Below are 57,671 nucleotides of genomic sequence, written 5' to 3'. Positions count from 1 at the left end.
CTTCAGTAGTTCCTCCTGGACTTGTTACCTCGTAACGCAGCATTTGAGGAGATTTATCGGAGGAGTGGACCATTTCGGCAGCTCCCATTAACGTTTGGATAATCAGAGTTTGAGCTTCTTGATGATTAAGACCAATTTGTTGGGCTGATTGATGCATGGCTTCAATTAAGTAATAAATATATGCTGGTCCGCTTCCAGAGAGGCCTGTGACGGCATCCATTTTCTCTTCTTCTGTAAAAACGACCATTCCTACCGTATTGAAAATGTCTTTAGCCAGTGTAAGATGCTCTGGTTTCATATAGATGTTCCCTGAAATAGCAGTGGCGGATTTTCCAACTGCCGCAGATGTATTTGGCATAGCCCGAATAATCGGCATAGTATTCTCTAAAATGGCTTCAATGCTTTGAGTAGAAATTCCTGCGGCAACAGATATAAGTACCATCTTACTGGTTAGATAAGGTTTGGCTTGTTGTAAGACTGTATAAACATCCTTCGGCTTAACGGCTATCAGGATGATATCTGCGTCAGATAGAAGGGAGGACATGTTGCGGCATGGAATAACGCCATAGTTTTTTTTCAAGCGTTCTAGTTGAGGATCATTGTTCCGATTACAGACCCAAAGATCTCCGGGTGAAGTTGCCCCTTTTTTTACAATGCCTGCAATCAATGCTTCAGCCATAGAACCGGCTCCAAGAAAAGCAATTTTTTTATTCATGCTCCTGCCTCCTTTGTAAAAATAAAAAAAGCCCTTCATCCTGTAAAGGACGAAAGGCTATTCTTCCGTGGTACCACCTTAATTTACGAGCATTCGGCTCTAGAATGCTTGCATCTTTATACCGGATAACGCCCGGTCGGACGGCCAGGTTTTCCTGACAGCTCGAAAGGCAGGTTCAATCATCAGTGGGCGGCGAAACCTTACAGCCAACGGGTTTCACTCTCTTACGCCATACATGATTTACTATTCTTTCTCGAACGCTTGTATAAGTATATTTATTTGATATTAATAGAAATTATGCAAAAAAATAGCTCATGTGTCAAGAATATTCAAACTTTATGATGGAATTTTCATACAAATTATGTAAAAATAATTACTAAAATACATAACAGGGAGTAATGAGATGAGTTCGATTACAAGGGTAGCTGAAAAAATTATTATACCGACTCCGTTTGCTGTCGGAGATGTAAATACGTATCTTCTAAAAGGAGATGCTTTAACTCTGGTAGATGCCGGAATTAAAACACAGGAAGCAAAAGAGGCACTTGAACGGCAGTTAAAGGAACTGGGATATAGGCTATCTGATATTGAACAGGTAATATTAACCCACCACCACTCTGACCACTGTGGATTAATTGATGTATTTCAAGAAGATCCATTGTATGGACATGAAGATAACCAGCGGTATCTTAAAAGGGATCCAGCATTTATGAAGGAACAAAAAGATTATTTTACAAGTATGGCAAAGCAATTTGGCGTACCTCCGCAATTGATGAAATATGCCAATGATATAGAGTCCCTATATACGTATTCGGGTTCAAAACCCCTCACACATTTTTTGAAAGAAGGAGACTGGATTCCCGGCCATCCTGGTTGGAGAGCAATGGAAACCTTTGGCCATTCACAGGGTCACTTATCCTTCTATCATGAAGAGTCAGGTACACTGATTGGCGGAGATTTATTATTGGGTAAAATTTCACCTAACCCGATTCTGGAGGTACCGAAAAGGGCAGAGCAGGAGAGATTGAAGCCGCAACTGCAACTGAATGATAGCTTGCGTCGATTGCAAAATGAAAGACTGACAATCGTATATCCAGGGCATGGAAAGGACATTACTGAACCATACCAGCTAATAGAGAAACGTTTAAAAAATCAGCATGAGCGGGCATTTCATGTTAAAAGCCTCATTGGGGAAGACCGTCGGAACGTCTTGGAATTAGCTATACAATTATTTCCGAAGGCTGTTAAGAGAGATCCAGCACTGGCATTGTTTGAGACATTGGGCCAGCTCGATTATCTAGATAGTCTTCATGAAATTGAAAGTGAAATGGTTGATGGTGTCGTATGGTATTATAATAAATAATGGACCATTAATGAGGAAGTGAAGTACATGAATGAACGAATTCGTGGGAAAATTGTTACGATTACGGGTGCCTCAGGCGGGTTAGGTGAACAAATTGCCAGACATGCTGCTAAAAGTGGAGCAAAATTGGTTTTAATCGCACGGAGTTTGGACAAATTAGAAAAAATCCGTAAAGAATTAATGACTGATTTTAATTGCGAGGTTTATGTATATACATTGGATGTATCCGATCGGAATGCTGTTGAACAGACATTTGCCCACATCAAGAATGAAGTGGGAGATACCGATGTTCTGGTGAACAATGCTGGCTTTGGAATTTTCGAGAAAGTGTTGGACGCAAGTTTAGATGATACAGAATCCATGATCAATACAAATGTGGTTGGACTCATTGCCTGTACGAAAATGGTACTGCCTGCGATGGCAGAAAAGAAATCAGGCCACATTATCAATATTGCATCCCAGGCTGGGAAAATGGCGACGCCGAAATCAAGTGTTTACTCAGCAACGAAGCATGCGGTACTTGGATTTACAAATGCCTTACGTATGGAAATGCATACAGAGAATGTTTTTGTTACATCCGTCAATCCTGGACCGATTAAAACCAATTTCTTTAATATCGCAGATAAAGAAGGTACGTATATCAAAAACATTGAACGCTTGATGATTGATCCGGTCAAGCTGGCAGAAAAAATCACGAATATCATGCTAAAAAATAAGCGGGAAATTAATGCACCAGGCTGGATGAATGCGGGAAGTAAGATTTACAGTTTAATTCCGAGGACGGTTGAAACGCTCGGGCGAAGTCAGTTTAATAAAAAATGATAAGAGAAAATCCACCTAAAAAACAAGGTGGATTTTTTGTTCCTGCAACGACTTGATGCTAGATCCGTTTCATTTTATATAAAGAGATTAGTATTTCCATAACATAGCGATGAACTGATGTCCTGCACCAACTGTCCAAAACATAACATAATCTCCGCGCTTAATACGCCCATCCTGTATCCCTTCATGGAAAGCGAGGAACGGACTGCTCGAACCTGTATAGCCATATTGATCTCCAATATAAATGACCTTTTGGCTTTGGATATCCTAGTGTTGTTCAATGGTTAACTTATCTCCATATGCAAATTGTGAAATACAAAATGCAGCAATATCGGATATCCTCAAGCTATTCGGCTCCAAAATACGGTCAAATAGATCAAAAATAATCTGAGCAGAAAAACTCGCATCGAAAGGGGTAAATTGAATGTATTGGCTGTCAGCATTTGCATTTATGGATTTACTTAATCCTTCCTTTTGATAAATAATCTTATCTACATCTTGATTGATTACTTTCATATCTTTGCAATCTACGATTAAAAGGTATTCTTTATGTATGGCGATACCGCTTGTGCTGTTATCTTTTTTGGAATTTTAATTGATGGGGAGTAGTTCTATTGATGAAGTAGGGCAGGAGGAGGTTTATAATAGCAGCAACGTGTTAGATGGTTACTGGAAAAATGGATGTACATAAAGATAAGAAAGACAAAATTATATAAACATAATACATATTTATTGAAAAATATAGTTAATAATATTTAGATTAATGGGTATATAGTAAATATAGTTATTATAGAATAATATTTTAAAAAATATATAAGAGAGAGGGTGGCTAGTAATGAGTCGTCAAATGATTAATATTTTAAAATGGGTATCAGGCGGTATGGAAGCATTATTAGGTATACCTGTTCTTGGAGGAACAATTATCCTAAGCATGGCATGGGTACCCTTATTTATTATGCTTGCTTTCCATATCATCATTGTAGTCTTTTCGTATAAAGCCGGAATAAAAGCTAACGGAAATATACTGGGAATTGTAACGTCCGTTGTTGGCTTCATTCCTGGTATTGGAATGATTATGCACTTGTTGTCAGCGGTATTCATCCTTGTGGATGCTGCTCAAAATCAGGCTAAAACAGCTGTTTGATAGAATTGAAAATAAACCCGATAAAGCCCTTGAAGGTTTTATCGGGTTTTTCATTAATCAGTAACACGAATACTGCCGGTCTCCGTGCTCAGTTGAACTGTAATGCTTCCATCCCCACTCATATAACTTCCGGTTTTTTTGCCAAAGATTCGTTTACTGCCAATCTCAGAGTCTGCTGTAATTAAGATGTTATTTGGATCCTGATTAATTGTTAAGTCGATTTCTCCAAGTTCATTTTTGGCGATAAGCGGTTCAGTGATTTCATCGGTCGAAATATCAATCGAGCCAACTTCATTATCGACCTGGAGCTTGCCGCTGTATTTTTGTATCTTAATGTTCCCTAGCTCCGAAGAAGCGATTATTGAAGTGGAGGATACATCGCTTATATGAATGCTTCCAACTTCTGATTCTGCATTTAAGTGGGCTGCATTAATCTGAGAGATTGTAATTTCACCGACTTCATTTGATGCTGAGATTCTGTCATACTGTTTTTTTGGCAAATAGACTGTAATATTCTCTGATGATTTTTTAAAATTAACACCTAGAGAAATAGTATGATCCGCCTCGTTTGTAATGGACAGGGTTTCACCGTTCTCTTCTATTTTTATGGGATTGGACATTTTAGACCCAATTGTCTCAACAATAATTTCATCTCCAGATGTTTCTGCCAGCTTGATTGTCCCTACGGTATTATTGACATCAATCGATTGTATCTCTGAACTTTGAAACTGCTTCGTTTGTTTGTCATTCTCATTTTGAAGTGAAAAAAACGATTTTGCAGTCAGCAATGCTCCTGAAAAGCCAATAACGATGAGTATTCCAGCTACAATCAGCCACTTTTTATACATGCTTCATACCTCCCTTTACAACTGAAACATTCCATTTGCAATATTTAATAAACACTTTAGAACTAAAGATGGTTACATAATACATGCCAAACAAGAGGAGAATTCCTAAACCGCTGAACCCGATTGAAAGAAAAACTTCAAATGCATAGGCCTGATTGAAACCCAATATAATACCAATCAGGTGGAGGAATGGTGATAATATGAGACCGATACTTGCCCCCCAACCGCCTAACAATATACCTCCAAGAGCTATGGCAGGACCAAGGACAAAAATTAGATTCAGAAAGCTCAGTCCAATTGTTAATCCAATCGCACCAAAGACGTTTGAGAAGGTCATCTTCCTGTCTATCTCGGCAAATGTATTCGATATATTTAATTCCTTTGCGATTAATTCAGGAGAACCAAGATTATCTGATATTTCACTCTCGGACTTTCCCTCTAATAAACCATTTTCAAAATACTCATTATAATCATTTAAGATGTCATTGCGTTCCTCTTTAGGCAGGGCGCTAAGATGGTTAGATAATTGTTGCAAAAATTGTTCCCGATTCACTGTACTTCACCTTCCTCAATAATTTGATTAACACCTGTGGAAAATGCTTGCCATTCTCTTACCAGCTGCTTCAGGTAATCCCGGCCTTTTTCTGTTAGATGATAGTATTTACGAGAGGGCCCCTCTGTAGATTCCTGTAAATAGGTCGTGAAATATTCTTCTTTGGTAAGTCGTCTGAGAAGCGGATAGACGGCTCCTTCGGAAATTTCAAATTTATCGGAAATCCCCTGAACGAGCTCATATCCATAACGATCCTTGTTATTTAACATAACAAGTACGCAAAGCTCTAAAACGCCCTTTTTGAATTGGACATTCAATCGTAAAGCCTCCTTTCCTTCGCTATTATACATTGTATAGTAGTAACTATAGTATTACACACGGTACTGTTTAATGCAAGGTAGTATGGATGTTTTTGTAAAAATAATTCAATGAGCGAACATGCAATTAAATTTTTGAAAATATTTTAAATTTGTAATTGACTAACAATTCAAATAGTAGTAATCTGTGTAAAGACTTACCAATTTACTTATCAATGAAAGGAGGACTGTATGATGAAAAAATCAGTGATTGTTGTAGCGTATCATCGAGTCGATATGAGATTTGTGCAGTCCTCCCGTTTAAATATGATTTAACTCGTTTTAAACGAAAAGACTGCACGTTGCCGTGAGTACTTTTGTCTAACTCAAATGTAAAGATTGGACGTTTTTACGTTCGAATCTTCTTTTGATTGGAGGAAGTATCAACACGTAATCGTTGCAGTCTTTTTTTGTTGGTAATTTTAAGTTGCATTCAAAAAAGGAGGAAGAAAAATGGAATCAAATGTGGTCAATGTAAAAATCTCAAGGGACATACAGGCAAACAGTACGTAGCAATTAAAATGTTCTTCGGTTAAGACAAAGGAGGAGATGGAATGTTTTCGGTTTTAAAGAAATTAGGTTGGTTTTTTAAAGAGCACTGGATTCGGTATACAGTCGCAATCGCGTTATTGAATATCGTAAATGTGCTGGAGGTTTTGCCACCGATGATTGTTGGGATGGCCATAGATGACATGAGTATAGGTGAAATGAATCAGGAGACACTCATGACCTATGTTTGGTGGATGATCGGGTTAATGGTCACCCTCTATATACTAACCTATATATGGAATTACCAGTTATTTAGTGGAGCGTATGTTTTAGAGCGGAAGCTGCGCTCAGGATTTATAGGTCATTTATTAAAAATGACACCAACCTTCTATGAAAAGAATCGTACAGGCGATTTAATGGCAAGAGCAACCAATGATCTTAAATCTATATCCGTTACAGCAGGATTCGGTATTTTAACGTTAATGGATTCTACCTTATATATGATTGCGATTTTAGCAACAATGGCCATTACAATTAGTTGGGAACTTACGCTTGCCGCCATCTTACCTTTGCCGATTATGGCATGGGCAGTCAAAAAGGGCGGAGAGCGAATTCATGAGCACTTCACAGTAGCACAGGATGCTTTTGGTGAACTAAATGACAAGGTCCTTGAATCAGTCGCGGGTGTCCGTGTCATTCGTGCTTATGTACAGGAACGAGCGGATGAAAAACGCTTTGAAGAGATGACAGAAGATGTATATGAGAAAAACATGAAAGTAACGAAAGTAGATGCCATGTTTGATCCGGTTATCACATTCGTTATTGGTATCAGTTATTTAATCAGTCTTGGATATGGAGCCAATCTAGTATTCGCTCAAGCCATTTCAATTGGGCAGCTTGTGACCTTTAACGTATATCTATCGATGCTGATTTGGCCGATGATCGCCATTGGGGAATTAATTAATGTCATGCAAAGAGGAAATGCCTCTCTCGATCGCATGAACGAAACATTATCTTCTCAGGAGGATGTAAAAAATGATCCGAATCCAGTGGATGTCCCGGAATTAGAGAACGTTATATTTGATCAAGTAGTATTCCGTTATCCTTCTTCAAAGGTGGATAATCTAGCCGATATCAATGTCAAAATCGATAGCGGGGATACCATTGGAATCGTCGGAAAAACAGGAAGCGGAAAAACCACATTTGTGAAACAATTGCTCCGTGAATATCCTGCTGGAAACGGAATTCTTTCCCTATCCGATGTACCGATTGAAAAACAAAATCTTGAGGATGTCCGGGAATGGATTGGATATGTACCGCAGGATCATGTTTTATTTTCTAAAACAGTTCGGGAGAATATTTTATTTGGAAAAATGGAAGCAACTGATGAAGAGTTTTGGAAAGCAGTTCGCCTCGCTGATTTTGAAAAAGATATAGAGAGACTGCCGAACAGACTGGAGACGCTGGTTGGGGAAAAAGGTATTGCTTTATCTGGCGGACAAAAGCAAAGGATTTCAATAGCCAGGGCGTTAATTAAAGATCCGGAGATTCTGATTCTCGATGACTCCCTCTCTGCAGTGGACGCCAAGACAGAAACAACGATTATCGAAAATATTCGGAATGAACGAAGCAACAAAACGACGATAATCACTACTCACAGATTATCAGCAGTACAGCATGCAGACTGGATTATTGTACTAGATGATGGAGTGGTGATTGAGGAAGGCACACATGAAATGCTGCTCAATAAGAAGGGCTGGTATAAAGAACAATTTGATCGCCAGCAAATTGAAGCGAATAAGGAGGTGAGCGCCTAATGAACGAACATTTGGAACAAACGGAATCCGGTTGGAAGACGGGAAAACGTTTATATCAATATGCAGTGAAGTGTAAAGGAACCATTATCCTAGCACTAATGATGTTATCCATCTCAGTAGGGGCGGACTTAATCGGACCCTATATCGGGAAAAACATGATAGACAACCATATCATGGGGATTGAATCTCCATGGGTGGAAACGAAGAATACAAAGGATGCCGTTCACTATCAGGGGAGCACATATAAACGTGAGGCCTATGTAGAGGATGGGGAATGGACCGGAAGTGAGGTTGCCATCCAACAGGTTGGGACGACGTTTTTATTCCTAAACCAACCGATAGAGTTTGATGGGAAGAGATCCTATAAAGATGGGCAGCTGGTGATTACTAGTGGAGAAAAAAGAGCAACCTATGAGGCTCAGAAATTGTCAGGAGCACAAATCATGGCGTTTTATCAGCCAGAGATCAGCCGTATAATGCAATTACTTGCTCTGTATTTCGGAATTATGGTTGTGGCATTCTTCTTTCAATATGGGCAGAGCTATTATTTACAAAAAGCAGCAAATCGAATTATTCAAACAATGCGAAAGGATGTTTTTGCTCAGATACAAAGACTGCCTATTCGGTACTTTGATAATTTACCGGCAGGAAAGGTAGTAGCACGGATTACAAATGACACCGAAGCAATTCGGGAGCTTTATGTAAGGGTCTTAGCTAACTTTTTCTCAAGTACGGTTAATATTATCGGAATTATCATTGCTCTATTTTTACTTAATGTAAAGCTTGGAATGGTGACATTGATTATTCTACCGCTGCTCGTTGGATGGACATTATTATTTCGTAAATTTGCTACAAAGTATAATAGGGTCATTCGGGCGCGTATAAGTGATATTAATGCCATGATTAACGAATCCATAAATGGAATGAGTATCATTCAGGCATTCAAGCGAGAGAAAGAAACAACTGAGGAATTTGAAAAACTGAACACAGAGCATTATGTATACCAAAGTAAAATGCAAAAATTAAATTCCTTGTTAAATGGAAATCTTGTAGGTGCTTTGCGTGTTATTACATTAACACTATTTATATGGTATTTCGGAGGTATGGCAGCATCTGGTGAATCAGTCGTCAGTCTAGGCGTTTTATACGCGATGGTGAATTATTTAAATCGTCTGTTCCACCCAATATCAGGAATTGTCAATCAGTTTGCAAATTTTGAACAGGCGATGGTAGCCGGTGAACGCGTATTTGCACTTCTGGATGAGGAAGGTATTGATGTTGAGGATCAACGTAAGCCACGTTTTAAAGGGCATGTTGAATTTGATCATGTATCTTTTAGCTATAAAGAAGGAGAAAAAGTATTAAAGGATATTCAGTTTGAGGCTAGTCAGGGCGAAACAATAGCCCTAGTGGGGCATACAGGCTCTGGGAAAAGTTCCATTATGAATCTGTTATTCAGATTTTATGACTATCAGGAGGGGGCTATCCGCATTGATGGGATAGACTTGAAAGATATCCCACATCAAACCTTGCGTGAGCATATGGGAATTGTTCTACAGGATCCATATTTGTTTACTGGAACCATTCTTTCGAATATCACACTTGATGATCCAAAAATTTCGAGAGAAGTAGCTGAAAAAGCGTTACGTGATGTGGGAGCTGACCGTGTGTTGGCCCATCTTGAACATGGGTTTGATGAACCGGTTGTTGAAAAGGGGAGTACTCTTTCATCAGGGCAGCGCCAATTAATATCCTTTGCCCGAGCTTTGGCTTTTAATCCGGCCATCCTGATTCTTGATGAAGCTACATCCAGTATCGATACAGAAACAGAAAGCTTGATTCAGGAAGCAATGGAGGTGCTAAAGAAAGGTAGAACCACTTTTATTATTGCACACCGTCTTTCTACTATTAAAAGTGCTGACCAAATCCTTGTTCTCGATAAAGGAAGAATTGTGGAGAGAGGAAACCATGATGAACTTATGGAATTAAAAGGAAAATATTATCAAATGTATGAGCTTCAGATTGGAAAACTTGCAGGTTAATACTATAAGTTAACAAATAGCAATCTAAGTTAAAACAATGACCAGATTAATTAAAAGAATGTATACCCTGTAACTAAAAGGTAAAGAGGAAGCAATTAGCTTCCTCTTTTACTATAGTATAAGCAGATATCTAAGTATTCTTATACTAAATTATTCTTGGTATCTATTCTAGTCCATTATTGCCCAATAAGCAGGCTTAAGATTATAATCCGGATCAAAGACAAATGGAGCATCCTTTCCAACGCCATTATTATATTCCTTGGCACGGTCGTCTAGCCATGTATGATTATCTGCAATTCCCCAGAATGTCACGTTACTAATCTTATCTCCTAATCTCTCATACATTTCAAATAACTCATTATACCTGGCAGCTTGACGCTGGAACTCTTCTTCTGGAATATCCTCATATGAAGGATAAGCAGGTCTTGGTGGCCAGCCGTATAAGCTCACATCTAACTCGGTTACTTGATTATCTAAACCAAGACTAGCAAAACGATTAATAGATTCCTCCGTTTCAGTAATGGATGGCCAGCCTAATTGAATATGAGCTTGATGACCGACACCGTCAATAGGGACTTTTTGTTCAAGCAATTCAACAACTAAGTTATATAAATGGGTTTTTTTAGGTTCTACCTCTGTGTTGTAGTCATTAATGTACAGTTTTGCATTCTTTTTTGCATATTTTTTAGCTGTTTTAAATGCTACCTTAATATAATCAGTACCAGTTATTTGATACCAAGGAGATTCACGTAGCTTCTGCTCATTTGATGCATATTCGTCAATCACTTCGTTTACAACATCCCATGAGTCGACATCATTTTTATACCGTTTGACAATCGTTTTTATGTGTTTTTCTAAACGCTGTAATAATAGCTTTTTATTTTTCTCCCGCTGTTTTGGATTGGTTTCTTCGGTCATTTTATTCCCGTTCTTATCAATAAAGAACCAATCAGGAACCTGGCTATGCCATACAAGGGTATGAAAACGAACATCCATATCATTTTTCTTGGCGAATTTCACAATTTTATCTGCTTCTTTAAAATTGAATTTCCCCTCTTCGGGTTGGATGGATATAGGCTTCATTACGTTCTCTGCAACAATACTGTTATAGTGACGCTTTAATACATGACCGCTCTTACCCATTAATTGATCGGGTTCGACAGCAGCCCCAATTGTGAAAGAATCTTCGTACCTTTCATATAAAGGGGAAGCTTTTAAAGCACTTAATGGCTTAGCACTCGCAATATCAGTGGAAAAGACAGGAGTTACAAGGGCAATAGCTAATCCGAAACTTAGAAACTTACGTACTAATTTTTGTGACATGTCCTAATCTCCTTTTCATTTAAAATAGAAAGCGTTTACATGGGTATTTGAACATTATTATAGAAGGTATCTACTTAGTAAGTCTAGGAAACAAACTAAGTTGTGAGAAAAATAGGCCATAAATCACGGGGAGAAAACTAGCTGACTAGTTAATATAGGGCTAAATGCATAAAAGAAATGGAGTGCGGTATATAGATTAAAGCCAATACCTGCACTTGTTAAAAGAACAATCACTATAGTTGCTTATGTCTCAATTAAAGATATAGAAAAGGTCATTAAATCGATTAATTGCCTATTATTTAAGGCTGTTGCTCTATTGGGGAGCCGGCTTATTATTACGGAAGTAAAAAAAGATATTCCTTATAGAAATCTTTCGGAATTTACTATATTATGAATATATTGAAATAAGTAAGCGCTTCAAATGAGGTTATATGAACATATAAGTTTTAGCCTACCCATAGTGTAAGATTACAAGTATTTATTCTGTATTTATTGATTTCATGTTATTTAACTAACATAAGGGGTGTTCTTAATGATTGTTAAAGATTTCTTCATTGCTCTTTCAGAAAATCAGCTTTTAAACCGCACAGCTCAAAAATATGGGTTAAAAATGGGTGCCCAAACTGTAGTTGCCGGTACAAATATAGACGAAACAATTGAGAGTATAAAAGAGTTAAATAAGTATGGAATTTCTTGTACCGTGGATAATCTTGGAGAATTTGTGAGTGATAAAGATGAAGCTGTAAAGGCGAAGAATCAAATCCTTCAGGTTATTGAGGCCATTTATGAAAATAAAGTCGATGCTCATATATCATTAAAACCCTCTCAATTAGGGTTGGATATAGATTTGGATTTCTGCAGAGACAATCTGTTGGAAATTTTTGAAGCAGCTGCAAAGTATGATATTTTTATAAATATTGATATGGAGAACCATTCCAGATTACAGCCTTCTTTTGATTTAGTAGATCAGATATCGGAAAAATACGATAATATTGGTACAGTTATACAAGCATATTTTCATCGAGCCGAAAATGATATACAAAAATATAAAAATTACCGCCTTCGTATTGTAAAAGGTGCCTATAAGGAACCTGCTGAATTAGCCTATCAAACAAAAGCAGAAATTGATAAAAATTATATCAATTTGATAGAATATCATCTGTTAAATGGTAAGTTCACCTCCATTGCAACACACGATCATAAAGTCATAAACCATGTGAAGCAATTTGTAAAAGATCATCAAATTCCTAATGAAAAATTTGAATTCCAAATGCTCTATGGTTTCCGCTTCGATATGCAAATGGAATTGGCTAAAGAGGGCTACCAGTTTTGTACGTATGTTCCTTTTGGGACGGATTGGTATGGATACTTTATGAGACGTTTGGCTGAAAGACCTCAAAACATAAGCCTTGTAACGAAACAAGTATTCACCAAAAAAACAAACACGGCTCTTGCGATAGCAGCCGGTGCCTTTTTACTTGGCAGATTATCTAAGAGAAAAAAATAGATATGCAAGAGCCACTACCCTACAAGAGGATAGTGGCTTTTTAGTTAATCTATTTTTCTGAAATATTACTAAAATATTACAATAGAAAAAGAATTGTAATATAATAGGAGTTAAATAGAGATTTATAAAGGAAGATTAAAGAATGCGTAATTTTGCAATTATCTTGGTTACTATTATAGTATCCATAACAGTAATGAGCTGGATCAAGCCGACTTCCAGTTTGGCTGACAAAACCAATGATCAATCAGGGCATCCAGAACTGAACATGGTTACATATGAAAGGACCGTAAAAAAAGTGCCTGAAAAATTAAATGGTAAAGAAAGAAAAGTAGTTTATTTAACAATTGATGATGGTCCAAGTCTTTATACAAAGGAGTTAATTGCTATACTCGATCAATTTGAAATACCGGCTACTCATTTTCTGATCGGAAATAATATGAAGAAATACCCGGATATGGCCAAGGAATATGTCAACCGTGGAGATTATATCGGAATGCACTCAATGAGCCATGATTATAATAGATTGTACAAAAAGGGAAAAATTGTAGAAGAAGTGATGGAAACACAGCAATTAATCAAAGAACAGGTAAATATTTTGCCGATTTTATTCAGATGTCCATATGGATCATCTCCAGGGTTAAATACGAAATTGCGAGATCAAGCTGCACACGCAGGATTGAAAATGTGGGATTGGACAATCGATTCAAAAGATTGGAAGCTGCAAGAGAATCCTTCAAAAATTGAAGGAGAAATTCTGAAGCAATTAAATGGATCTGAGGAAATTATCTTAATTCATGAAAAGAAAGGTACCATTGAGGCATTGCCAGGAATAATTAAAAGTATAAAGGAAGCGGGCTATGAATTTGAAAGATACGAAGAATCAAAACATTTTCCGGCAAACTTCCATAAAGATAAGAGATTATAAGGACGAGGAATCGTATGATTAGAAAGAAAATAGGTATATATCTAGCTTTAATTGTAACCAGTATGTTAATGGCTGTTTTAATTCTACCAGTTATACAAAAGTATGATGAAAAATATTTGAAGGTTCATAATCAAGTGGCATGGGATTTTAAGTCTAATATGAATTATGGGGAGCTTTTTAATACCGAAAATAATAAGCTGCAATCCCTATACGAAATGACAGTAAAAGATGGAGCAGATAACCTAAAAAAGGCTGAAAACCAAATAAGTAAGGCTGAAGAGACAATCAATCAGTGTAAACTAATGGTTGACGAGGACAAATCATTGGTAGAAAACCAATTAATACAAATGAAAGAATCAGAAGAATTACTGAGTAAAATAGATCAGAAAAAAGTACATAAGGAAACATTGTTGAGCCTCCATGACTCACTGATTAACCTGTTACAAACATATAATCAAGCCCTTGATCAATATGAAGAAGTACTTAACTTGGAGCAAAAGATATACTCAGCGTTAAAAGCGGAAAAGGATTTAAAAGAAATAACCGCTATTATAGATGAAGCAAATCAATCATCCGGTGAATTATCTGGTACAATCAAGGATTTAAACGGCTATATAGTATCCTACAATAAGCTACAAATCTAATTCAGACATCTTCCATTGATTTGCAGTTAAACTCTTGAAATGGTTCACTTGTAAAATTGGAATCTATTAAAGAGCAAATAGTCTTTTAATAAGTAGAAAATTGGTGATTGAAAATTTTTCTCCTAACATGGTAATATGTTTAAATCAGTGTGTAGAGATATTGGTATAGTTGATATGCCAAAAATATATGTTATGATGATACGTCTGCCATCTGAATTTTTCATTTTTCGGAGGGTATATATGCATAGAGAAGATAGGTTGCCACAAAACGCAAGAGAAGGCATATTATTTATGCTCATCATTTCAATCATCTCAGTAAATACGATTGCACCAATTATTATGGGATTGGAACGTGGTTTCAGTAAAGAAAATTATATCGAAACCTTAAAGATTATTCCAATTATGTGGATCATTGTTGTTTTATTGGTGAGATTTGTTGCTGGACCTGTGGTTGGTAAAATAATGCCTAAATTCATAGGTAAAACAGATGGATTCAATGCAAGAGTTTTAATGAATACATTTTTCAATGTAACTGTTCTATCCGTCCTTTTAACCATTATCGGTACCTGGGTTGGCTCAAAACAAATCAGCTTAGAACCTTTTCAAAATTTCTTTTTGAGCTGGTTTAGGAATTTCGGTGTGGCATTTTGGATTGAATTAATAGTAGCACAGCCAATTGCCAGATTTGTAATGAAGAAAATCCATAAGAGAAAAGCGAATAGAGCAGAGACAGTTAACGTATAAGATCTGTGAGATTCTCAGAGATTGTGAGATCAATCTGCAAAATAATAAAGTTCAACCAGAACAAGACTGGTTGAACTTTTTATTTTGCTCATTATATTTTTTGTGTCGGTACTTATGTTGGGTGTTAAAAGGCTAGGATATTCACCACAATCTTGATTAGTCGCATGCTATAATAGGCCCTTGTGAAGACAATTGAACAACAAAAAGGATAATATGTACTAATTTGTAATAATATTCTATACAATAGATATAGAGGCGGAATTCCGCTTTACATAAATACTATTTATATAGAGGAGAGGTGAAAAGACTCAGTGTCGAATGAGAATGAATATTTATTAGATAACGAACAAAGTGTTCCAAAAAAGAAGGTCGAAAGACATCCTGGGGAACCAACGACTGCTTTTAAAGGTGCTACCTGGGCGGCTTTATTGGTAGGGGTTGCTGCTTATCTAATAGGATTATTTAATGCTTCAATGGAATTAAACGAAAAAGGGTATTATTTCGCAGTATTAGTATTTGGACTTTATTCAGCAGTATCATTACAAAAGGCGGTTAGAGATCGAGATGAGGATATACCTGTGACAGCCATCTATTATGGAATTAGCTGGTTTGCTCTTATTGTTGCAATCGCCTTGATGGGCATCGGTCTTTATAATGCGGGAAGTATTGATTTAAGTGAGAAAGGATTTTATGGTATGTCCTTTGTATTAAGTGTATTCGCTGCCATAACTGTTCAAAAAAATATTAGGGATACACAGAAGGCTAAAGAAAAAGATTGAGTCATTTATGAAGTCAAAAGCAGATACTCCTTTTTGTTTCAAGGGCTATCTAGAAGTGGCCTCCAAAAGTCGGATATCAATTCTAACTTTCGGGGGTTATTTCAATTTCTATAGGAAATACACTTTCTTTGATGGAATTTAATTATGGAAAATAATTAGAAGGAGTAGAAGAATGGAAGGACTAGTAAAGAGAATTGATACCGTATTTTTAGAGGTAAGTGATTTAGACTACTCGATTAAATGGTATTCAGAAAAATTAAGATTAAATATGAGATGGAATCGAAATGGGTATGCTGCCTTCACAATAGGAGAAACCTCGTTAACCCTTGTTCAATCAACAGACGTAAAACCTGCAAAACACTACCCATTTAATTTCTTTACAACTAACATAGATGAAGTATATAAGTTCTATATAGAAAATGAAGTAGATGCCGACGAAATAGCTGATTACCCGGATATACGAACCTTCGATTTTAAAGATCCGGATGGTCATATTCTTAACTTCTGTCAATTTAACGAATAACGACTTGATAGCAGGGTATGTTCCCTGCTTATTTTCTATCAATATGAAAAAATGATAGATTCTCTATCCTTTTTATCCAATAAACTGTGCCCTACGGAATTTCATATAAATGTCTCCGAACAATAGAAATTGAGTGAGGAGTGGCTTTAGCAGCCATTCTATTTCTGCAAATACACCTCAGCTCTTTTTTCTAAACAGCGCTGCAGAAGAGAAACAGCCGCACATATGCACCAATAGATCATCGCTACAAGTATGTACATAGTCATATAATCAAATTCCCGTCCTCCGACGATTTTGGCATGCTGAAATATTTCAGGGACCGTTATCATCGCTGCCAATGAAGAAGCTTTGATTAAATCCAGCAACACATTAGAGAGAGGTGGTAGCGCAATTCGGACAGCCTGCGGAAGGATAATCCCTCCCATGGTTTGCCAATAGGATAAACCCAATGATTGTGAGGATTCCCATTGTCCTTTATCGACAGAACCAAGCGCAGAACGGTTGATTTCAGCAATATAAGCTGCACTGTTAAAACTGAATCCAATAATAGCCGCTTGCATGGCAGTAAATTCAATTCCGATAATCGGAAAGCCAAAATAAAGAATAAAAATAATCACAAGAATGGGTACACCGCGCATAAAAGAGATGTACATGCTGGCTGGCCACCGCAGCCATTTACTTTTAGAACTCCGTCCAAGAGCCAAAAAGAAACCAATGATCAATCCCAAAGCCATACTGATAAATGAAATCAAGAGGGTATTCGATAAGCCTTCAAGAACATATGGCAATGAATCGATTGCTAATTCTGGGTTAAATATATATTGCCATTGGATATCTGCCATATAAATTCCCTTTCAATCACTTATTTAACTGAGTCCAACTGAACTTCTTTTGTAACGTCTGCGCTGTCATAGAATTTTTTAGAGAGCTCCGCCATTGTTCCATCCGTTTTCATTTCTTCCAATACCTTGTTTATTTCGTTCAACAAGTCACTGTTATCCTTTTTCATCAATATGGCTTGATTGCTTGGGTTGTATTTTATATTAGGATGTACGGTAATATCGAATTCTGGAAATGCAGCTACAGCTAAACGCTGAGTATAATAATCATTTAGAATAATGTCAGTTCTGCCAGTAGAAACATCTCGCAAATATTGATCATTTGTTGCATTGTCATAGATGACTTCTTCAGCTCCATGTTCACGTGCCACTTCCATATATGTAGTTGTTGCTTCTCCAGCTGCTTTTTTCCCTTTTAAACTATCAAGATCTTTAATGCCGGATAAATCTGATTTTCTAACGATGGCAGCGCCGAAGGAATATTTATAGGGTTCAGAAAAAGAAAATTTTTCTCTTCTTTCCTCAGTAGCTGTAATATCATTGACAGCGATGTCAGTTTGTCCATTGTTGATGGAGGCTAGCATTCCATCAAAGGCCATTTCAGTAAATTCAGCTTCTAGGTTTAATCGTTTAGCTACTTCACGTGTTACTTCCACATCGTATCCGGTTAATTCATTTGTTTCAGAATCATGATAGGAAGCGGGATATAAGGTTCCGGAAGTTGCAACTTTTAATTTGCCGGATTCTTTAATGGCTTCCCAGCCGGTTTTTTCCTCTTTTTTGCTTTCTTCCCCTTTGTTATTACTGCATGCAGCAGTAACCAAAGCTAGCATTGCAATTGCTAGAATTGATACAAGTCTTTTAAAGCTATTTGTGGTTATCATATTTTCACCTCGCCTACCATTATATTTGAAAAAAATGTATATGTCATTTGGGAATAAACTTGAAAGGGTATCGCGCGAAATAGAGCGTAGAAGAAATGCAAAAGGGAACAAAATTACTAATGAATGGGAGGGCACAGATGAAGGGGATAGCAGGAGTGATGCTAGTTTACTAAATTTAATAAGTTTAGTCTGGTATACAAAGCAATAAAAAAGAAATAAACGGGTGTAGTATAATGGAATGAATAAAAAAAGGTAGTGGAAATTAATCCAAAACCTTTAGCATTTCGGTGATCTTTCTTTTCGTCTCTTCCAAGTCGTATTCCTTTTCTCCAAGTGTTTCTCCATCTTCAGAATAGAAATCTGCAAAATTTTGTCCTTCATACCGCGGAACTACATGCATATGAAAATGTGTTAATTCATCAAATGCTCCACCGTTCTGACAGACTGTAATGCCATCCGGATTAAACAAAATTTTTATCACTTTTGATAGCCTCTTTGCTGCCATCATTACGGAGCTTGCCGTATTATCGTCAAATTCATTAAAGTATCGAACATGTTTTTTAGGTAAAATCAAAACGTGTCCTTCGTTATAAGGATCAATATCTAAAATACAACAAACATAATCATCTTCAAAAACTACATAAACATTTTCTTTTTTATGTGCTAAATTACAGCCTAAACAATTCATTACAGCTCCCCCTTTATTAAATTATATACGTAATTAAAAAAGTGCAGAGGGGAATTTTAGGAATAACAGAATGAAGGTATTGATAAAGGTGGGTAAGGGAGGTGGAATCTTGAAGATTACGACGAAAGTTTCCCTATATATCGGGTTATCCTTATTGCTTCTCATCGTTCTTTATCTGTATGAACTTGAACGACAAATCGACTCACCTGGAATCGAAGGAACAATTATCATTAGCGAAGCCGATGCTGTATTCATTGTGCTCGATTCAAATTTTGAGAATGAGGACGTGGATTTGCCGATTGAGGAGCTGCAAGCCAAATATAAAAATGTCGGGCGTCTATCCATCCATCAAAGTGATTATAGAGGTGAACTAAAAACCGGACAAAGGGTGAAAGTATGGATGAGCCAAACAATGGAATCCTCTCCCCCTATCTTTAAAGCGATAAAACTGGAAAGATTGTAGCAGTATTTTCATTTATTACATTAAAAAAGCCCCGTGCCATAAATAGTACGGGGATAGAATCCTTTGAAGTTCTAGACTATTTTCTTTTCTTTTTCAGCTACGGGGTTTATGCGATTGATTTCAGGAGCATGGTGCTTAGATTTAATCCAGGACCAGCCAATTGCTGCCAGTAAAATAAATCCCACATAGCCCATGATTGGATACACGGTGTTTACCAATGTAGTAAAACCAGCAAAGCTAAGACCAAAACCAATTGCTCCGAATATCACAACTGAAGGATGAAAGAAGCGTCCTTGAGGAATGATTCGCACTGTGAATGCATAAAACATTCCCACGCATGTATTGTAAATCATAGCCAATAGAATAATAGATAGCAGGTTCCCGATTAAAGGTGAGATACTATTAGCTAAAAATAAAGTAGGCATTTCTACAATTTGCATATTAGCCATATCAGTCATCATACCTATATTAATCAGCAGCATGAGTACACCGAGCAGGATACCGCCCATAATTCCGCCAATAGCTGCTTGTTTTTTATTTTTAAACGTTCCGCTAATAACAGATAGCATAGAGAAACCGACAGCAACATTAAAGGATACATAAAGTAATGCGGACATGAACCAATTTGAAGCCGCTGCTTTGTCTAAATCAACATTACGCTCTATGTCTATAGGAGTGATTCCATTTTTAATTAGCGCGTATCCTGATATAAAAATCATAATAACTAATAAAAATGGTGTGATTGAGCTAATGATAGAGATGATTTTCTCTACCTTCAATAGCATGGTCAGGATGGTGATAACTGTCATAAATAGTGAACCCCAGATGGCAGAAATCCCAAACTGTTCCTCAACAATTGATCCTGCGCCTGCTATCATAATTACACCAACGCCAAATAAAAAGAACGATAAAATTATATCCAGTGCTTGACCAAGAAAACGTCCGCAAAGAACCTCGATGATTTCTTTATGTGAGGTGGCTTGCATATGGCTGCTCAGTTGAGAGAGCTGCATGGCAATAAAGGAAAATAAGACAGTTGCCAGCAAAATAGCAGGTATACTGTAAAAGCCAAAATTCGTAAAAAACTGCATGATTTCTTGGCCAGAGCCAAATCCCGCTCCAACAATGACTCCTACAAATGCACCTGCTAGGTATAAACTTTGTTTCATTTTATCAGTCCTCCTTTATGGTAGTTTGGAGGGATATCCAAAAATTAAGTATTCTGATATATTAACATATTCATTCTATTTTAACAAATTGAAGGAAATGGAATTAAGTTTTTGGGAAATCCCGTTATAGAAGAAAGGTTAGTTTGGTAAAATGAGATAAAAGACAGTATAAGGGAGGATTCCATATGACAAGAAAAGTAGATGGAGTTCCAGCAGATACAATGAAGGAAAAGATATATTCAACCATTATAGGCGGGATTATTGGGGATGCTCTTGGTGTACCGGTAGAATTTAAAGCCAGAAATGCCGGCATTACAGATATGATCGGTTATGGGACCTATAATATGCCTCCTGGAACATGGTCTGATGATACATCACTAACGATGTGCCTGATTGAAAATTTAATTGCAGGAAAAGATGAAAATGATTTGATGAACCGCTTTGTTTCCTACCAGGATAAAGGCTACTGGACCCCATATGATGAAATGTTCGATATCGGCATTGCAACCGCAAATGCTATTAGCCGTTATAAGCAAGGTGTACCGGCTGTTCAGTGTGGTGGGAAAACGGAATATGATAATGGCAATGGCGCACTTATGCGTATAGTGCCACTTGTATTTACATTATCGAAAGAGCCAGATGCTCAGACGAGGAAAAAGGAAATAGAGAGAATTGCGCATGTCACGCACGGCCATCCAAGATCTACCCTTGGTACAATTATTTATGTGGAATTTTTGCTGAATATGTACGATCAACATTCACCTTTAGAATCCTTGGAAATTGCACTCAATACATGCTGGGAACAGCTTGGATCAGAGAATGAGTATCAACAAGAATTTGCTTCATATGAAAGAATCTTTAGTCTAAGCTTGCTTGAAGCAGACCGCGATGATATTCGCTCGGATGGATATGTTGTTCACTCACTTGAAGCTGCTTTGTGGTGTTTCTTTAAATCTCAAACCTATGAAGATGCCGTTCTTGAAGCGGTCAATCTGGGCAATGATACTGATACGATTGCTTTTATAACGGGAACTATAGCTGGTATGTATTACGGGATGAAAAATATTCCGGAAAAATGGGTGAATGCCCTGGTCAGTCAAGATAAAATCATAGACCTCTGTGATCGCTTTTATGGCTATTGCGTGGAGAAAGCGAAATAATTTTATAGATAAAATATATGAAATCACTAAAATAGACCTGCTCAGGAAGTCTGCAAAAACGACTTTAGGACAGGTCTTTTTTAAAAGGCTTTTTTTTCGCATAGATTGTCGCTCTGAATAGAAAGAAAGAAGTACTTCTTATATAGATAAATATGTCTAAAGGTAGTGAAATCCCATTAATCTCAACCTTTCGTAAAAAGTATGACAAGAATAATTTACTTTTTATGGTATTGTAAAAAGACATATTCGGCTGAAGAGCAGGCTAATCAGATAAATTAAACTTTTAGACGGGAGAAGCTATCTTGATGGTTATCTATAATAGGCAGTAGAGTTTTCTAGGGCTTGAGACTTAACTTAAAATACTTCTATAGCTCATTTTTATTAGCTTGTTAGTAACGTATGCTTGAAAAAAAGAAAGTGGGTTATAGAAAGCAATGAAGATAGAGTCAAGAACGTGTAAACTGGATAGCCTAAAGACGATGCAAATATTTATAGATACCTCTTCATTAGAAATATTTATTAATGAAGGAGAAGAAACATTCACAGCCCGTTATTTCCCTAAGCTAAAAGAAAAAGAAATTCTTTTTAGTAGAGAAGGACGATTTGATTTGATGAAATGGGATCTTGCTTAAATAATTTCCTTATCATGACTTGTATAAATGCCTATTATGGCTTTTGTGCAGGTCTTTTTTTGTAAATAAAAGTTTTTTCACCCATGACATTGTGTCTAGATGAGCAAAAAGTATTTATTATAAAAGGGATATATTTGCATATGACAGAAAGGGATTCTTTGAAGCTACACATTCATTCTACCTATATTAAAAAAGTACTTTACTCGCATTTACTCTATAGCAGGGTAATAGTATCCTAAGAAATAGTACACAAATTAGAGTACTAAAAATAGAGTATTGTATCAGAGCTTACAATCATTAAGAATATGTAAGGCTAAAAGAAAAGATGGAAGGAAGGTAGATTGATGAATAAGACAGAAGAAATGGTTTCCAACCAGGTTCTGGGTGTATTAAGTGGAAAGAGTAATGAAGATCCATTTTCTGTATTTGCAAAAATGCGCGAGCTTGGGCCTATCGTTTCTATTCCCAACCCTTTGGGAGAGGCAGATCGTCAAGCTTGGATGGTTGTACATATGGATGAGGCAGTCCAAATCCTTAAAAATCACAAACAATTTACTGTAGATCCTTCCTCTATTGATGGAGAAAAGGGTTTTAGAGATAAAATTTATAGCGAGGTAGATACATCAGCACCTGACACATTTTTTACCGGCAAATCAATGCTTTTTGTTGATGGTATGGACCATAGGAGATTACGGATGTTGGTCTCAAAAGCATTTACACCAAGATATATGGAAGGCTTGCGACCGCGTATTCAAGAAATTGCAGATGAATTACTTGATAAAGTTCAATCTAAGGGTGAAATGGATCTTGTAAAAGACTATGCTTACCCATTACCAATTAATGTGATTTCTGAAATGTTGGGAGTGCCATACGCAGATCGTGAAAAACTCAATATATGGTCCTCCGCGATTGCGAAGGGGATGGGCTGGGGGAGACAAGACCCTACTGTAGCAGCCCATTTACAGGAATTTGGAGAATACACCCAAAACCTGGTTGCAGAAAAGAGAGCCAATCCTTCTGATGATTTAATTAGTCAGCTTATTGCGATTGAAGCAGAAGGAGAACGTCTTGAAGAATCAGAATTAATCTCAATGATTACTTTATTAATTTTTGCTGGGCATGAAACCACCTCAAACTTAATCGCAACGGGATCGATGTTGTTGTTTGAACATCCTGAACAACTTGAAGCATTAAAAAGCGATCTAAGTTTAGTTCCATCAGCTGTAGAGGAATTATTACGTTTCAACGGTCCATCTACAAGTGTGGGTCCACGCTTTGCAAAAGAGGATGTAGAGATAGGCGGCAAAAATATTAAAAAAGGAGATATGGTTCTTGTGACGGTAAAAGCCGCGAATCGAGATGAGGAAGTATTTACTGATTCAGAAGGGTTAGACGTGAAGCGGAAAATAGATCATCACCTAGCATTTGGACATGGTGTCCACACCTGCTTAGGAGCTCCGCTTGCAAGAGTAGAGGGAGATATTGCATTTACTACCCTATTAAAACGTTTTCCTGACTTAAGACTGAATGTACCTCAGGAGGAAATTCAATGGCAATTTGCCCTTTCCTCAAAAGGAATCGATTCACTTCCTGTTGCTTTTTAGTATATATAATAGCAAAAAGCCAAGACCTTGATTTAAAAGGTTTTGGCTTTTTGGTTATAAGTATTAAATTAATGCCTTTAAGTTTTATTGTGCTGTTAAACCACCATCAATGATGAATTCACTGCCAGTTGAGTAGCTGGACTCATCAGATGCCAAGTAAAGCACTAAGTTAGAAACTTCTTCAGATTGAGCCACACGTTTAAGAGGAATGTGTTTAGCAAATGCTTCTACGGCTGCTTTTGTATCTTCTTGTACAACCATTGGTGTAGCAATGACACCTGGGTGAATAGAGTTTACACGAATACCGTAATTTGCACATTCGATTGCAGCTGCTTTTGTCATACCGCGTACTGCAAATTTAGTATCTGTATAACCGATAGCACCAGCAACGATTCCGTTCATAGACGAGATATTAACAATCGATCCACCGCCAGCTTTTTGCATGGCTGGAATAACTGCTTTCATTCCTAAGAATACAGAAAGTTGGTTAATATCCACGATACGGCGATAATCTTCCTCAGTCATGTCTAAAATAGATTTTGCCATTGTAATACCAGCGTTATTGACTAAGACATCGACTTTTCCAAATGCTTTTTCCGCTTCTTCTACAACCTTTGCCCAATCTTCAGCACTAGTAACATTTTGTTTTACAAATAAAGCGTTTTCCCCAAGTTCAGCAGCTGTAGCTTGACCTTTTTCTACATTAAGGTCTGTTAAAACTACTTTAGCGCCTTCTTCTACTAATCTACGAGCATGTGCCGCGCCCATACCTTGAGCCGCTCCAGTAATAATAGCAACTTTACCTTCCATACGTGCCATGATGGCATTCCCCCTCAGCGCCTAATATTTAGTATTAGGCATATTATCCTACACTTATAAATTACCAAATAAATGTTCCGTTTGTCCATTATTTAGGATTAAATATCATTATATTTACATAATTTATCCATTTTTGACGAATGTTAAGAAGGCACTGCTTTCATTAGAAAAAAGAAAGTAATATAGTAGAAGATTACTCTCTTTTAAGGATCGTTAATTTATAACTGAATCGAAGTATGGCTAGCTAATAGATTAATAACACAACCAAAATAACTCCCTAAAAAACTGTAGGGAGTTAATTACTGGCTATTTTAAAGAATGACATTTGTCGGATCGTCACTGAGTTGTCTATATCCGAGTATCCAATTCCAAGCATCATCCAGCTGATCGGAGTCAAAATGCTTAGCTTCAATGCCCGGTACCAAATTACTGAGCGTTGCAATCATATTGGACCAATTCTGATCTGCTACAATTGCAATCTTGTTAAATTGATTCATTCGTTTTGTATCGAATTTGATTCCTTCTGCCAGACCTTTAAGGCTGGCTCCATCAACGTTTTCAATGACAGCTAGTAAATTAAATTCCTTACCATCCAATAAATTTTCTTTTACAAAGTTATCTAATTTACGTGCATCTTCTTCAGTCGATTTCCCGTACATTTCTACTGCGATAGTAGAAGGATCCTTACTTGGTAAAAATGTTAGCATTTCTATTCCTCCTTATGCATCGTTTTATTACACAATTCCCCTGTAGAACAATGTCAAACCAATAATTTACTATTTACAGATACTTGAAAAAACCATCATAATACATATGAGCAAATTTTAGGTATTTTATACTGATAAATCAATTAGAAGGGCGGGTAACTTGGACTATATAAAGTGATATAACAATTTTTTTATCTATTCTTTAGTTTTAACGCTCGACCGTAACATGGATTCTTGGCATGGAATAGAAGCGAAAAGGTATTTAGGCCTCTAAAAATCCAAGTGGTAAAGGAAGCGTTAGTAAAACAATAGAGGTGACAGGTATATTGCCATATACCTTGGCAGGATTAACCTATAAATAACATCATAGATTGGAGATATGTACAGTGTTTATGTTTATCGGTATGGCTGGTTTTTTAGCATTTATAGTTTATTTGATTTTGTCAGTGATTTCCGGCTTACGAAAAACAGGTAAGGCAAAGAAACATCTTAAAATGGCTGCAATCATGTTTGTCGTGTTTATGGTTGGTGCAATGAACAGTTCAGATGAGCTGGAAGAAGCTCCAGTGGAAACAGAGGCAACCGTAACGGATGAAAAGCAAGAAACAGCAAAAGAAGAGCAAAAGGAAGAGATTGCTCCTTCTGCCGTAGCAGATGTAAAAAATGCCATTCAAAAAGGGATGGATTATCAGGATTATAAGCAAATAGAGCAAGATCAATTGAACGTGGAAACAGGAGAGACCTACTCAATTGGAAATGGATATGAAGGACATGTATTAAAAGCGACAGATGGATACGTGGTAGTTGGAACGGACTATTCGAAAGTGCTGTCAGTTGAATCATTTGCGAGTAACGAAGAAGCTAAATCCTATGCAGACAGATTAGTAAAAGAAGCTGAGGCAGCTGAGTTGGCTGCAAAGGAAAAAATCTATGAAGAGTCCAAAATAAAACTAAGCGGTTCAGGTGATGAATCAACAGATATGATTAATCTGCAAGCTGGATTTGCCGTTTTTGAAGGAAACTATACTGGCGGTAGTAACTTCATTGTGAAATTGATGGATGAAGCAGGCAATAATGTAGAATTGTTAGTCAACGAGATTGGCAGCTACAAAGGAAAGACGTTTGCCATGATTAATACGACTGGTAACTATTATTTAGATATTAAGGCATCTGGTAACTGGAATTTCTCTATAAGTCAGCAAATTCCACCAACCCCAGCTGAACTTCCAACTGAAATCAGTGGAGAAGGGGATGATGTTGTTTTTGTAAGAGCCGGCGGCGGAAACTATAAATTTACATCCACACATCAGGGATCCTCTAATTTTATCGTTCGTATTAATGGAACGGGCTTACTTGTCAATGAAATCGGAAACTATAGCGGCTCCACCCGCAATAAACTGGAAAACGGTGATTTTGCGATTGTAGTCAAAGCCGATGGAAAATGGTCAATTAAGATAGAAGAATAAAAACAGCTCAGTAGAATGATGTTTCACCCCGAAAGTTAGAGTGAACTGCACCCCCAATTGTTAAACGTGTGTCTAACAATTGGGGGGCAGTTCAGAGTAAGAACTAACTTTTGGGGTGTTTTTGTTTTGAGAAGACTCTATTCGTAAATATTGTTGTTAATCAAAAAGAGAGATAGCATACCGCTGTCTGCTTGTGCCGCTGTAGCCGTTAGCACAATAAGGAGGTATTTAGAAGTAATCAGGAATATCAAGTGATAGCGTGGCGAAATCATTTTTCTTCGAATAGTACATGCAAATGCTGTCTTTATATTTTTGTCTATCATTTGGTAGAACAACAAAACCTAATTTTTTGTAAAAGTCTATCCCAATATCACTATAAAGGAAAAAGTTATTAGAGTTTTCATCCTGTTCTAATTTATTTATTGTTTCATTGACCAAAGTAGTAGCATATCCGTTTTTTCTTAAATAAAAAGGAGTAGCAATTGAACCAATACCTTTTACAACTTGTTTTCCAGAAAGATTTAGTTCATATACGACGAGGGAGCTTAATAATTGCTTTGCTCCTGTTGCTTCAAGAACGTACCATTTCCCCTTTTATACTTACTAGAGTTTTCACACATAGTTATATATTCTTTAAATGGTAATTTATCTCCCCAAACATCATAGCCCATCTTATAAATTTCTATCATATCCTCTTTTGTTGCTTCCCTAATTTTTCTCAAAGTATATATCCTTGTATTTATACGGTTTATATTTTCTTTTTGATTTTAAGGTTATTAAGACCTCTATTCTAATTGCACTAAACTGTATCTTAGCAACATAAAGAGTTCAACAGAAAGGGATATTAATCCTATTTGTAACAATGCTCTGTTAGTAGTGAATATATATATAATGACTTAGGCTTTAACTTAATAGAAGGACATGACCCTCCGAACCAAATATGATGGCATGAGAACCAAATCTAAAAGTATCATTAAAAGCCAAGTTTATCTCCCATCCTTAGATTATTTTGTTGCATTTTACTAGATAACTTATTCTCCGCCATTACTGTTTAATCCTCTGTTCAGCTATACTAACAAGTAAAATGTGAATATTTTATGTAAAATGATAAGTCTATTTTACTAGTAGAATTAAATTTAAAAGGATTTACATATTTTCATAAAATATATACATTTACATAATTTTGTATATTCTTTATAATGAAAGCGATACCAAAAGAAGGGGTGTTCTTATGAAAGCAGAAAAAGTCATCCATCAATATCAGAATTATCTTGGAAGTGGAATAAAACCTGCGAATTTTGATGAATTTTGGGATAAACAACTGGAAGAGCTTGAACGGCTTCCATTGGATTATGAATTAGAGAGAGTTGAAATTCCTTCCCGAGTCGCTGATTTTTATAATTTGTATTTTATTGGTGTTGAAGGAGCAAGGGTGAGATGCCAATATGTTTGTCCGAAACAAGTAAATGGAAAAATACCCGGAATGCTTATGTTCCATGGATATCATGGAGACAGTGGTGATTTTGGCGATAAAGTAAGCTGGGCTGCTGAAGGCTTTTCTGTCCTTGCTATGGATTGCCGCGGACAGGGCGGGCTTTCTGAGAACAACTCTAAAGTAAAAGGAACAACGATGAAGGGACTCATCATCCGCGGTGTCGAAGAAGGGCCGGAAAGTTTGTATTTCCGTTCTGTATTTCTTGATACTGTACAGGCTGCCAGAATTTTGATGTCGATGGATGAGGTCAATGAAGAGGAAATATATATTCAGGGTGCCTCACAGGGCGGAGCTCTATCATTGATTTGTGCAGCGTTGGAACCAAGAGTGAAAAAGGTTGTTGCGCAATATCCATTTTTAAGTGATTACCGTAAAGCTTTTGAATTTAATATTACTTCTTCTGCCTATGAGGAACTTCATTATTGGTTTCGTTTCCGTGATCCGATGCATGAGCGTGAAGATGAATTCTTCAACACTCTTGAATACATAGATTTGCAACACTTTGCACCGCGAATTAAGGCGGAAGTAAAATGGGCGATTGCCCTTGAGGATGATGTTTGTTATCCAGCCCAGCAATTTGCGGTCTACAATCAAATCACTTCGCCAAAGGAAATGATTATCTTTCCGGAATATGGTCACGAATATTTGCCGAAGCTTGGTGACCGCGTAAAGGGGTTCCTATTATATGAATAAATTGATTAAAGTAAATAAAAACAAGCTTGAGTTTCATCTATCAAACAGTAAAGTAAGTTATTTATTCCGCGTGATGGACCAAATCAATCAGCTGGAGCATTTATATTTTGGGAAAAGTATTCGTCATCAGGAAAACTTCGACTTTTTAATGGAAAGAGAAGTACGTCCATCGAATAATCAGTTTGAGGGTGATCATACTTCATCACTGGAACATATCAGACAAGAGTATCCTGGTTTTGGTACCTCGGATTTTCGCTACCCAGCCCAGCAGGTTCGCTATCCAGCGGGTGACAGAATCAGTCGTTTTGAATATGCAGATTATCGAGTCATGGAAGGGAAACCAGTCCTTGCTGGTCTGCCGGCTACATATACGGAATCTCCTGAGGAGGCAGAGACGCTCGAAATTCTGCTGAAAGATGCGTATTCTGAGCTGACATTATATATATTCTATACGATTTATAAAGATCGGCCGGTTATTGCCAGAAGTGCTAAATTTACGAATAATGGTTCTGAAGACTACGAGCTTGAAACAGCGATGAGCTTAAGCATCGATTTTTCAGATGATAATTTTGAATTGATTCACTTAAATGGTGCCTGGACCCGCGAAAATCATCTTGAAAGGAAACCGGTTATAACAGGCGTCCAATCGATTTCCAGTACACGTGGAGCAAGCAGTCATGCTCATAACCCATTTATGGCGTTGGTTCGACCCGAGACAACGGAGCATGCCGGTGAGGCATATGGCTTCAGTTTAATTTACAGCGGTAATTTTCTCGCCCAGATTGAGGTGGATACATACAAAGTAACAAGAGCGATGATGGGCATTAATCCATTCCAATTCGCATGGAAGCTGAAGCAGGGTGAAAGTTTCCAAACACCAGAAGCCGTACTGGTTTATTCTGACTCTGGTTTAAACGAAATGAGTCAGGCATTGCACGACCTTTATCGTACTCGATTGGCGAGGGGAGTTTGGAGGGATAAAGAACGTCCGATTCTTATTAACAACTGGGAAGCGACCTATTTTGATTTTAATGAAGAAAAAATTCTTGAGATTGCACGTAGTGGTGCTGAGCTTGGAATGGAGCTGTTCGTCCTTGATGACGGCTGGTTTGGTCAGCGTAATGATGATAGCTCTTCATTAGGGGATTGGTTTGTTAATAGTGCTAAATTGCCTAATGGAATGAAGGGGTTATCAGAAAAGATACACGCCTTGGGATTAAAGTTTGGTCTATGGTTTGAACCGGAAATGGTCTGCAAGGATACTAAGCTATTTAAAGAACATCCAGACTGGCTAATCCAGGTTCCGGGCAAGAGACTATCTCACGGCCGAAATCAGTTTGTCCTGGACTTTTCCCGATCTGAAGTAGTCGAAAATGTATACGAACAAATGGATGCGATTCTATCAGACTGTCAAATTGACTACATCAAATGGGATATGAACCGCTATATATCAGAGGCCTATTCCATAGCATTGCCGGCGGATCAGCAAGGAGAGGTATGGCATCGTTACATTTTAGGTGTTTACTCCTTATACGAGAGGCTGATAGCGAAGTATCCTGATATATTATTCGAATCCTGTGCAGGCGGTGGAGGACGTTTCGATCCAGGGATGCTCTACTATGCACCTCAAGGCTGGGCAAGTGATGATACAGATGCAGTTGAACGGTTAAAAATTCAATATGGAACTTCATTCGTTTATCCATTATCCAGTATTGGCAGTCATGTATCTGCTGTTCCGAATCATCAGGTGGGAAGGACAACAAGCATGGAAATGCGCGCTAATGTTGCCTTCTTCGGTACATTTGGATATGAGCTGGATATTACCCTTCTATCGGAGGAGGAAAAGGACCAGATTAAGAAGGATATTACCTTTTTCAAGCAGCATCGCGCTTTGATCCAGCAAGGGACATTTTTCCGGTTATTAAGTCCGTTTACCAACAATGAAACGGCATGGATGGTTGTTTCAAAGGATCAAACGGAGGCGATTGTTGGCTATTATGAGGTTTTATCAAAGCCAAATCGTCCATATGAACGATTAAAGCTAAAAGGATTGGCAGAGGACAAAATGTACCAAATCAATGGAGACGGGAAAAGGTTTGGCGATGATTTAATGCAAATCGGTCTTCTTTTCGGAGAAAACTTTACCGGAAAAGCGGATGAATTTTGGTCCAGAGAGAAAACGAAGGATTACAATAGCAAACTATTTTATTTGAATTCAATAAACTAACTGTTTAGGAGAGAGGCAATCATGAAAAAGTTTCCGGATAATTTTTGGTGGGGTGCAGCTACCTCTGGTCCCCAAAGTGAAGGTAGATTTAATAAAAAACATGCAAATGTATTTGATTACTGGTACGAATTGGAACCCGAGGAGTTTTACAAACAGGTTGGACCTGATACCGCCTCCAATTTCTACAATAGTTATGTAAAAGATATTCAATTAATGAAGGAAATTGGTCTCAATTCTGTCCGGACCTCAATTCAATGGACAAGATTGATTGACGATTTTGAAACAGCGACTGTCAACGAGGATGGTGTTCGCTATTATAATGATGTGATTAATGAGTTCATTAAGCAAGGAATCACGCCTGTTATGGCACTCCACCATTTTGACCTTCCGGTTGAGCTATACAAGAAGTATGGCGGCTGGGAATCAAAGCATGTAGTTGACTTGTTTGCTAAGTTTGCGGGCAAATGCTTTGAGCTGTTTGGCGACCGCGTTAAGTACTGGTTTACTTTTAACGAGCCGATGGTCATTGTGGACGGCCAGTATTTATATCAATTCCATTATCCAAAGGTGGTTGATGGAAAAAAGGCAGTCCAAGTTGCGTATAACTTAAATCTGGCTTCCGCTAAAGCGATTAAGGTTTTCAGGGAGTTGGGTCTTCATAATCAGGGTGCAAAAATTGGAATCATTCTCAACCTGACTCCATCCTACCCGGCATCCAATAAGGAAGAAGACGTAAAAGCAGGGAAAATTGCGGATCTATGGCGCAATGAGATGTTCTTAAATGCGGCTATATATGGAGAATTCCCGGCACAATTGGTTGAGATTTTAACAAAAGATAAAGTGATTTGGGAATCAACGGAGGAAGAACTGGCGATTTTGAAGGCAAATACGATTGATACCCTTGGTGTTAATTTCTATCATCCGTCTCGCGTAAAGGCGCCGGATATCTCACCAAACAGTACAGCCGATTGGATGCCTGACCGTTATTATGATCATTATGATATGCCCGGCAGAAGGATGAATGTGGACAAAGGATGGGAGATCTATCCGAAGGCGTTGTATGATATCGCCATCAATATTCGTGATAATTATAAAAATATCGAGTGGTTTGTGTCTGAAAACGGAATGGGTGTTTCACGTGAGGAACGTTTCCTGAATGATGAAGGCATGATTGAGGATGATTATCGGATTGAATTCATTGAGGAGCATCTAGAATGGATCCATAAAGGAATAGAAGAAGGGTCAAATTGCTATGGTTATCATTTATGGACACCTATTGACTGCTGGTCATGGAAGAATGCGTACCGTAACCGTTATGGATTTATTTCGAATAACATCCATACGCAGGTGAAGACCATCAAGAAATCGGGTTATTGGATTAAAGAAGTTAGTGAAAATAATGGATTAAAGTAAGTGATTGATCAAGCACCTAATTTATATAGAATAACGGAACTGTTCTGCAAATTAGGTGTTTATTTATTATTCCAAGGGAGCAGGAAGTGAAAATCATGTCATTACTTGTTTTTGATATTGGCGGTTCGGCTGTAAAGTATGCGGTTTGGGATAAGGAAGAAATAGTAGATAAAGGATCATTTATCACTCCATCTACATGGGAGGAAATGAAAACATCCTTATTGCAGGTTAAACAGAAATTTGCTAATCAGTTCATGATTGAGGGAGTTGCAATCAGTTCACCTGGAGCTGTCAATCAAAGAAGAGGAGTCGTGGAAGGAGCAAGTGCTGTTCCCTATCTTCATGACTTTGAGATTTACCCTGAGCTAACAGAGCTATTCGGTTGCCCCATTTCCATGGAAAATGATGCGAATTGTGCAGCGCTTGCAGAAGTTTGGAAGGGTGCAGCTAAGGGGCTGAAGGATATTATTTTTGTAGTAGTCGGCACAGGTATTGGCGGTTCCGTGATTGTCGACGGAAAGATTCATCATGGAAAACATCTTTTTGGCGGAGAATTTGGGTATATGCTCTTGAACCATGATGAGACCTTCAGTACATTAGCAAGCCCGGTCAAAATGGCTGTCCGCTATGCGAAACGGTTCAATCTGCCAAGCGGAAAAATTAGCGGAAAAGAAGTATTTGAACTGGCGGAGCAGGGTGACAAAATAGCAATAGAGGAAACAGAAAAGTTCTATTATAGCCTGGCACAAGGAATCTATAACTTACAGTACAGCTATGACCCTGAAAAAATTATTATTGGCGGGGGAGTCTCGGCTAAACCAGATTTGATTCCACAATTACATCGTAAATTTAAGGAAATATTAGATAAGGTACAAATTGCAAAAATTGTTCCAGACATTGCTATTTGCAAGTTTGAAAATGATGCCAATCTTATTGGAGCAGTATACAATTATCATCTAAATCACGGCGAAAGCAAATAACAAACAAATCCTGCATCTATACCATGCAGGATTTTTATTTGGCCCTGTTTATAAAGGTTATTGCGAAGGGTTAGTAAAGGAGAAATGTTTTTGGTCTCATTTGTTTATTCATGTCCATCTGATTGTTTAAGTGAAATGCTTCGCAAACACGTTCAAGTATACTTGATGACCTCAATTTAGTGCCTATGGTAAATAGGTTAATCAAAAATATTACTTATAAAGCGAATGATCATCCTTGGTATAAACATTAAAATCTCCCAAATTATTTCACCAATGATCTCAAACAGGGATTCTTTAAAAAAGCCGTTTCTATTTCTCCTTCTATGTCTCATCTTCTTTTAACTCCTAATTAAAAATGATTGATTTGGAGCAAAACATTTACCTTTAAACAAATTCTCTTTCATTTCTTAATCGAACAATTAGCTAGATGAAGAAATAGTCTTCCGCTGCTATCAAATAAAAGAGTAGTGCACAAATAAACCAAATTAAGTAGCCTCTACGATTTGTTTCTTTTACTAAATAATTTTCTATACCATTTAATAGGAAGCTAGTTCCAAGCATAAGATACATCCAATAAAATCGACTAGTATACAACACTGGAAACGAAGCAATACCCATGCCAATCCATACAGTAATTTGTGCATACATAAGAGGTTTAACTGGATGTTCAGCTTTTTCAAAGAACAAGCTTATAATATTTTTCATAATAGAATTCATATTTTTCCCCCATAGATCATTTCAGGAACTATCAGTTCTAAATTAACTTCACTGTAATAGTTTACCATTTTTTAAGGTTATACAACTATACTAATTGAGCTAATATTAATGAAGAGGGATAAAATAAGGCTCTGCTTAAACAGAGCCGTTTATTTATTCTGGAAGTCTTTTTATTAGCTCATAACACATGCGGCCGTTATGATAAAATCCTTTCCAGGAGTCAGCGATATTTTCAGGTGTTTGGTATTGATCATTTCTGAGTGAGGAGATTACCTCTCCGTGCTCATCTATCCTTGAGAACCATTCTCCTCCCGTACGAGGGTCGTGAATCTTTTTCTGAATATACGTCCAAGTACGTTCGCTGAGTTGGATAAATTGTTCATCTTTAGTAAGCTGATAAGCATTATAAAAGCCGATAACTGCCTCTGCCTGCGCCCACCAAATCCTTGTCTTATGTATGTTTCCCTCTTTTTTAGCATCATAGATAGATCCATCCGGATCAATGCCTTCAACTGCAACCTTGTAAGCAATCTGCTTATTCATTTCTACAATATCTGGCCGGTCAAGACCGGTTATATGTAGGGTTTCGGTTAAGAGCCAGCTCGTTTCGATATCATGGCCGTAGGAGTACGCCTCTTTTGTAGACTGCCAGTTTTCATCAAAAGCGACTCTGCAAACATGTTCTGTAGGGTGATAGATTTTTGAATAAAACAAATCCAACAGATAATTGATTTTGCTCAACAGCTGCCTATCAGGCCAAACACTATATAAATTTGTATAGGCTTCTAATAGGTGAAGATGACTGTTAGTAGTAAAAACAGCATTAGCACCTTCATTCAGCAGATGATGCTCGGTCTGTATCCAGTCCTGTGTAAATTCCTCTTTGTAACCTCCGTATGTAGTAGAAAAACATGTATCTTCAAGAAGATGAAAAAGATCAATGGCATAGGTTAAGGCTTCCTTATTGTCAGATGCCTTGACATATTCACTAAGTCCATAAATAGCAAAGCTTTGTGCATAGATGTGCTTGGTTGAGATGAGAGGCTGCCCAAGGTGATCGACAAGCCAATAGATTCCTTTATGTTCTTGGTCCCATAACGCATTAATCAAGAAATGGTAGGAATGCTCAGCGGCCCGCAAATATTTTTCATCTTTCGTGAGAAGGTAAGCGCCCGAGTAGCTCCACAGGTGACGTGCTCCTACCACACCTCCTTTAGGACTATCTTTGTGCATGGTTAAATTATAATCTAGAATTCCATATGATCCGCCATTATCATAATCTAATAGTTTCATCCAAAAGGGGAGAATTCTTTCGTTTAATTCCTTTTTAAATTCAATCTTTTCCAACTGGAACAGCCTCCTCATGTTCTTCGACAATATTTTGGATCCATTTCTTAGATAACGTTCGTTTTACACCGAGAAGAGCCCGAATGATTTCATGTGAGCTTGCAAGGGCATATATAGCAACTTAATATAGCGTCTGCTCTAGGTTTTCTTTGATCATTTTCCAGGAAATAAACTCCTTTTTAACAAGCAACATGAAAAGAAAACTTGTCTGGACGAAATCATATTCAAACTGGAGATGATTAATAACTGAATCGTGATTGGAATGGTGAAGTAAAGCATTTTACGGTAGTATTCTTGTTTATGATCCATATCTGCACGTACTTTCAATTTTTTAATTTTTCTTTACGAAAATAAATGGAAAATATATAATTAATTTACAACAAATGTATATACTTATCAATCTATTAATATTACTTTTTGTTACATTTTGTTAAATCATTTGAAAGGAGAATATGATGGATTTTATTAAGGGATTTAGCTTTGGTTATATGAGTAAGCGCGGAGAATGGGAGGATGTGAAGGCAAAACAGTCTTTAAAATCTTTAAAAGAAAGATGCGGAATTGATCATGTCGTTTTAACGGTTGTGGCAGAGCAAGATCGACCCCAGTCCACTGTAATTAACTGGAGGGAACATCCGAATGTGGTCAGTGATGAAGAAATCATCGAGATGGTCCATTTTGCACAATCACTGGGTTTAAAGGTTATTTTAAAACCGATGGTGAATGTTTCGGACGGGACATGGCGTGCCCATATTAATTTCTTTGATACCGATGTTCCGTGTGAGCCTAAATGGTCTGAATGGTTTGCCTCTTACAATGAATTCATTCTTCATTACGCGAAACTAGCTGAAGAAACGAAGTGTTCCATGTTTGTGGTCGGCTGTGAAATGGTCAATGCAGACCGCCGTGAAAAGGAATGGCGTGATTTAATAAATGAGGTCCGGAAGCTGTACAGTGGACTTGTTACTTATAATTGCGATAAGTACCAAGAAGATATTCTAAAATGGTGGGACGCTGTTGATGTGATCTCTTCTAGCGGTTATTATCCGATTGATAAATGGGAACAAGAGCTTGATCGTATTGAAAGCGTTGTCAAGAAACACACTAAACCATTTTTCTTCTGTGAAGCCGGCTGTCCGAGCTGGGAGGGTGGAGATTTGCTCCCAAATGACTGGACATTAAGAGGGAAAGCAGATGTCAATGTCCAAAAAGAGTGGTACGAAAAGATGTTTAGCACAACGGTAAAGCGAGATTGGGTAAAAGGATTTGCCTTATGGGACTGGAAAGCTCATTTATATCCTATAGAAAAGGCAGATTCTGATCAGGACTATGCTGTCTATGGAAAGCCGGCAGAAAAAGTTATTTATCGATATTATAAGGAAATCTTTTAATTTACAAGACTGAAAGATTGTCTGTTTTGTTGATAAAAAGTTACAACATTTCAAAAGTATTACTTTTTTGTAATAAAAGACTATACAAACTAAAACATAGGATGCTACAATATTTTTGTAAGCGTTTACCAAATTATACTTTGGAGGGAACTGGAATGAAGAAATTATTCCGTATGGGGGTTGCCGCAAGTGCTCTGGCCCTTGCATTAACAGGTTGCAGTGATAAGAGCAATAGTGATTCCGATTCTAAAGAGTCAGGAAAAGAAACAATCACTTTTATCAACCACAAGACAGACTGGACAGGTAATGGGAAATGGGATGAATACATAGCAGAGTTTAATAAAAATCATCCCGATATAGAAGTAAAAGTGGAAACGATTACAGACTATGCCGGTCAAATGCAAATTAGGATGAACTCAGAAGACTACGGTGATGTGTTCATGATTCCAACAACGATTAAGCCTGAAGACAATGCAAACTTCCTTGAGCCGCTTGGTAAACAGGATGAATTATCAAAGAAATATATGCTTTTAAGTGACCGTTCTTATGAAGGTACTTCCTATGGTATTCCGATTGCAGTTAATACGACTGGTGTCATCCTTAACATGAAGGTATTTAAAGATGCAGGTATTGATACTGTTCCAACAACACCAGAAGATTTCGTAGCTGCATTAGAAACAATCAAGAAAAAGAACGCGGATGTAACTCCTTTATACACAAACTACGCTTCCGGCTGGACATTAACTAACTGGGACTTCATCCGTACAGGTGCTTCCGGTGATCCGGATGTTACGAATAAAATGGTGAAAGATAAAGAACCGTTTGCAGATGGTAAAGTAATGAACACAAGCTACAAACTTTTATATGATTTAGCGGAAAAAGGTTTAACTGAAGCTGATCCTTCCACAACTGATTGGGAACAATCCAAACAAGATTTGGCAGACGGAAAAATTGCTGTTATGGTTCTAGGCAGCTGGGCAATTGAACAAGTTCAAGCTCTTGCTGAAAATCCAGAAGATATTCAGTATGCAGCGTTCCCAATTACCGCACAAGATGGCAAACAGTATGCTGCGATTGGCGGAGACTACAATATCGGTATTAATGCGAACAGCAAACAAAAAGAAGCTGCTCGTAAGTTCGTAGACTGGTTTATTGATGAATCTAACTATACAAAAGATACAGGAGCCATCTCTCCTAAGGTTGGCGAAGAAATGCCAGCAGCTCTTAAAACGATGGAAACAGCTGGAGTAGAATTTATCCAGGCTAATCCATCACCTAAAGGAGAAGAATCTCTATTTAGTGACATCAACAACACATCTGAAATCGGTATTGATACAACAGAAGCAACGAAGCAACGTATTATCGATGCGGCAAAAGGCAATACAAAAGAATCCTTTGATGCCATTATGAAAGACTTGAACAAAAAATGGTCCAGTGCAATGGAAGAGGTTGGCAAGTAAGGAGAATCATCTTATTGAATATACTGGGGTGTTTGCAGAATTCATACTGTAACACCCCAGTTCCTCTAATACAGAAGGATTTGAAAAGTATCTTTGTCCATTAGGGCCAGCTAATGAGATAAGAGGAGTAAAAGCGATGAAAAAAATAAATTTGAGTTATAAGGCGCAGCGTCGTATTATCATTTTTCTGTTTTCAGCTTTACCTGTTTTTTTGCTTTTATTATTTTCTTATTATCCGCTAGTAAAAATGCTTCAATACAGTGTTACGGATTGGAATGGGATTAGTCCGACGAAGGAGAATGTTGGTCTCGCCAACTATTTAAAGGTCTTTACAAACCCAGAGTACTTTTCAGTATTTAAAGTCAGTCTCTACTATTTTGTAGCGACATTTATCCAACTGGGAATTGCTTTATACTTTGCCACGATCCTAACTTTCAAGGTGAAATTCGCAAACTTTTGGAAGGGTATTTTGTTTTTTCCGTACCTTTTAAATGGAGTGGCTATTGGGTTCATCTTCTTGTATTTCTTCAAAGCCGGAGGAACATTGGATACGGTCATGACTTTCCTTGGGTTAGATAGTCAAATCCAATTATGGCTTGGAGACCGTTCTATAAACAATATGTCCCTGGCGTTTACGTCGATTTGGAGATATATGGGGTTCAACTTCATCATATTCCTGGGAGCTATTCAGTCCATTGATCCTGAAATTTATGAAGCAGCGGAAATTGATGGTGCCAGCCGGTTCCAGCAATTTTTATACATTATTTTACCGAGTATCAAACAGATTGTGTTCCTGAATATCATTTTAGGAATAAGCGGTTCCCTAAGTGTATTCGATATCCCATACATTATGACGGGTGGATCAAATGGAACGAAAACCTTTGTCATTCAAACAATCGATACAGCCTTTAAGTACCAGAAGCTAGGACTGGCGTCTGCCATGGCCCTCATATTGTTAGTCATTGTCATCGTCGTGACATTAATTCAAAAATACATGACTAGAGAGAAAGAGGTGTGACCATGAAGGCAAATGTCAGTGTGACAGAACCAAAGATTCCAGCAAAGCAGGATCATGCATACAACATTAAGAAACTGCTTGGCGCCATTGTAAAATACGGCAGCTTACTGCTTGGAGTAGCGGTTGCTATTTTACCTGTATTGGTTGTGTTTATTGGATCATTCAAGTCAAAAGAGGAATTCCTGACAACTGGTGTTCTTGCTTTACCGGAACAATTTACGTTTGACAATTATACAAGAGCATTCATAGATGGCCAAATGACTGTTGGGTTTAAAAATACGCTTATCATCTTTATTGTTTCAATTGTAGGAAAACTCTTGCTTGGAACGATGATTGCATATGTTTTGAACCGATTTGATTTTAAATTGAAGAAACCTATTATGGGACTCTTCCTCCTTGCAACCCTGATTCCGGCAATCACTACACAGGTTGCAACATTCCAGATTATTGAAGGAATGGGCTTATTCAATACGATTTGGTCGGTTATTGTGCTGAATCTTGGCACAGACGTAATAGCTGTCTATGTATTCCTGCAGTACCTTAACAATATTCCAGTTTCATTGGATGAAGCAGCAATCATGGAAGGCGCATCTTACTTTCAAATTTACCGCAAGATTATCTTGCCTTTGCTCAAAGCTCCAATGATTACGATTCTTATTATTAGCGGTGTGGGAATCTACAATGACTTCTACAATCCATTCCTGTATATGCCGTCACCTGAATTGAAGGTTATTTCAACAGCGTTATTTGCCTTTAAAGGACCATATGGAACGGATTGGCCGGTCATTCTGGCGGGTGTTATTATCGTAATTACACCAATACTAATCGTCTTCCTGGCCCTTCAAAAGTATATTAATAACGGAGTTTCTGGTTCAGTAAAATAAGTATTTCAAGTCCGTTATAGTAGAGGAAGAAAAAACTGCTTGAAAGGAAAGCCCTTCTTTTCAAGCAGCTCTTTTTATAAAGGTATTAGTTTGTCAGAATCTTAGGGATGAAGACAATTTTTTTGGTCGCAATGATTAATAGAGGCGGTGCCAAAAAAATAAAGGCGACTAAATTTACTTTGATTATCAATGTGAAAGCTAAGATCATCAGCAATATAACCAGGCTACGGAGTGGATGGCGAATGCAAGTATCAAAAGCCAGTGCATAGATCCATTTTGCGGAATGAGTATTCCGTTGATCATGAGCAAGGAAGTAAATGCTATAAATAGCAATGGTCCATAAAAGAAAAGTCCAGATCAAAATCGGTATTTGCAGCCATGTTAAGATAGGCAAGGCCTCGTGAAGCGGTGGATAGATAGACATCAGTGAAAGTCCGCTGAATAAAAACAATAGAAACGATAACCCTATATAACTTTTATTCTTTTTATAGGATTCTTGAAAAGCTGAACGGATTGAATCATCTTCTTTCCGGTGAATGAGTTCAACAGCATGGATCAGTCCGACTGAAGCGGAAACAAACCCATAGATGATTCCACCTCTAAGTATATAAAGCCAGAAATAATAGCTGGAAATAGTATATTGAGAGACGAAATCAATAAAAAGTTTTATCAGATTCTTCATGTTGGCCCACCCTAACTTTTACAATATATTCTATATATACCTTTAAATGATTACAAATTCAAGGGAAAGTTATAATCATTTAAAGATATAAGTATAATCATATCTTCAAGCATGATTTGATATTTCGATGTAATACGTTATATGGAATAGAACAAAGAATCAGGTCATTGATTACTATAATTTGCATACCTTTACTTTTACACTATATTTTTCCTGTGATAGTATTTATGATTGACTTATAAGAAGCGTTTAGGAAGGTGTTAGGAATGAACAAGTACGAGGCCATTGCAAATGAAATGAGGCGAAGGGTAAAGAGTGATTATTACTCAAAGGACCAGCCGATTCCAGACGAATATACTCTTTCGAAAGAATTTGACAGCAGCAGGGTAACGATGAAAAAAGCTTTGAATATTCTTGTTACAGAGGGGCTTTTATATAGGAAAAGAGGACATGGTACCTTTATTATCGAGCCTCCATTTGATGACAATAAAGTGAATATCATCAGTGAAGAAAATATTGGACTATCCAATCTGGCCAATAATGATGAGGTAAAAAGCAAGGTAATTGCCTTTGAAATTCAATTTCCCTCTGAGCAAGTAGCCAGTAAACTAAGGATCAGCCTTGATACACCTGTCTATCATATTATTCGTCTCAGGATTGTAAATGATGAACCATATGTAATAGAAAAAACATACATGCCGGCTAATCTGGTTCCCGGTATTAATGATGAGGTTCTTCATTCTTCCATATATAAGCATATTAAAGAAACACTTGAATTAAAAATGGGTGGAGCACACCGTAAAATCAGAGCATGTAAATCAAATGAACTGGATCAAAAATACCTGGATTGCAGAGCTGACGATCCTATCTTGGAAGTCGAACAAGTTGCCTTTTTGATTACTGGTATACCATTTGAATACTCTTTCTCACGGCATCATCACGACAAGTTCGTCTTTACAACGGTAACGGTAAATCGATAGGAAACCGCATAATTTGGCTCAGAAAAAGAAAAGGTGACTCTAGAGAGAATAGGGTCACCTTTTCTTATTGTAAGAATAACTTGAGTTGTACAAATCTTATTGGGGTGTCTTTATAGATATTAAGTTTACCTCCTATCAAAACTATTTTTAAAAGGAGGCAGAATACCTTATTGCTAGTAGGAAAACTGTAATTCTAAAGTGGGTGTCTATGGTTTATTTAATGAATGATTCAAACGATTAATTTCTCGCTTCCAAAATAGATACTGGAAGACCCAGAACATTAAATAAATGACCACAAAGATAAGGAAGTAAAGTGAAAATCCTATAAAGGAATGCTCCATCCAATGGGAGTAATAGGCGACAGGAAACATGGCGATGGTAACTAAGCAAAAGTGTAGAGTTGTTTGTTTTGTAAGACTCCAATTATCATGTTCAAAAATGATAGAGCCTGCAGCAAAAGCAACTCCTAATAATCCGCTTAAAATAAATTGCAGTAGATAGGCATTTAATTCTGTACCCATGGTCTCTATTAAGCTGGGTACTACAGCGTAAAACGTCCCATCCCCAATGCCAAGTGAAATGCAAAGGGTTATAAAGGTTGATATAAAAACGCCTAGCGGAAATCCTATTGCCCCTCTTACGATAATTGTCTTCATCTTCATCACCTCATATTCCTAAATGTTTTTTTATCTTATTAATATAACGCCTCGAGACATATGATTGATCGCCGGTATTGAATTTCAGAGTGATTGTTCCGCTTATGCTCATATCTAAGCTTTTAACTTTTTCAAAATTGACAATCTCAGAGTTTGAAATTCTGATGAATTGTTGGCGCGGGACCATTTCTTCTAATTGGTATAATCTTTGTCGTAAGCGCAATTTTTCATTATTTACTTGTGCATAAACATATTGACCTTCAGTATAAATCCGCAAGATATCGTCCATTTGTATCAAAAGAATTTCATCACCTTTATAACCCATCAGTGATTGGTATTCATTGCCTGAAAGTTTTTCAAGTAAACTTGAAATTTCATTTGTCATTTCACTAGCATGTATGACGATTTTGGGATCTGTACATTCACTATCTAACTGGATTTCTATCCTCATATTCCACCCCCACCCTTTTTTATGGATCTTTCTCCCTTTATTATAGGAAGCAATTGGATATAGTACTACATCATTTATATACCTGGTCAGATTTCTAATATATATGGATGAAAATGAATAATAGCATGATAATCAGTGGAACCAATCCTTAGGGATTAAACCCGTGGCCAACTATGAGCCGAAGTTTAAGGGGGTGAACTTAAATGACCGAAAACCTACAAAGCAGGGGACAATCCTTTTTTAATGAAGAAACAGTTAGTTAGGGTTAGATGGGAAGCAGAGATGCTATATTCAGCGTGAAAGATCTACAATTGATAATCTCCAGATGATACTCAAGAGAAATCGAATACACTCAGTTAAATTTGAATTGATAATTGGAAGTACAGGTTAATTTAACAGGGGAAATTAGTACTATAGAAAAAGAGATTCATCAAAATTGACGAATCTCTTTTTCTATTACAGTGGATTTTTTATTTTTTCGGAAGAATGCGTTCCTTAATCTTTTATTGAAACGCGTAACTGATACCGATTAATCCGTTTTATCTTTTAAAGGCTTCATTCTAATTGAAGCGATAACGAGTACGGCAATTAAAATCATACCCAAATATCCAAACAGTGGGTAGAAAAAGGAAACTAACTGCTTGAATCCAAAGAAGCTTGCTGCAAAGGCGACGAGTACAGAAATAACCACGAACCAATTGTATTTTTTCGTTTTCGGGGTAAAGAAGCGTGTACCAAACGAAAAGAACATACTAACAGCTGAATTAAAAATCATGCCGAATAGAATGATGGAATAGAGAACTCCAAAAAGTGGTGATATTTGATTGGCCAGCCCTAGTGAGGGCATGTCCAAGTGCCCTACCTTATCAACTTGTGCAAAGATGGCTAGATGATGCAGGACAATTAAAATTCCTACACCTATACCTCCCGCCAGTCCTCCGATCGAAGCAATTTTCTCCTTGGGTTCATCGCCGCCCATTACCAGAGTCATGGATGCTCCCATTGCGATTGCAAGTGAAACATAATTAATAATAGAACTCAGCCAATGTTTTGTAGCCGAAGACTGTTCGTTCGCTATAGAGTCAAGCTCAAAGAAAGAATATTCCATGGTCACCATACTATGTATAAATAATACGACCACTCCCAATATGAGAAAAGGGGTTATCATAGCAATAACTTTTACAACCCGGTCTACGTCGGAAAGGATTGTGATTAAAATGAGAATCGTCATGATAATGATGCCAACGAAACTTGGCAACCCAAACTGCTGATTGAAAATAGACCCTGAACCAGAAATCATGACAATTCCAATTCCAAAAAGGATAAATACGAGGATAGAATCGATGAGAACGCCGAGGTAACGTCCACTGATTTTATAAATAACTTCCTTATGTGAGTCTGTCTGAAGCCGGCTGCCCAGCTTAGTTAAAACCATTCCCAAATATCCGAACAATAGGATCGAGAGAAAGGCTCCAATCGTTCCCTTCATTCCAAAACTAGTAAAATACTGTAAAATTTCTTGTCCTGATGCAAAACCGGCACCTATGATAATTCCCATAAATGCACTGGCTATTTTAATAATATTCTTCATGTCTCCTCCATTCGTAGTATTATAAAGAATTTGAGGCACGGTTCAGCCACTGCTTCTGAACCGGAATAGTCCTCAATAGAATTATTTTCCCTATATAAATAGTGTTAAACAAAAAATATGAAAATAGAAGAATTTGTTTGTGAGAAAAGAGACAGCAGTGTACAGGAAATAATTAAGCTTTTTATAAGATGGGAGGTTAGTGCAAGAAGGATATTAGGAGCGAAAAAAAGAATAGATTATGCAATACATAATTCCATCAAATTAAAGGAGTGAGTAGTTGATGAATATTCGTATTTTAGAAGAGTCCGATGCTCATTTATATCAGAAAGTGCGATTGAATGCATTGAAAATGAACCCGGAAGCATTCGGTTCAACCTATGAGAGAGAGGTGGGATATTCTTTAGACATGGTAAAGGAACGAATAAAACCAACAATGGACAAGTATATTGTAGGTGCCTTTGATAATCGAAAATCTTTAGTTGGCATTGTTACCTTTATACGTGAAGACAATCTCAAAACCAGGCATAAAGGAAATGTTTATGGAATGTACATAGCTCCAGGCAATCGAGGTCAGGGTTTAGGAAAGTTATTGATGAATGAACTTATCAGTAAAGCGAAGAACTCTGAAGGATTGGAGCAAATCAATTTAACTGTTGTATCTGATAATCACTATGCAAAGAAATTATATAAGTCGTTGGGATTTGAGGTCTATGGTATAGAAAGAAATGCCTTAAAGTTTAATGGCCGATATTATGATGAGGATTTGATGGTACTAAAATTAGCAGTGAAATAGAGATATCTTTATGATGACTTTTCTTTATGGAAATAAGAAGGAAAGCTTATGGATTATGCTATTGGTCAATGAAATCAAATTGGTTAAGCAGCATTATGGTCTTATAGTGAACATAAGTTAAGAATAAAATTGAACTATCAAAATCCAGTTTGAAAATTATTCCACAGATTTTAAAATCGAAGGTAATAAATTAATCATAGATTTAGATAAGGTGTAGGGCAGGGAAGAAGGATTTAATAATAAATTAATAGAAAATATTTTATACAGGTTAGTTAACAAGATGGTTTTCCAATTTAAGGCGGTGAGGTTATGAATGATAAAATTCTTAAAAGCAGTAATGATTTTGAACATTTGGTTAGGCTGATTGATTCAGTTCCTCAAAAACAATCAACTTTGTTAATTGGGATAGATGGCTGTGGAGGTTCTGGGAAAAGCACACTCGCTGATAAGTTAAAAGGGAGATTATTAAATACAACTATTGTGCATATGGATGATTTTTATTTACCATCTTCTCAAATTCTAAAAACACTTCCAAAGAACAAGCCTATAGGTGCAGATTATGATAGGAGGCGTATTTTAAATCAGGTTCTTGAACCCATAGCTCAAAATAAAGAAGGACATTATCAGCGATATGATTGGATAATGGATGGTTTAGCGGAGTGGCATACTGTTCCAGTTGGGGGAATTGTCATAATAGAAGGTGTTTATGCAATATGTCACGAATTTTTTAGTAAATATGATTTAACGATATGGGTTGAATGCCCACGAGAAACAAGGCTTTCACGAGGTCTTGAAAGAGACGGAGAAACAGCACGTGATAGGTGGGAAAATAATTGGATGCTATCAGAAGACGTTTATGTTGAAACCTATAAACCTTTTGAAAAAGCTAACTTAATAGTAAGTGGTATTGAATAAATATACTAACATCAGGATAAACAGATTTTTATCTTTTCTAAAGAAGGGTAAATATTGAGCAATTGATTCCAGAGAAATTTAAAACTGAAAAAGGGTATAAGGATAGAATTTGATTTCATCAGTACAATTTCTATTATGCTAATTGGCTAAGAAGAATTAATGTCTTTTTGTGTTGAATTTCTTATTGGAATACAGGAGCAGGCTAACGGAATAAAAGTGGTGAAAGGAGGAATCAATTTGAAAAAGAAAAAAAGACTTTTAGTAGTCGGCTTGCTGGTATTATTAGTGATAATAATATTTCCGCCTATATTAGGACAAATGGTACACAATAATGATTCGCCAAAATCTGCAATAAGAGATGAAATACTCAAAGACGGGCATCCATATCAAAGTTTCTTTGCTTTAATAACGAAGAATGATTATAAAGATAAAGTATACGGACAGCTATACAATGTAAATTGGTTTGACTACGACAATCCTACAGGACATACGGCAACACTGTGTTATTCAACAAAGATAGAGAGCGAAAAATACGAAGTCTCTTGTGGTACAGGGCCATAATACATTAGTTTGATTTCTACCCTTGAGGCCCTATGATCATTTCAAATTTGCTATTTCACAAACGGAGCAGTTTAGTTACATGAGGTTTTAACTAGCAAAGGTAGCAATGTTCTATTACATAAAACCAAAAGTGTGGAGAGAAAATATGAAACCAAATTATACTGACTTAGGATACGCAGATAAAATGGGTCCGAAATTAAGAATGTTAGTAGAAAAACAGCTATGTAATGACCTCGTTTTTTATGGAATAACGGCGAATAAGTTTAAATTTGATTGGTCTGAAAGTTGTATAGAGGGTAACGATGCCAGTTATTTAGATGGGGTCGTGGAAAACTTTCGGGAATTAATATATTTGATGAAAAAGATAACCATATTGCAGAGGGATGGATGGAGTTTATTTATGAGCCAACTTATAACGTTTTCATTTCTTATTGGGAATTTCTTACCTACTTTAATGTGGGGATAGAAATTGATATTAAAGATAGAGTAGGAATCCCCCTTCATATTTTTAATAAGATTCCAGTAACGATACGATTTAAGTATGAGACGAAGCTACTAACAGATTTTTAAATTATATCAAGTTATGAATAAATGTAATTAAGCAACCAGAGGCATTGATCAAAGAAGGATTAATGTCTTTTTGTGTTGAATTTCTTATGGAAGTAAAGGGGGCAGATTAGTTCAAGAGTGTTGTTTAACTATTGCTCAACAATCGCTATAACAATACGTCATTAATAGAAAAGGGGCATTCAATTGAGTTCTTTGAAATTTAGTATTAGTCGGTTGCTTTTGTACTTTGTACTTGTATCATTATTTCTCTTTGTTTCGGGTAATGTCGGACAATATTTGACTGAAACTCAAGGTATGGATCGACAAAATAGTATGCTTTTACAAGGAGTAATCTTTAGCGGGCTAACGCTTTTTGTATTATATATATTTAAAAGAAAAAAAACGGACTTGTTTAGAAGTATTGGCTTAAAGGGTACAAATTCACCCTCTAGATTGATATTCGGAATCGCGTTGCCTTTTATATTAGTCATAACAGGAATTATAACAGCTTATTTATTTGGTGGTATTGAAAATGTCAGCTTGAACCTGACAGCCACTGTTATAATTTCCATTTTAATTAATACAGTAACAGCATTTATGTATGAAGCATTTCCAGAAGAAGTCTTTATCCGAGGACTAATATTTGAAGAATTGCATAAGAAATTCCGCTTCATCATCTCATTGATTTTACAGCCGTTATTCTTCATTTGTGTACCGGTTACGGTGATGGCATTGGAGTCAATATTCTTTAGTAAACCATTTATAATAACTATAGATTATATTATATTGCTCTTTACATTTGGAATTGCTCTACAGTTATATAGAAGGTATACAGGAACACTATGGATGAGTATGATCTTCCATGTCGTTTATCTTGAAGTGACTAGATATATATCCATGGGAGGTATGTATGACCAAGACGTCGCTCTTTTAATATTCGATGAGACATTTAGTGGATTCATGACTCTATACTTGTCATTTCTGTTTATAGTGGTATTTAGTGTAGTGGTGTTATCATTTTTATTACTAATTGATAAAAGAAAAAATAAGCTATAAATATATTCATCTTTTTCTAGTCAAAAATTCATATTAAAAGTTTAGTTAGTAGAAGTATTATACTTAAATAAACAGAGGCATTGATTAAAGAAAGATTAATGCCTTTTTGTGTTGAATTTCTTATAGCAGAAACGGAACAGGTTAGTGGAAGAAGGATTTCTAACAACCAGTAGAGAATAGTAATAAAGGTTTTCATAAAATCAAGGAGATGGTTCATTTGGAGAAACTTGAAAACTTAATTACTTGGGTAGATGAAATAAAGAAAAAAAACGGAAGCAGTGCCTCCTCATTATATATTCTAAAAGATAACGAAGTAATATTGGAACACTATGATGGTTATCATTCTAATTCTCCTGACTCAGCTCCAATCACCCAAGTTTCTCAATTTAATGTTGCTTCTGCAAGAAAGAGCTACCTTGGTTTAGTCGTTGCATATGCTCTTTATGAAGGAAAAATCAAAAGCCTTGATGACTACGCAATTGATTATTTCAGGGAAATGGATGAACAATTGCTAGGAAAAACAACAATACGGCATTTAGTCACTCACTCACATGGGTTACACGAAAAAGAAGATGGCACTATTTTTCGAGAGTTTGAACCAGGTCAAGGTTGGGCTTATAGAGGAATTAATGTGTTAATGATGACTCGGCTGGTAAATCGTCTATTTAAAATGAGCTTTCCAGACCTTTTAGAAGAAAGGGTATTTACACCTTTAGGTTTTAAAGAAACAGCCTGGCAAACGAAAGAGAATGAATCATTAGTTAAACAAATTGATGATCCAGATTCGGAAGGTTCATTCAATCTGGGGAATTATAGTGATGGAACGGAGTCAAACTTACATACTTCTGCTCGGGAGTTTGTCCAATGGGGTAATCTCCATTTAAACAAAGGGTTTGCAGAGGGTAAACAAATTGTTCCAAGCGAAGTGATTGAAATTGCCACACAAGTCCAAAGTCCTTTTTACAAAGATCGTAAACTTCCTCAAAATGGTTTGTTTTGGTATGTACAAGGAATTCCAGCTGCCCATAGTGAGCTCGGTGATAGGGTTCCAGAAGGATCCTATCAAATATTGGGGATAACAGGTCCAACTGTCCTTATCATTCCTGAATACAGAGTGGTCGTTGCAAAGATGTATAACAAACGATATAACTATGGCGGAGACGACTACCTTTACTACCTCAGAGAATTTAGTAATATAGTTGCTGATACTTTTCGAAAGTAAGGAACGGTAAAAGTTTCACTCAAAATATCGGAGGATTAATGCTCTTTTATGTAGGACTTCTTGTTAATAGAAACAATCAGGTTAGCCTGAACCCTTTGTAAAACAGTTATAGGTATATCCGCTAATCAAATTTGTCCCAAGGTTCTTTTTCGTTACTTAACTCAACAAAAAAAGGAAACAACAAAATGAAAATAAAGCCAGGGCCATAATTGCTCATAAACTTGAATGATTCTGCTTTCATATATTGTAATCTATTACAATAAGGACAGTTCTTTCCATCAAAGGGTCTATTGATAATTGACCAAATTATTTTAGCTTGCAATTTTTTATTACAATTAGCACAGCGTGTCATTTTGTCACTCCCTTTTATTAGAAATACGTGGAAAATTAGCTTAAGTTTCAAAATATAAAATGTAATTCATATTTGGAGTGAACTTTTTTATGAACTTAATGGGGGAGTTTAGCTTGTTAAGGAATGTATGACAGAAACTCAGACCTAGGGGCATCGATAGATGATTAAAGTTAAGTTGTTTTTCTACTACTTTTTAGGATTATTAGTCTTAAAAACGAGCGAACTAATTCATTATACTAATCCACATAGTATTGCTTGGTTCATGTTAATGATTTCATTCATTATTATAATAGCCGATAAAATATATGAATTAGCAAAGCTAATAGAACCGTCATTGAAGTTCACATTTATAGCTGTGATATCAGCGATTATATTTTCTAATCTGGTCTTTTATTTCGATAATTTATTATCATTTTTTGATATGAAATAATTGAGGCGTTGTTCCAAGAAGTTTAAGATATATTTAAATGCATTTGAAAAAAATAAGAGGTGAATTTTTATGAGTTGGAAACTCAAAAAATTTGATGAGTTAACAAATATTGAACTATATAATATTTTAAAAGAAAGAACTTTAGTTTTTGTGGTGGAACAAAATTGTCCTTATCCTGAAGTTGATGGTAAAGATCCTTTTTCATATCATCTTTTTAAAGAAGACAATGGAGAAATCGTTGCATATTTAAGAATTGTACCCGCAGGTATTGCTTATCAAGAAACTTCTATTGGAAGAGTTATTGTAAAGAAAGAATACAGAGGAGAAGGGATTGCAGGGGAACTTTTAAAGAAAGGACTAGATTTTATCCAAAACGAATTAAAAGAAACAAAGGTTAAAATTCAAGCCCAAGATTATTTAAGAAAATTCTATACTTCCTTTGGTTTTCAACCTATATCCGAAACATATTTAGAGGATAATATCCCTCACGTCGATATGATATTACAAAAATAACACACTCGTTATTACCCGGCTAGGGATTGGAGTTATATCAAGGTATAGAAGAGATTGAAAAAGATTACATTTCAACAAACAGAAGCATTGATCTAAGAAGGATTAATGCCTTTTTGTGTTGAATTTCTTATAGAAGTAAAAGGGCAGACTAGCTTAATTAAGATTCGGTCTGGTTTTACAAAATGTTACAAATGAACTAGGTTTTTTGAAGAAGTTAATTATTTTGGTTGGGAGGATATTGAATTAATGAGTAATTGGCTATACATACTTTATGCTGTAATTTTAGGAATACTATCTTGGTTTACGGGGGAAGTAGTAACATTTGTTATGTTAGGGGTTATTCTTATTGCTTTAAATAACATAAATTCAACTCTTAAAAAGATTTATCTTCAAAATAATGTGAGAAGCAATAACGAAGATAATTAGATTTGATAATATTTTTTTTATAAACGGGGCTTTGATCTAAGAAGGCTTAATGTCCTTTTCTACTGAACTTCTTATGGAAGTAAAGGGGACAAAGTTCATATCCTGAATTAATAAATAGGATTTTCATATTATAAAGATAATTCATTTAATATACTGTTAAGATAAAGATAGGAGATGTTTGTGTGAAAGACGTTAAATTAGTAAGATCCCGCTCTAACAAAGTATTATCGGGTATATTTGGAGGTTTAGCACCGATTTTAAAAATCGATGTAACCATCCTTCGGCTTGCATTTGCTTTACTCTGTGTATTTTCAGGTGCATTTCCTGGATTAATTATTTACTTAGTGGCGAGTGTAATTATTCCATTGGAAGATGAAGAATGGCCAAATTCTAAATAAAAAAAATCATAATGTATTTTTGCAAATGCATATTCCCCATACATTTTTCTATGTATTGGAATATGCGTTTTTCATTAGAGAACTTATTCGCTTCAATTGTTGAGTAAATCCTTTTCTCTGTAAATACCTTTAAAAAAATCTTTTCTCGACTCTCTCTGTATTCACCAAATACAATTTCAACGATGGGAACGATTTAATGAAATACTTAAAGATTATTACTTATGAACTTTTTGTATTTTTAGTTTTTTATCTTCTATTCTTGCATATTCGAATTGCTCAAATTCCTAATCAAACTGTACCAGATAATGCTGATTATTTAATTATTCTAGGAGCAAGGGTGATTGGAACTGATCCTTCGCCACTTTTTCAAGAACGAATTAACACCGCTGCTGCCTATCTGGAGGATAACCCTCATACAGTCGCCATTGCTACTGAGGGACAAGGGCCCCAATGAAAGCATCCCTGAAGCGGAGGCTATTAAAACAGCCCATATAAACAGAGGAATAGAGGAAAATAGGATTGGCAAGTAAAGATTCTTCTTTAACTAATAGAGGTGTTGATCCAAGAAGGATTAATGCCTTTTTATGTTGAATTTCTTATTGTAGAAATGGGGAAGGTTTGTTCAAGAAGTTTATAGGTGATTATTTGTGTTCATCATTGGGACATATTCTTGCAGAGTTTAAGAATCTTAAGGCAAAACTACATTAAGGAGCTTAGCAATGGAAAAATGGGATTTATATGATAAGCATCGTAATAAAATAGGCAAACAAATAACTCGTGGAGATGATATGACACCAGACGAGTTTCATTTAGTAATACACGTTTGTATATTTAATTCAAAGGGAGAAATGCTTATTCAACAACGTCAGCCCTTTAAGCAAGGTTGGTCGAATCTTTGGGATATCACTTGTGGTGGAAGTGCTGTTGCAGGCGATACAAGTCAGCAAGCTGCTTCAAGAGAGTTATATGAGGAGTTGGGTATTCGTTATGACTTTGAAATGATATGTCCGCAATTTACTATTAACTTTGCGCGTGGATTTGATGATTATTATTTAATTGAATATGACATTGATTTGAATGAATTGACTTTACAGACTGAAGAGGTACAAGCAGTGAAATGGGCTTCAAAAGAGGAGATCTTAGAGCTAATCGAATTTAAAAAATTTATACCTTATTATGAAAGTATCATTGCGTTTCTTTTTGAGGGTCGAAAGCATTATGGCTCTATTCGTTTTTAAATGAAATGTGCAAGGAATCAAACATAAACCTTCAACAAGCGATTATATTGATCCCCTTAAGGGCAGGTTAGTTTAATAAAAAAATGGTATTATTTAGGTGGTTGTATTTTAAACTTAAATTATTAATGGAGTGGATTTAATGAAAATACAAAGCAAATTACCTAAAAGTGACCTGCAGTTACATTTACAGTTAATTAAAAATAGATGGATTCTATTGAAAGAACCCAAAGATTTAGCAAGTGGTATTTTGTTATCCACCCCTTTAATGATTGTCGCGGCAATCATCTCTATTGGTGTAATAAATATCTATTCCAGTATTTCTTTGAGCGATTTTGGCCTAATGCCTGATGGAATCTCAATTACTATTAACTTGAGTAGTGTTTTTTTGTTAATTATATTTTTAATACTTCACGAATTACTCCATTTAATTTTCATTCCAAATTTTACAAAATCAGAAAAAACATATATAGGATTGACGCTGTTTGGAGGTTTTGTGTTAACAGAAGAAGAGATTTCAAAATCGAGATATATCTTCATTTCAATTGCTCCTTTCATTATTATTTCAATAATTTTGCCACTTGTATTAAGTTCATTTGGACTATTAACAACGACATTAAAATTTTTAATAATATTAAACGCAATGGGATCATCAGTTGATTTACTTACTCTTCTTCTTATAATTAAACAAGTTCCAAAAAATGCAATTTTAAAAAACAATGGACCAAACACATATTGGAAAAACGTACAAACGAACAAAAAGTATAAAGAGAACGAAAATCATAGTATTTAATTAACTGGTGTAAAAAGTTTGGAGTCAGAGTTGACAATAACCAGCTCTTTTAATTTGACTCCAAGAAAGGGGATTTTACGTTGCATTTGCTTTTAAAGGGATTATATAGAGGGTCTATCTCATTTGGTATCTTACTAATAATTTCACTGTTGTATAAGTTGCAAAGGCAATCAGATGATTCGAGTGTTTATTTTTTTTATGGCCTTATAGCCTTTTTCCTTGGGTTGACAAGCGTCATATATCAAATTGAACAATGGAGTTTTTTAAAGCAAATTTTTGCTCATTATATGGCGATGCTGATTACTGTTTTTCCAACGTTGCTATTAAGTGGTTTTTATCCGTTAGATTCATTTAAAGATGTATTTGATGTGTATCTCCAATTTAATAAAGTGGGGATTATCTTATTTTTGATTTCATATTTTATTTCATATTTTTTTTCACGTAAAAATGCTAATAATAGCACATCAATATGATTGAGGTATACGACTGACGGTGGGCATTGATCTAAGAAGGATTAATCCCTTTTGTGTTGAAGTTCTTATGGAAGTAAGGGGCAGGTTAGCTGAATAAGAAATTTGTTTTTTTGTGGTAGAATAATCCATAAATAAAACGGTTAAGGTGGCTTTAATAATACATTTAGCGATAAGGGGAATTCACCTTGGAAGTTAAACTATTAACAGAAAATGATTTAATTAAATGTACGGACACATTTATTGAAGTATTCAATGATGAGCCTTGGAATGATGAATGGACATTTACAAAGGCTAAAAAATATTTGCTGGACTTTTACCAAACACCTGGATTTTTAGGCGTTTTAGCGGTAGAAAACAATGAAATTCTCGGCTTTATTTTTGGTGTAAATAGAGTATGGTGGAGCGGAGATGAGTTTTTTATTAATGAAATGTGTGTAAGAAAACAATGTCAAAGTAAGGGTATTGGAAGAGCGATGTTAAATCATTTGATAAAAGAACTTCATAGCAGCAATATAAGTAACATTACACTTCTCACAGATAGAGGTATACCTGCCGAAGAATTTTATAAGAAAAATGGTTTTGAAGAAATAGAAAGAATCATTTTCTTGCATAAGAACATCAAACTATCATTATAGAGGTGGATGAATATCCAAACCGTTAGTTTAATTGCCACTCTCTACGTCTTTCTGAGTATCGTTTATAAGCTCATTTAAGAGTTTCTCAGCTGTCTCATAGTCTTTTACCTTAAGAGCCTCTTTTACGTCTTTTAAATCTCTTAATAACAGCCTAGAATAGCTTTTAAAAATTAGTTCATCTTCCACATTGTCAGCTCCTTAATTAAAATCATAAGGTGTTAATTATATCTTATTTTCTGGCTTTTGTCTGAAAAATAAGTAAAACATAAAAGGCGATCAGTTAATGTAACAGGTTTGGTTCAGGGGCATTACTTCAATATCAAGGGCTGAAATCAGCTCTTTTTTTGTAATTCAGCTAACGGGACAGGTTAGCTGAAAAAGGATTTTTATTATACATAGGAGAATTAATATATTATTAACCGTTACTGAGAGAGGTTTAACTGTATGACAACTTACTTGAAGAAAGAGGAAAATAAAGCTCCTAAAAAAGCACTTAGAGTATTCCTTGTTATCTGTCTTTTATTTACTGGGGTTATTGCTTATGGAGTATATTGGGCTTTTTTCGATATGAACAGACTACCAAAAGGAGAATATCTTATTGAAAAAACATCACCTGGCGGCCATTACACACTAAAAGCATATCTCACTAACGGAGGTGCTACAACGTCATATGCTGTTCGTGGCGAGTTAGTCTTTAATGAAGGCAATAAGAAAGCCAAAAATATTTATTGGAATGAACGAGAAGAAACTGCCAGTATTACCTGGACAGACAATGATACAGTTGAGATCAATGGGCATACATTAGATGTACCTAGTGATAAATTTGATTTTAGACATCAATGATTCATTACTAAACATACTGTTGAATTGAATCAAGATAGATTCAAAACTTTTAATTCTTTATTGGACAAACGGGGCAGGTTAGTTGAGGAAGGATTTGCATTTGCTACCATACATACCGAATTATATGGTTATAGCTTTGAGCTGTGACTCATAAAGATAGATGGAGAGGTTAATTATGTTTACATTTCTTGTTATTTTATTTTTAGTAGTATTTTTAATAGAAAAAATGACAGAAAAATTTCTGGGGGTAAAGAGAAAAAAAATTTCCGAAACCCCTGGCAAAAGAGTTGATCGATGGGGAAGAACGATAATAGTCGTTATTTTTTTGGTCGGCTATTTCGTTGCTCTAACAAAGGAGTCATTCGACATTCTAAAATGGCATTGGGTTTTATTTTTCACAGCAATAGCAGGGTTTCAAGTTATATTGGAATGGAAGTATCTAAAAGAATCAAAACAATATATCTCAACACTTATAAGCTCGACAATAAGTTTTATTTTCTTAATATTCTTTGTTATTCGCTTTTACAACTAAAATTAGCATTAGAGAAATGAGAGTATTTATTTTTTTACTAAAGGGGCAGGTTAGCTCAATAAGAAGTTAAAATTGAACTTTTAATGTTTGTTACTTATTTTCAAATTGGAGATATTCTAAAATATTTCCGAAGGGGTCTCTAAAACTAATATATTTTCCTGGAGGACAATTAGTTGGTTCATCTACAATAAAATCTACTTCTTTTTCTTTTAAGAATTTAACCGTTTCATAAATATCTTCAGTTCGTAATCCTAATACAACTCCTGTAATTTTATTATCTTGATTATACGGCGTATTAACGTTCTCCTCTAGAATAATTGGTAACTCTCCGTGTACAAGTGATGCAATATTAGGACCATACTGCTTATTTAATTCAAAACCTAAAGTATTGGTATAAAAGTCAATTGCAGTGTTTAAATTTGGAACGTAAATGCTTATAACACAAACCTGATTCACCATTTTATTCCTCCTATTTTTAGTGTTATGGTAAATATTCAACACACATTAATAAAAACCTTTTTTAATTCCACTCAATTTCTTATTAAAATAAACAGCTAATAATTATGAATATCAAGGCATTGATACAAGAAGGATTAATGCCTTTTTCTGTAGAACTTCTTTATTGTAGAAACGGGGCAGGTTAGCAGAAGAAGGAATACGCTCTAATCTAATCGTATAATTTTAACAAAGAGGTGATTAGAGTGGAAATCATTCCAAAGGTAATTGAAAGATTGCTTGAAAAGGAAATAGATGAACAGGAGTTTGTTGATATAATCAATGATATTTATAAGCAGGAATGTTATATTTATGCGATTATTCCTGATTGGGAAGAAGAATTGTTAAACCAACTGTCAGATGATTTTATTTTAATAAATACGATTAAATTTCCTTTATGGAGGCTATATTTAACCACTGAGCATCAGGACCTATTGTTA

64 protein-coding genes (2 of these 64 cut by a window edge) are annotated in these 57,671 nt (G+C 36.2%); 42 read left to right on the top strand and 22 right to left on the bottom strand.

What is annotated here, in order from left to right:
* Positions 1-715: the 5' portion of a pyrroline-5-carboxylate reductase gene (gene proC / locus AC4BHA_RS12025; RefSeq protein WP_066104675.1), read on the bottom strand. 134 nt of this gene lie to the left of the window's left edge; the window shows 715 of its 849 coding nt (coding positions 1-715); its start codon is at positions 713-715; its stop codon lies beyond the left edge, outside the window.
* A 403-nt stretch (positions 716-1,118) separates the two neighbouring features.
* Between proC and AC4BHA_RS12020 the strand changes: the two genes are divergently transcribed.
* The gene (locus tag AC4BHA_RS12020) at positions 1,119-2,078 is read left to right on the top strand and encodes an MBL fold metallo-hydrolase (RefSeq protein WP_490558718.1); all 960 of its coding nucleotides are present in this window, start codon (positions 1,119-1,121) and stop codon (positions 2,076-2,078) included.
* A 27-nt stretch (positions 2,079-2,105) separates the two neighbouring features.
* Positions 2,106-2,900, top strand: a complete 795-nt coding sequence (locus tag AC4BHA_RS12015) for an SDR family NAD(P)-dependent oxidoreductase (protein ID WP_066104670.1) — start codon at positions 2,106-2,108, stop codon at positions 2,898-2,900.
* An 87-nt stretch (positions 2,901-2,987) separates the two neighbouring features.
* Here AC4BHA_RS12015 and AC4BHA_RS12010 read toward each other — a convergent pair whose 3' ends face one another.
* Positions 2,988-3,164, bottom strand: a complete 177-nt coding sequence (locus tag AC4BHA_RS12010; RefSeq protein WP_077248084.1) for a 3-oxoacyl-[acyl-carrier-protein] synthase III C-terminal domain-containing protein — start codon at positions 3,162-3,164, stop codon at positions 2,988-2,990.
* Between the two features lie 3 nt (positions 3,165-3,167).
* A complete protein-coding gene (locus AC4BHA_RS12005; RefSeq protein ID WP_066104667.1) occupies positions 3,168-3,416 on the bottom strand; it encodes a hypothetical protein in 249 nt (82 codons plus the stop codon).
* A 319-nt stretch (positions 3,417-3,735) separates the two neighbouring features.
* Here AC4BHA_RS12005 and AC4BHA_RS12000 point away from each other — a divergent pair, with 319 nt between their 5' ends.
* Positions 3,736-4,044, top strand: a complete 309-nt coding sequence (locus AC4BHA_RS12000) for a hypothetical protein (protein WP_225983600.1) — start codon at positions 3,736-3,738, stop codon at positions 4,042-4,044.
* Between the two features lie 53 nt (positions 4,045-4,097).
* Here AC4BHA_RS12000 and AC4BHA_RS11995 read toward each other — a convergent pair whose 3' ends face one another.
* Genes AC4BHA_RS11995 through AC4BHA_RS11985 form a run of 3 tightly spaced genes read right to left on the bottom strand, consistent with a single transcriptional unit; the run spans position 4,098 to position 5,762 of the window.
* The gene (locus tag AC4BHA_RS11995) at positions 4,098-4,892 is read right to left on the bottom strand and encodes a DUF4097 family beta strand repeat-containing protein (protein ID WP_139892417.1); all 795 of its coding nucleotides are present in this window, start codon (positions 4,890-4,892) and stop codon (positions 4,098-4,100) included.
* Complete coding sequence (locus AC4BHA_RS11990) at positions 4,885-5,445, bottom strand: HAAS signaling domain-containing protein (RefSeq protein ID WP_066104661.1); 561 nt, start codon at positions 5,443-5,445, stop codon at positions 4,885-4,887. The genes AC4BHA_RS11995 and AC4BHA_RS11990 overlap by 8 nt, the downstream gene beginning before the upstream one ends.
* Positions 5,442-5,762: a PadR family transcriptional regulator gene (locus AC4BHA_RS11985; RefSeq protein ID WP_066104658.1), complete on the bottom strand. Its 321-nt coding sequence runs from the start codon at positions 5,760-5,762 to the stop codon at positions 5,442-5,444. Before AC4BHA_RS11985 ends, AC4BHA_RS11990 begins: the two co-directional genes overlap by 4 nt.
* A 593-nt stretch (positions 5,763-6,355) precedes the next feature.
* Between AC4BHA_RS11985 and AC4BHA_RS11980 the strand changes: the two genes are divergently transcribed.
* Both AC4BHA_RS11980 and AC4BHA_RS11975 read left to right on the top strand, forming a co-directional pair.
* Complete coding sequence (locus tag AC4BHA_RS11980) at positions 6,356-8,107, top strand: ABC transporter ATP-binding protein (RefSeq protein WP_490551188.1); 1,752 nt, start codon at positions 6,356-6,358, stop codon at positions 8,105-8,107.
* On the top strand, positions 8,107-10,149 hold the full coding sequence (locus tag AC4BHA_RS11975; protein WP_490558717.1) for an ABC transporter ATP-binding protein: 2,043 nt from the start codon (positions 8,107-8,109) through the stop codon (positions 10,147-10,149). The genes AC4BHA_RS11980 and AC4BHA_RS11975 overlap by 1 nt, the downstream gene beginning before the upstream one ends.
* A 168-nt stretch (positions 10,150-10,317) precedes the next feature.
* Here the strand turns inward: AC4BHA_RS11975 and AC4BHA_RS11970 are convergent, their stop codons facing one another.
* Positions 10,318-11,472 carry an endo-1,4-beta-xylanase gene (locus tag AC4BHA_RS11970; RefSeq protein ID WP_148630052.1) on the bottom strand — a complete coding sequence of 385 codons (1,155 nt, stop codon included), beginning with the start codon at positions 11,470-11,472 and terminating at the stop codon, positions 10,318-10,320.
* A gap of 532 nt (positions 11,473-12,004) precedes the next feature.
* Between AC4BHA_RS11970 and AC4BHA_RS11965 the strand changes: the two genes are divergently transcribed.
* The 6 genes from AC4BHA_RS11965 (at position 12,005) to AC4BHA_RS11940 (ending at position 16,594) form a co-directional block, all read left to right on the top strand.
* Positions 12,005-12,979, top strand: a complete 975-nt coding sequence (locus AC4BHA_RS11965; protein ID WP_066104637.1) for a proline dehydrogenase family protein — start codon at positions 12,005-12,007, stop codon at positions 12,977-12,979.
* 142 nt (positions 12,980-13,121) lie between these two features.
* Positions 13,122-13,904, top strand: a complete 783-nt coding sequence (locus tag AC4BHA_RS11960; protein ID WP_066104633.1) for a polysaccharide deacetylase family protein — start codon at positions 13,122-13,124, stop codon at positions 13,902-13,904.
* 14 nt (positions 13,905-13,918) lie between these two features.
* The gene (locus tag AC4BHA_RS11955; RefSeq protein WP_066104630.1) at positions 13,919-14,548 is read left to right on the top strand and encodes a YkyA family protein; all 630 of its coding nucleotides are present in this window, start codon (positions 13,919-13,921) and stop codon (positions 14,546-14,548) included.
* 240 nt (positions 14,549-14,788) lie between these two features.
* A complete protein-coding gene (locus tag AC4BHA_RS11950) occupies positions 14,789-15,292 on the top strand; it encodes a DUF2798 domain-containing protein (RefSeq protein WP_066104627.1) in 504 nt (167 codons plus the stop codon).
* 311 nt (positions 15,293-15,603) lie between these two features.
* A complete protein-coding gene (gene yiaA / locus AC4BHA_RS11945; RefSeq protein ID WP_066104623.1) occupies positions 15,604-16,071 on the top strand; it encodes an inner membrane protein YiaA in 468 nt (155 codons plus the stop codon).
* Positions 16,072-16,243: 172 nt separating this feature from the next.
* The gene (locus tag AC4BHA_RS11940) at positions 16,244-16,594 is read left to right on the top strand and encodes a VOC family protein (protein WP_490558716.1); all 351 of its coding nucleotides are present in this window, start codon (positions 16,244-16,246) and stop codon (positions 16,592-16,594) included.
* Between the two features lie 158 nt (positions 16,595-16,752).
* On the opposite strand, the gene AC4BHA_RS11935 is transcribed toward AC4BHA_RS11940, so the two are convergent.
* The 3 genes from AC4BHA_RS11935 to AC4BHA_RS11925 all read right to left on the bottom strand — a co-directional run bounded on the left by AC4BHA_RS11935 (position 16,753) and on the right by AC4BHA_RS11925 (position 19,005).
* Entirely contained in the window at positions 16,753-17,436 is a 684-nt protein-coding gene (locus AC4BHA_RS11935; RefSeq protein WP_490558715.1) for an amino acid ABC transporter permease, read from the bottom strand.
* Positions 17,437-17,456: 20 nt separating this feature from the next.
* Positions 17,457-18,317 (bottom strand): transporter substrate-binding domain-containing protein, encoded by an 861-nt coding sequence (locus AC4BHA_RS11930; RefSeq protein ID WP_066104615.1) that lies wholly within the window; start codon positions 18,315-18,317, stop codon positions 17,457-17,459.
* A 262-nt stretch (positions 18,318-18,579) separates the two neighbouring features.
* The gene (locus tag AC4BHA_RS11925) at positions 18,580-19,005 is read right to left on the bottom strand and encodes an HIT family protein (protein ID WP_066104612.1); all 426 of its coding nucleotides are present in this window, start codon (positions 19,003-19,005) and stop codon (positions 18,580-18,582) included.
* 109 nt (positions 19,006-19,114) lie between these two features.
* Between AC4BHA_RS11925 and AC4BHA_RS11920 the strand changes: the two genes are divergently transcribed.
* Positions 19,115-19,468 (top strand): DUF3221 domain-containing protein, encoded by a 354-nt coding sequence (locus AC4BHA_RS11920; RefSeq protein ID WP_175354268.1) that lies wholly within the window; start codon positions 19,115-19,117, stop codon positions 19,466-19,468.
* Between the two features lie 71 nt (positions 19,469-19,539).
* Here AC4BHA_RS11920 and AC4BHA_RS11915 read toward each other — a convergent pair whose 3' ends face one another.
* Entirely contained in the window at positions 19,540-20,637 is a 1,098-nt protein-coding gene (locus AC4BHA_RS11915) for a YkvI family membrane protein (RefSeq protein WP_066104608.1), read from the bottom strand.
* Between the two features lie 185 nt (positions 20,638-20,822).
* Here AC4BHA_RS11915 and AC4BHA_RS11910 point away from each other — a divergent pair, with 185 nt between their 5' ends.
* The 3 genes from AC4BHA_RS11910 to AC4BHA_RS11900 all read left to right on the top strand — a co-directional run bounded on the left by AC4BHA_RS11910 (position 20,823) and on the right by AC4BHA_RS11900 (position 24,033).
* A complete protein-coding gene (locus AC4BHA_RS11910) occupies positions 20,823-21,797 on the top strand; it encodes an ADP-ribosylglycohydrolase family protein (RefSeq protein ID WP_490558714.1) in 975 nt (324 codons plus the stop codon).
* Positions 21,798-22,231: 434 nt separating this feature from the next.
* The gene (locus tag AC4BHA_RS11905) at positions 22,232-22,429 is read left to right on the top strand and encodes a GH32 C-terminal domain-containing protein (protein ID WP_139892411.1); all 198 of its coding nucleotides are present in this window, start codon (positions 22,232-22,234) and stop codon (positions 22,427-22,429) included.
* A 344-nt stretch (positions 22,430-22,773) separates the two neighbouring features.
* Complete coding sequence (locus tag AC4BHA_RS11900) at positions 22,774-24,033, top strand: cytochrome P450 family protein (protein ID WP_066104602.1); 1,260 nt, start codon at positions 22,774-22,776, stop codon at positions 24,031-24,033.
* Between the two features lie 84 nt (positions 24,034-24,117).
* Here AC4BHA_RS11900 and AC4BHA_RS11895 read toward each other — a convergent pair whose 3' ends face one another.
* Both AC4BHA_RS11895 and AC4BHA_RS11890 read right to left on the bottom strand, forming a co-directional pair.
* Entirely contained in the window at positions 24,118-24,852 is a 735-nt protein-coding gene (locus AC4BHA_RS11895) for a glucose 1-dehydrogenase (RefSeq protein ID WP_066104599.1), read from the bottom strand.
* Between the two features lie 311 nt (positions 24,853-25,163).
* Positions 25,164-25,559 (bottom strand): SpoIIAA family protein, encoded by a 396-nt coding sequence (locus AC4BHA_RS11890; protein WP_490558713.1) that lies wholly within the window; start codon positions 25,557-25,559, stop codon positions 25,164-25,166.
* Between the two features lie 386 nt (positions 25,560-25,945).
* On the opposite strand from AC4BHA_RS11890, the gene AC4BHA_RS11885 reads away from it, so the two are divergent.
* Positions 25,946-27,025 carry a hypothetical protein gene (locus AC4BHA_RS11885; RefSeq protein ID WP_490558712.1) on the top strand — a complete coding sequence of 360 codons (1,080 nt, stop codon included), beginning with the start codon at positions 25,946-25,948 and terminating at the stop codon, positions 27,023-27,025.
* A gap of 545 nt (positions 27,026-27,570) precedes the next feature.
* Here AC4BHA_RS11885 and AC4BHA_RS11880 read toward each other — a convergent pair.
* The gene (locus tag AC4BHA_RS11880; RefSeq protein WP_180349997.1) at positions 27,571-27,747 is read right to left on the bottom strand and encodes a hypothetical protein; all 177 of its coding nucleotides are present in this window, start codon (positions 27,745-27,747) and stop codon (positions 27,571-27,573) included.
* 509 nt (positions 27,748-28,256) lie between these two features.
* Here AC4BHA_RS11880 and AC4BHA_RS11875 point away from each other — a divergent pair.
* The 4 genes from AC4BHA_RS11875 to AC4BHA_RS11860 all read left to right on the top strand — a co-directional run bounded on the left by AC4BHA_RS11875 (position 28,257) and on the right by AC4BHA_RS11860 (position 33,833).
* Positions 28,257-29,213 (top strand): acetylxylan esterase, encoded by a 957-nt coding sequence (locus AC4BHA_RS11875; RefSeq protein ID WP_066104581.1) that lies wholly within the window; start codon positions 28,257-28,259, stop codon positions 29,211-29,213.
* Positions 29,206-31,440, top strand: a complete 2,235-nt coding sequence (locus tag AC4BHA_RS11870; RefSeq protein ID WP_139892409.1) for an alpha-galactosidase — start codon at positions 29,206-29,208, stop codon at positions 31,438-31,440. Before AC4BHA_RS11875 ends, AC4BHA_RS11870 begins: the two co-directional genes overlap by 8 nt.
* A 21-nt stretch (positions 31,441-31,461) precedes the next feature.
* The gene (locus tag AC4BHA_RS11865; protein ID WP_066104572.1) at positions 31,462-32,853 is read left to right on the top strand and encodes a glycoside hydrolase family 1 protein; all 1,392 of its coding nucleotides are present in this window, start codon (positions 31,462-31,464) and stop codon (positions 32,851-32,853) included.
* A gap of 95 nt (positions 32,854-32,948) precedes the next feature.
* A complete protein-coding gene (locus AC4BHA_RS11860; protein WP_066104569.1) occupies positions 32,949-33,833 on the top strand; it encodes an ROK family protein in 885 nt (294 codons plus the stop codon).
* 423 nt (positions 33,834-34,256) lie between these two features.
* Here AC4BHA_RS11860 and AC4BHA_RS11855 read toward each other — a convergent pair whose 3' ends face one another.
* Complete coding sequence (locus AC4BHA_RS11855; RefSeq protein WP_066104564.1) at positions 34,257-34,550, bottom strand: hypothetical protein; 294 nt, start codon at positions 34,548-34,550, stop codon at positions 34,257-34,259.
* 153 nt (positions 34,551-34,703) lie between these two features.
* Positions 34,704-35,897, bottom strand: a complete 1,194-nt coding sequence (locus AC4BHA_RS11850; protein WP_490558711.1) for an AGE family epimerase/isomerase — start codon at positions 35,895-35,897, stop codon at positions 34,704-34,706.
* A gap of 455 nt (positions 35,898-36,352) precedes the next feature.
* Here AC4BHA_RS11850 and AC4BHA_RS11845 point away from each other — a divergent pair, with 455 nt between their 5' ends.
* From AC4BHA_RS11845 to AC4BHA_RS11830, 4 genes are all read left to right on the top strand, one after another.
* On the top strand, positions 36,353-37,288 hold the full coding sequence (locus AC4BHA_RS11845; protein ID WP_140462073.1) for a glycoside hydrolase family 113: 936 nt from the start codon (positions 36,353-36,355) through the stop codon (positions 37,286-37,288).
* A 155-nt stretch (positions 37,289-37,443) separates the two neighbouring features.
* Positions 37,444-38,748, top strand: coding sequence for an ABC transporter substrate-binding protein (locus AC4BHA_RS11840; protein ID WP_490558710.1), 1,305 nt, complete (start codon positions 37,444-37,446; stop codon positions 38,746-38,748).
* 136 nt (positions 38,749-38,884) lie between these two features.
* The gene (locus AC4BHA_RS11835; protein WP_066104552.1) at positions 38,885-39,766 is read left to right on the top strand and encodes a carbohydrate ABC transporter permease; all 882 of its coding nucleotides are present in this window, start codon (positions 38,885-38,887) and stop codon (positions 39,764-39,766) included.
* A gap of 2 nt (positions 39,767-39,768) precedes the next feature.
* Positions 39,769-40,650 carry a carbohydrate ABC transporter permease gene (locus AC4BHA_RS11830; RefSeq protein WP_490558709.1) on the top strand — a complete coding sequence of 294 codons (882 nt, stop codon included), beginning with the start codon at positions 39,769-39,771 and terminating at the stop codon, positions 40,648-40,650.
* An 85-nt stretch (positions 40,651-40,735) separates the two neighbouring features.
* Here the strand turns inward: AC4BHA_RS11830 and AC4BHA_RS11825 are convergent, their stop codons facing one another.
* Positions 40,736-41,332, bottom strand: a complete 597-nt coding sequence (locus AC4BHA_RS11825; RefSeq protein ID WP_148630034.1) for a DUF624 domain-containing protein — start codon at positions 41,330-41,332, stop codon at positions 40,736-40,738.
* A 266-nt stretch (positions 41,333-41,598) separates the two neighbouring features.
* Between AC4BHA_RS11825 and AC4BHA_RS11820 the strand changes: the two genes are divergently transcribed.
* Positions 41,599-42,312, top strand: coding sequence for a GntR family transcriptional regulator (locus AC4BHA_RS11820; protein WP_066104544.1), 714 nt, complete (start codon positions 41,599-41,601; stop codon positions 42,310-42,312).
* Positions 42,313-42,518: 206 nt separating this feature from the next.
* On the opposite strand, the gene AC4BHA_RS11815 is transcribed toward AC4BHA_RS11820, so the two are convergent.
* The 3 genes from AC4BHA_RS11815 to AC4BHA_RS11805 form a co-directional block, all read right to left on the bottom strand.
* On the bottom strand, positions 42,519-42,968 hold the full coding sequence (locus AC4BHA_RS11815; RefSeq protein WP_225983598.1) for a DUF3021 domain-containing protein: 450 nt from the start codon (positions 42,966-42,968) through the stop codon (positions 42,519-42,521).
* A gap of 10 nt (positions 42,969-42,978) precedes the next feature.
* The gene (locus AC4BHA_RS11810; RefSeq protein WP_148630032.1) at positions 42,979-43,419 is read right to left on the bottom strand and encodes a LytTR family DNA-binding domain-containing protein; all 441 of its coding nucleotides are present in this window, start codon (positions 43,417-43,419) and stop codon (positions 42,979-42,981) included.
* Positions 43,420-43,948: 529 nt separating this feature from the next.
* Positions 43,949-45,010, bottom strand: coding sequence for a YkvI family membrane protein (locus AC4BHA_RS11805; protein WP_490558708.1), 1,062 nt, complete (start codon positions 45,008-45,010; stop codon positions 43,949-43,951).
* 280 nt (positions 45,011-45,290) lie between these two features.
* Between AC4BHA_RS11805 and AC4BHA_RS11800 the strand changes: the two genes are divergently transcribed.
* The 14 genes from AC4BHA_RS11800 to AC4BHA_RS11735 all read left to right on the top strand — a co-directional run bounded on the left by AC4BHA_RS11800 (position 45,291) and on the right by AC4BHA_RS11735 (position 55,361).
* On the top strand, positions 45,291-45,803 hold the full coding sequence (locus AC4BHA_RS11800; protein WP_066104534.1) for a GNAT family N-acetyltransferase: 513 nt from the start codon (positions 45,291-45,293) through the stop codon (positions 45,801-45,803).
* Between the two features lie 309 nt (positions 45,804-46,112).
* A complete protein-coding gene (locus AC4BHA_RS11795) occupies positions 46,113-46,718 on the top strand; it encodes a uridine kinase family protein (protein ID WP_148630028.1) in 606 nt (201 codons plus the stop codon).
* 237 nt (positions 46,719-46,955) lie between these two features.
* Entirely contained in the window at positions 46,956-47,279 is a 324-nt protein-coding gene (locus AC4BHA_RS11790; protein ID WP_139892401.1) for a YjcN family protein, read from the top strand.
* A 145-nt stretch (positions 47,280-47,424) separates the two neighbouring features.
* Positions 47,425-47,745, top strand: coding sequence for a hypothetical protein (locus AC4BHA_RS11785; RefSeq protein ID WP_490558707.1), 321 nt, complete (start codon positions 47,425-47,427; stop codon positions 47,743-47,745).
* A gap of 287 nt (positions 47,746-48,032) precedes the next feature.
* Entirely contained in the window at positions 48,033-48,884 is an 852-nt protein-coding gene (locus tag AC4BHA_RS11780) for a CPBP family glutamic-type intramembrane protease (RefSeq protein WP_490558706.1), read from the top strand.
* 217 nt (positions 48,885-49,101) lie between these two features.
* Complete coding sequence (locus tag AC4BHA_RS11775) at positions 49,102-50,106, top strand: serine hydrolase domain-containing protein (protein WP_490558705.1); 1,005 nt, start codon at positions 49,102-49,104, stop codon at positions 50,104-50,106.
* Positions 50,107-50,957: 851 nt separating this feature from the next.
* Positions 50,958-51,401 carry a GNAT family N-acetyltransferase gene (locus AC4BHA_RS11770; protein ID WP_066104516.1) on the top strand — a complete coding sequence of 148 codons (444 nt, stop codon included), beginning with the start codon at positions 50,958-50,960 and terminating at the stop codon, positions 51,399-51,401.
* A gap of 246 nt (positions 51,402-51,647) precedes the next feature.
* Entirely contained in the window at positions 51,648-51,827 is a 180-nt protein-coding gene (locus tag AC4BHA_RS11765; protein WP_066104513.1) for a hypothetical protein, read from the top strand.
* A gap of 182 nt (positions 51,828-52,009) precedes the next feature.
* Positions 52,010-52,225 (top strand): PspC domain-containing protein, encoded by a 216-nt coding sequence (locus AC4BHA_RS11760; protein ID WP_490558704.1) that lies wholly within the window; start codon positions 52,010-52,012, stop codon positions 52,223-52,225.
* A gap of 196 nt (positions 52,226-52,421) precedes the next feature.
* Complete coding sequence (locus AC4BHA_RS11755; RefSeq protein WP_490558703.1) at positions 52,422-52,679, top strand: hypothetical protein; 258 nt, start codon at positions 52,422-52,424, stop codon at positions 52,677-52,679.
* 265 nt (positions 52,680-52,944) lie between these two features.
* Positions 52,945-53,463, top strand: coding sequence for an NUDIX hydrolase (locus AC4BHA_RS11750; RefSeq protein WP_490558702.1), 519 nt, complete (start codon positions 52,945-52,947; stop codon positions 53,461-53,463).
* A gap of 139 nt (positions 53,464-53,602) precedes the next feature.
* The gene (locus AC4BHA_RS11745; protein ID WP_490558701.1) at positions 53,603-54,253 is read left to right on the top strand and encodes a metalloprotease family protein; all 651 of its coding nucleotides are present in this window, start codon (positions 53,603-53,605) and stop codon (positions 54,251-54,253) included.
* An 80-nt stretch (positions 54,254-54,333) separates the two neighbouring features.
* Positions 54,334-54,726 (top strand): DUF3021 family protein, encoded by a 393-nt coding sequence (locus tag AC4BHA_RS11740; protein ID WP_490558700.1) that lies wholly within the window; start codon positions 54,334-54,336, stop codon positions 54,724-54,726.
* A 185-nt stretch (positions 54,727-54,911) separates the two neighbouring features.
* Complete coding sequence (locus tag AC4BHA_RS11735) at positions 54,912-55,361, top strand: GNAT family N-acetyltransferase (RefSeq protein WP_490558699.1); 450 nt, start codon at positions 54,912-54,914, stop codon at positions 55,359-55,361.
* Between the two features lie 27 nt (positions 55,362-55,388).
* Here the strand turns inward: AC4BHA_RS11735 and AC4BHA_RS11730 are convergent, their stop codons facing one another.
* On the bottom strand, positions 55,389-55,547 hold the full coding sequence (locus AC4BHA_RS11730) for a hypothetical protein (RefSeq protein WP_180349994.1): 159 nt from the start codon (positions 55,545-55,547) through the stop codon (positions 55,389-55,391).
* Between the two features lie 258 nt (positions 55,548-55,805).
* On the opposite strand from AC4BHA_RS11730, the gene AC4BHA_RS11725 reads away from it, so the two are divergent.
* Together AC4BHA_RS11725 and AC4BHA_RS11720 are read left to right on the top strand one after the other, a co-directional pair.
* The gene (locus AC4BHA_RS11725; RefSeq protein ID WP_139892391.1) at positions 55,806-56,204 is read left to right on the top strand and encodes a DUF5412 domain-containing protein; all 399 of its coding nucleotides are present in this window, start codon (positions 55,806-55,808) and stop codon (positions 56,202-56,204) included.
* Between the two features lie 175 nt (positions 56,205-56,379).
* Positions 56,380-56,736 (top strand): DUF4181 domain-containing protein, encoded by a 357-nt coding sequence (locus AC4BHA_RS11720; RefSeq protein WP_490558698.1) that lies wholly within the window; start codon positions 56,380-56,382, stop codon positions 56,734-56,736.
* 90 nt (positions 56,737-56,826) lie between these two features.
* Here the strand turns inward: AC4BHA_RS11720 and AC4BHA_RS11715 are convergent, their stop codons facing one another.
* On the bottom strand, positions 56,827-57,195 hold the full coding sequence (locus AC4BHA_RS11715; protein ID WP_490558697.1) for a VOC family protein: 369 nt from the start codon (positions 57,193-57,195) through the stop codon (positions 56,827-56,829).
* Positions 57,196-57,437: 242 nt separating this feature from the next.
* Between AC4BHA_RS11715 and AC4BHA_RS11710 the strand changes: the two genes are divergently transcribed.
* Positions 57,438-57,671: the 5' portion of a hypothetical protein gene (locus tag AC4BHA_RS11710; RefSeq protein ID WP_490558696.1), read on the top strand. 24 nt of this gene lie beyond the right edge of the window; the window shows 234 of its 258 coding nt (coding positions 1-234); its start codon is at positions 57,438-57,440; its stop codon lies off the right edge, out of view.

This window comes from Pradoshia sp. Z3_51 (assembly GCF_058215915.1).
Note: the sequence above shows the minus strand (reverse complement) of the source record. Positions and strands in the feature narration are given on the sequence as shown.

Bases quoted from the DNA above. Each gene is read 5' to 3' on its own strand.
- AC4BHA_RS11970 (WP_148630052.1), bottom strand. From the start codon at position 11,472: ATGTCACAAAAATTAGTACGTAAGTTTCTAAGTTTCGGATTAGCTATT.
- AC4BHA_RS11965 (WP_066104637.1), top strand. From the start codon at position 12,005: ATGATTGTTAAAGATTTCTTCATTGCTCTTTCAGAAAATCAGCTTTTA.
- AC4BHA_RS11960 (WP_066104633.1), top strand. From the start codon at position 13,122: ATGCGTAATTTTGCAATTATCTTGGTTACTATTATAGTATCCATAACA.
- AC4BHA_RS12005 (WP_066104667.1), bottom strand. From the start codon at position 3,416: ATGAAAGTAATCAATCAAGATGTAGATAAGATTATTTATCAAAAGGAA.
- AC4BHA_RS11765 (WP_066104513.1), top strand. From the start codon at position 51,648: ATGAGTAATTGGCTATACATACTTTATGCTGTAATTTTAGGAATACTA.
- AC4BHA_RS11840 (WP_490558710.1), top strand. From the start codon at position 37,444: ATGAAGAAATTATTCCGTATGGGGGTTGCCGCAAGTGCTCTGGCCCTT.
- AC4BHA_RS11830 (WP_490558709.1), top strand. From the start codon at position 39,769: ATGAAGGCAAATGTCAGTGTGACAGAACCAAAGATTCCAGCAAAGCAG.
- AC4BHA_RS11910 (WP_490558714.1), top strand. From the start codon at position 20,823: ATGACAAGAAAAGTAGATGGAGTTCCAGCAGATACAATGAAGGAAAAG.
- AC4BHA_RS11835 (WP_066104552.1), top strand. From the start codon at position 38,885: ATGAAAAAAATAAATTTGAGTTATAAGGCGCAGCGTCGTATTATCATT.
- AC4BHA_RS11755 (WP_490558703.1), top strand. From the start codon at position 52,422: ATGAAATACTTAAAGATTATTACTTATGAACTTTTTGTATTTTTAGTT.
- AC4BHA_RS12020 (WP_490558718.1), top strand. From the start codon at position 1,119: ATGAGTTCGATTACAAGGGTAGCTGAAAAAATTATTATACCGACTCCG.
- AC4BHA_RS11915 (WP_066104608.1), bottom strand. From the start codon at position 20,637: ATGAAACAAAGTTTATACCTAGCAGGTGCATTTGTAGGAGTCATTGTT.
- AC4BHA_RS11925 (WP_066104612.1), bottom strand. From the start codon at position 19,005: ATGAATTGTTTAGGCTGTAATTTAGCACATAAAAAAGAAAATGTTTAT.
- AC4BHA_RS11725 (WP_139892391.1), top strand. From the start codon at position 55,806: ATGACAACTTACTTGAAGAAAGAGGAAAATAAAGCTCCTAAAAAAGCA.
- AC4BHA_RS11930 (WP_066104615.1), bottom strand. From the start codon at position 18,317: ATGATAACCACAAATAGCTTTAAAAGACTTGTATCAATTCTAGCAATT.
- AC4BHA_RS11815 (WP_225983598.1), bottom strand. From the start codon at position 42,968: ATGAAGACAATTATCGTAAGAGGGGCAATAGGATTTCCGCTAGGCGTT.
- AC4BHA_RS11795 (WP_148630028.1), top strand. From the start codon at position 46,113: ATGAATGATAAAATTCTTAAAAGCAGTAATGATTTTGAACATTTGGTT.
- AC4BHA_RS11785 (WP_490558707.1), top strand. From the start codon at position 47,425: ATGAAACCAAATTATACTGACTTAGGATACGCAGATAAAATGGGTCCG.
- AC4BHA_RS11820 (WP_066104544.1), top strand. From the start codon at position 41,599: ATGAACAAGTACGAGGCCATTGCAAATGAAATGAGGCGAAGGGTAAAG.
- AC4BHA_RS11800 (WP_066104534.1), top strand. From the start codon at position 45,291: ATGAATATTCGTATTTTAGAAGAGTCCGATGCTCATTTATATCAGAAA.
- AC4BHA_RS11745 (WP_490558701.1), top strand. From the start codon at position 53,603: ATGAAAATACAAAGCAAATTACCTAAAAGTGACCTGCAGTTACATTTA.
- AC4BHA_RS11995 (WP_139892417.1), bottom strand. From the start codon at position 4,892: ATGTATAAAAAGTGGCTGATTGTAGCTGGAATACTCATCGTTATTGGC.
- AC4BHA_RS11900 (WP_066104602.1), top strand. From the start codon at position 22,774: ATGAATAAGACAGAAGAAATGGTTTCCAACCAGGTTCTGGGTGTATTA.
- AC4BHA_RS11750 (WP_490558702.1), top strand. From the start codon at position 52,945: ATGGAAAAATGGGATTTATATGATAAGCATCGTAATAAAATAGGCAAA.
- AC4BHA_RS11980 (WP_490551188.1), top strand. From the start codon at position 6,356: ATGTTTTCGGTTTTAAAGAAATTAGGTTGGTTTTTTAAAGAGCACTGG.
- AC4BHA_RS11865 (WP_066104572.1), top strand. From the start codon at position 31,462: ATGAAAAAGTTTCCGGATAATTTTTGGTGGGGTGCAGCTACCTCTGGT.
- AC4BHA_RS11855 (WP_066104564.1), bottom strand. From the start codon at position 34,550: ATGAATTCTATTATGAAAAATATTATAAGCTTGTTCTTTGAAAAAGCT.
- AC4BHA_RS11770 (WP_066104516.1), top strand. From the start codon at position 50,958: ATGAGTTGGAAACTCAAAAAATTTGATGAGTTAACAAATATTGAACTA.
- AC4BHA_RS11875 (WP_066104581.1), top strand. From the start codon at position 28,257: ATGAAAGCAGAAAAAGTCATCCATCAATATCAGAATTATCTTGGAAGT.
- AC4BHA_RS11810 (WP_148630032.1), bottom strand. From the start codon at position 43,419: ATGAGGATAGAAATCCAGTTAGATAGTGAATGTACAGATCCCAAAATC.
- AC4BHA_RS11950 (WP_066104627.1), top strand. From the start codon at position 14,789: ATGCATAGAGAAGATAGGTTGCCACAAAACGCAAGAGAAGGCATATTA.
- AC4BHA_RS12000 (WP_225983600.1), top strand. From the start codon at position 3,736: ATGAGTCGTCAAATGATTAATATTTTAAAATGGGTATCAGGCGGTATG.
- AC4BHA_RS11825 (WP_148630034.1), bottom strand. From the start codon at position 41,332: ATGAAGAATCTGATAAAACTTTTTATTGATTTCGTCTCTCAATATACT.
- AC4BHA_RS12015 (WP_066104670.1), top strand. From the start codon at position 2,106: ATGAATGAACGAATTCGTGGGAAAATTGTTACGATTACGGGTGCCTCA.
- AC4BHA_RS11715 (WP_490558697.1), bottom strand. From the start codon at position 57,195: ATGGTGAATCAGGTTTGTGTTATAAGCATTTACGTTCCAAATTTAAAC.
- AC4BHA_RS11895 (WP_066104599.1), bottom strand. From the start codon at position 24,852: ATGGCACGTATGGAAGGTAAAGTTGCTATTATTACTGGAGCGGCTCAA.
- AC4BHA_RS11905 (WP_139892411.1), top strand. From the start codon at position 22,232: ATGAAGATAGAGTCAAGAACGTGTAAACTGGATAGCCTAAAGACGATG.
- AC4BHA_RS11940 (WP_490558716.1), top strand. From the start codon at position 16,244: ATGGAAGGACTAGTAAAGAGAATTGATACCGTATTTTTAGAGGTAAGT.
- AC4BHA_RS11845 (WP_140462073.1), top strand. From the start codon at position 36,353: ATGGATTTTATTAAGGGATTTAGCTTTGGTTATATGAGTAAGCGCGGA.
- AC4BHA_RS11720 (WP_490558698.1), top strand. From the start codon at position 56,380: ATGTTTACATTTCTTGTTATTTTATTTTTAGTAGTATTTTTAATAGAA.
- AC4BHA_RS11870 (WP_139892409.1), top strand. From the start codon at position 29,206: ATGAATAAATTGATTAAAGTAAATAAAAACAAGCTTGAGTTTCATCTA.
- AC4BHA_RS11935 (WP_490558715.1), bottom strand. From the start codon at position 17,436: ATGGCAGATATCCAATGGCAATATATATTTAACCCAGAATTAGCAATC.
- AC4BHA_RS11890 (WP_490558713.1), bottom strand. From the start codon at position 25,559: ATGCTAACATTTTTACCAAGTAAGGATCCTTCTACTATCGCAGTAGAA.
- AC4BHA_RS11805 (WP_490558708.1), bottom strand. From the start codon at position 45,010: ATGAAGAATATTATTAAAATAGCCAGTGCATTTATGGGAATTATCATA.
- AC4BHA_RS11975 (WP_490558717.1), top strand. From the start codon at position 8,107: ATGAACGAACATTTGGAACAAACGGAATCCGGTTGGAAGACGGGAAAA.
- AC4BHA_RS11860 (WP_066104569.1), top strand. From the start codon at position 32,949: ATGTCATTACTTGTTTTTGATATTGGCGGTTCGGCTGTAAAGTATGCG.
- AC4BHA_RS11955 (WP_066104630.1), top strand. From the start codon at position 13,919: ATGATTAGAAAGAAAATAGGTATATATCTAGCTTTAATTGTAACCAGT.